Raw genomic sequence first — 57,671 nt, 5'->3', positions numbered from 1 at the left:
TAGCTCATATTATTCGCCTTCGAACTCTACGAGTTTAAGTACTTTAATGCCCATATCCACCACGCGCTTTTCACCACCAAGCTCTGGTAACGAAACAACGAATGCTGCGTCAGTGGCATTACCGCCTAAACGTGAAACTAATTTAGCGGTTGCTTCTATTGTGCCACCCGTAGCCAACAAGTCATCTACTAATAGCACCTTGTCTCCTTCTACAATTGCATCAGCGTGCAACTCTAGAATGTCCTCGCCATATTCTAACTGGTAAGACTGAGAAATTACTTCTCTTGGTAACTTACCTGGCTTACGTACCGGAATGAAAGGAATACCTAAGGCATATGATAATGGCGCACCGAAGATAAAACCTCGAGACTCAGTACCAATTATTTTTGTAAAACCTTGGTCTTTATAAGCCGCTACAAAACTATCTACGGTTGCTTGAAACGCTGCTGGATTTGCCATAAGCGTTGTTACGTCACGAAACATAATACCCGGTTTAGGGTAATTAGGAATAGTAACAATACTGTCTTTGATCATAGACGAATTAACTTGTGTCATTTTGGCACGCTTTGTTAAATAAATTTTCAAAACATTGATTATAACAAGATTGACCAAACATGGAACGCTATGCAAAGGGAATCTGAAGGAAACTGCTTAGAACGTTGTATAAATGTACAAAAAAGGCTGCAAATGCAGCCTGTTCAATTCTTATCTCGCTTAAACAGCAAGTGCTGTTGCCCAGCCAAGAATTGCATTTAAACATCCGATGCCTGCAAAAACAGCAAGAAATGCAATGAAATATGTTGCATTGAACGGATCTTTAAATTCACCTTTAGACATAATACTACCTTATTTTTAGCACGACAAAACGGCGCACATAATAGTCGATATGCCCTTAGGGTTAAAGTATTAATGTTAGTTTTTGGTGGCTATAATCCCCAGCTCAGTGAAGGCAGACAACGTTTGCTGCGCTCCCGCATAGAGTTGCTCAAAACTAAATTGTGGTAGCTGTTGATGCACCTGCTCGATTAGCTCTCTGAGCATAACTCCCGGATTTTGCTCAATCGCTTGCAATAACATTGCTGTCATTGCGTTAGACGATAAGAAGGCGACATCCTCTTGTTCATCTCGATAAATCACAAAATAGTGTGGCTGCTCACTTGGCTGCTGTGGTTGAAAATCTTCACTTATTTGATGTACAGGATACTGATAACTCAGGTTTCTGGCGGTATCTTTAAAGTACAATGGTTGCTGCTCGATATCATAGATGGCGAAATAATCATCGCTACTTTGACAAACAGCCACATCTAATTCCGACCATTCATAGTGAGCCAGTTCCAACATAAACCCAGAGTCCGTTGCTTGAGACTCATACTCAAACTGCAAGAAATATAAAAACTCCTGACTGATTTCTAAAAAGTAAGGTGACTTACAATCATGCTCAACAAAAAACTGCCTGACCAGTGTTTGCCAAGCGGATTCTTCGTATAGACTTTTTAGAACTGGGAATGCTGATGAAACAAAGCCTTCGATATTATTAAAAAATAGCTCAGTGTAAACTTCGAGCCGACGACTTTCGATATTACTTGGAGCGGCTTCTTTTTCAGGGTTTCGAATATGCGCCATAAAGGCGTTTTGCACATCAATGAACGACATCAAGCTACTCCTTTAATGTGTTCGAGAAACGGCTTTTGAATAGCCTGAATATGCTTAAGTTCAGATTGCAGCTCAGACATGCTAGGAATATTAAAATCTCTTTCTAGCAAAGTGGGAAAGACACCGTGCAAGCGATACGCCTGTTCAAGCAGTTGCCACACTGGGTCACAAACAGCAGCACCGTGAGTGTCTATCAGTAAATCAGCGGCTTCTTCATAGTGGCCTGCAACGTGTCCATAGGCGATTCTTTCACGAGGCATTGCTTGCAAAAATTCCAATGCGTCATAGCCATGATTGATACTGTTAACATAAATATTGTTTACATCTAGTAATAAATCACAATCAGCCTTTTCTAACACGGCTAATGTAAACTCTAATTCTGACATTTCTTGGCCTGGAGCCGCATAATATGACACATTTTCTACAGCGATGCGCCTTTGTAAAATATCCTGAACCTGTCTTATCCTTTGAGCAACATGATCGACGGCTTGCTCCGTAAAAGGGATAGGCATTAAATCATACATATGCCCTGTTCCAGAACAGTAACTCAAGTGTTCGCTATACAGCAAAATATTATGTTCATCAAAGAACTGCTTTAATTGTTTTACAAATTCAACATCTAAAGGAGCGGGTGATCCCAACGATAAAGACAGCCCATGGCAAATGAACTTATGGCTTTGAGTCAATTGCTTAAACTGACGAGCGAACTTGCCACCCATCTTGAGCCAGTTTTCAGGCGCTACTTCAAAAAACTGCGCTTGCTTGGGTGCTTCAATCACTAAGTCATCAAGCATTTCTCTGCGCAAGCCAAGTCCTACCGCACCTAGTTCACTAATTTGCATTCTCTACCTCTACATAAAGACAGAGCAACCTAAGTTGCTCTGCATTTTGTAATTAATCAGTGATTAGCGTGAACCGCATTTGCCTTCGCCACACTTACCTTCTTTTTTGCCTTTGTGCTCGCCACCACATTTGCCTTCGCCGCACTTACCTTCTTTTTTGCCTTTGTGCTCGCCACCACATTTACCTTCGCCGCACTTACCTTCTTTTTTGCCTTTGTGCTCACCACCACATTTGCCTTCGCCGCACTTACCTTCTTTTTTGCCTTTGTGCTCGCCACCACATTTGCCTTCGCCGCACTTACCTTCTTTTTTGCCTTTGTGCTCGCCACCGCATTTGCCTTCGCCGCACTTACCTTCTTTTTTGCCTTTGTGCTCACCGCCACATTTGCCTTCGCCGCACTTACCTTCTTTTTTGCCTTTGTGTTCTTCGCCGCATTTGCCTTCGCCGCACTTACCTTCTTTTTTGCCTTTGTGTTCTTCGCCACATTTGCCTTCGCCACACTTACCTTCAGTGCCATCTAGCTGATAACCAGCTGTCATGGTTTCAAAAGCGAATGGATTTGCTTGCGCGTCTGTCGCAGTTAAGCCAGCTGTACCAACAACAACAGCACCGAGTGTTAAAGCTATAGAGTTTTTCTTTATTGTGTTCATGACGATTTCTCTTTTTAGGAATAAACGATTCTTTGTACAAGACCACTGATGAACTAGAAATATTTCATCAAAAAGCTAAAAAAAGCAAATTTACGCTTAGCAATTCTTTGTGCCTCGTTTAAAATGGCCGCCTTTTTAGCCAAGCACTGAGTAGTATGAAACTAATATTAGCCCCAATGGAAGGCGTGGTAGACTTTAAAATGCGCCAATTACTTACAGATATTGGCGGCTTTGATCTGTGCGTTACAGAGTTTATCCGAGTCGTTGATTTAACTCTCCCACGGCGTGTTTTTACTCGATACTGCCCTGAATTACTCAATCAAGGTAAAACTCGCTCCGGCACCCCTGTAAGAATACAATTACTTGGACAAGTTCCCCATGTGTTAGCTGCGAATGCTCGAAAAGCCGTGATGCTTGGCTCACACGGTGTCGACCTTAACTTTGGATGTCCAGCAAAAACGGTGAATAAAAGTAAAGGTGGTGCAGTTTTGCTCAAAGAACCAGAGCAAATCTACCAAATTATTAAGGCTGTTAGAGAAGCGGTGCCATCTGAACATGTCGTTAGTGCTAAAATTCGTCTTGGCTTTGACGATGACAGTAATAGTTCTGAAATCGTCGATGCAGTACAAAGTGCAGGTGCTTCAAGTCTCGCCATTCATGCAAGAACCAAAAGAGATGGTTATAAACCACCGGCGTATTGGGAAAAGATCCCCCCTCTGCTATCCAGATTATCTATTCCCGTGGTTGCAAATGGCGAGATTTGGCAAGTAGAAGACGCATTGCTATGCCAACAAAGGAGTGGTTGTGATGACTTAATGCTTGGACGAGGGGCATTGGCTATGCCTGACCTAGCGGCAAAAATCAAAGCCAAAGTACACAACCGTCCTCACCAAACATTAAGCTGGGAAAATATTATTTACCACATTTTGCACTCGTCTATGCATCAGGACCCCAGTGTAAGCGAAAAATACTTTTCTTCGAGAACCAAGCAATGGCTAGGCTATTTAAAACGTCAGTACAGTGAAGCTCACGGTCTTTTTGATGAAATTAAAACACTCAAACATAAAGATGATGTGGTTTTAGTGCTTGAGAAATATGCAAAGTGTCCGTCACTTGATTCAAATCATATTAGTTCTTTAGAAAGCTGATGATAATAGACGCTCACAGGAGGGCGACTATGAATTCAGACAAAACAAGACACTTTCAAGAGCAGTTACAAAGCGAATTAACCTCGGTAAGACACGCTTTGCTCGACGAGTTGAAACAATCTAGCCAAAAGTTTGCTAGCGAACTTGCTGAGTTATTGGAGCAAAGCTCGCCTGCGGAATGGCTAGATATTGCAGCAACCCAACTCAATCCCCAACAGTATCCAAACTTCCAAAGATTGGTAAAGCTTGAAGCGGCGCTGTGTCAAATTGATATAGGCCAATTTGGTTACTGTTGTGATTGCGAAACACAGCTTAATACCAGTGATTTAATGGCCGATCCGACCATTCAACGGTGTAATAGCTGCAACCAAAAAGCCCATACTGATTAAAGAATAGATAAAAAGACCAAAACGCTGGCAGGATGTAGCGCGACATTTTCAACGAAATTAGATGCTTGCTCATCAGTCAGCTCTAATCTCGTTTGTAGCGTTACCATAGCTTGCTTATACGACCAGCCTTGGTAGTGTATACCTATGTCTATTTCCATTAACGTCAACAGCATACGTTGCCTTTGTGGCGCTAACTTTAGTTGACATTGCGCAACTGTGGCGGGCACATTAACGTAACCATCTAGCCAACTAAGACCTTCCACAGGCTCACAGTGCTGCGTTAAAATTTTAAGTGCTAAGGGGCCACGTATATCAAACGAGTCGACCACGGCGGGTTTAGCATTATCTTGAGAAAGGGCATATTGCACTTGGTTGAGCAATACATTCGGTGCAACAGGTTCACCATAGTAAAAATTTAACTTACTTTGATACCACTCTTTACCGTTTGGTAATTGATACAATCCTATACCACTTCTGGGCTTATAATCTCTAAGATACTCCATCAGCACATTGCCGACTGGCTGATTTGACAAATAACCTTTCAGTTTATCCAGCTCTATGCGTGACAAGTAAAGATTACTCTCCTTAGCAGCTTCCAACCTTTTCACCACACCTGATATCCAACTAGCCAAAGCCTTATCATTGACACTCTGATTAAGAGCATTATCAAGCACGTTTACATGTGCAGGCCATGGGAAATATCGCGCTGGGTAGCGTTGTTGAATCTTTAGATAGTCCAGTTCATCACGCTGCAACTTGGTTAGAGCACTCTCATCTATGTGCTGATAAATCTCGTGCCTTTTGTGTAAATAGCTTTCAGAAAATGGAAAAGTCGGATTTTGTTCAATTGGCAGCGTTTGTACAAGTAGGTTGTTTAACAACTGAACCTCTTGCTTTGCAGCGTGGTAATCGAGCACAGAAGTGTTTTTCTCACAGCCCGCTAGGTGTATTGCAATGACTGCACTTATCAGCAGTCGCAGTATATTACAAATCATATTTGGCATAGCATTTAAGGTAATTTGGGTAATAAAAAAGCCCCTTGCGGGGCTTCTTCTTTAGATCTTAACGCCGTTGCGTTGTGCTTTGTCCTTAATGAACGTTGCCCAACCTCTTGCAAACTTACGTGTTCTAGGATCTTCTTGTGCTTTAGTGATTGCTTGGTAAGCCTGCTTATATTTTGCTTGATATAAGTATGCCTCAGCAAGGTCAGAATACGTACTTCCTTCCTTATCTGTACCAAGTTCAAGCGCTTTATTCAAACGCTCAACCGCCGCACTAAACTTCTGCTCAGTTAACAGTAAGCTACCCGCCTTTCTATAAAGCTCAGCGTCGTCATCAAACTTTGCTGCTTCTTCATAGTACTTCGCCGCATCAACTAAGTTTTTGGCTTGGTGGTGGTAACTTGCTACCGCTGATACATTGCGTTTATTACGCTCAACTTTTCCATCTTTAACCGCTTTTTCAAATACCACGGCGGCTTTATTTGGAATATCGTTAAGCGAATAGTAGCTGCTTAAAATCTTATAGTGGTTTTCTTTATCAAAGTAGCCTTTATTATATGCTACTTCCATCACAGTTTGACCTTTTGAGTATTCTTCAACCTGCATGTAGAAAGATCCCAACTGAGTCCACATTTTTGGATCTTCTGGGAATAATTTCACTAGTGTTTCAGCAACTTTTACTGCGTCTTTGTATCTTTTAAGCTCGAAGAATGCACCAATTTTAAGCATATGGTACTGCTTGTTTGGTTCTTCTTCTAGCTTAATCGCCTTATTAGCAGGTTCTTCAACTTTAGAGTATTGCTTTAACTCATAATAACCCTGAGCGATACGTGCATACACTTTTGAATCTTCTTCACCAGTGAAGTCCATCCAATCTTGGTATGTTTTAATCGCGTCTTGGAATTTACTCGTTCCAGCATACAGATCACCTAGCAGTTTGTATAAGTCCGCTTGGTCTTTAAAGTTGAGCGCATCGGGAGCAATTGCTAAGCGAATATATTTAATCGCTTCACCGTACTGCTCTTTCTGTGCGTACATGTTACCTAAATAACGGTTAACCGTTGCTTTATCAAAATCATCTGACGGTTCAAGCTCTCTAAGCAAGTCAATTGCTTCATCAATCTTGTCCTCATTGTACAGGTCAAAAGCTTTTACTACCTTTTTACCTGTACGTTCGCCCATGATTTTAGTTTTGGCGTTTTTACGTTCCTCAATCTTTGCATAATCAGGAGCTGCTACAGCTGCAGTGCTGTAAACGGTACCTGATAAAGACATAAGTAGCGCAAGAGCTGTAGCTTTCTTAAATTGCGTCATTTCTTGCCTCCTTAACCTTGATTGAGTTTAAAGTCTAGTTGAACCGTAATACCAGGTTGTTTTTGGGGTTTCCCATCAACAATCTTTGGACGATATTTCCACTTACGTAATGCACGAATAGCTTCACGGTTAAAAATACGCTTTGGTTCAGCATCGATAATTTCTACATCTTCAACACCACCTAGCTCGTTGATAGTAAATGAAAGCTGTACCCAACCTTCTTTACCGTCACGTGCTGCTTGAACCGGATACTTAGGCTCAATACGTACGATAGGTGTTGCGTCGCCGTCGCGACCGAACTCACCAGGGCCACTCAACCCGCCTGATGTGCCCCCTAAGTCGATGCTAGGCATGTTAAAGCCTATTGCACCAGCTGCAGGGTTAGCAGTTTCTGGTTGAGGCGGCTGCGGTTTAGGCGGCTGCTTCGGTGGAGGTGGTGGCGGAGGCGGAACACGCTTCCGCTCCTGCACCTCAGATTCAGGTGGATTCGTCAAAATTTCGACCACTATCTGTTCTTTTTGCTCATTTGCCCTATCAGCTCCGCCGGAGATCAGGTAAGACATGAAAAAGAATAAGCCGAAAGTAACTGCCCCACCTGCAATCAGTGAAAACAGAAAACGAATCATTACTTAGCTCCAGCTATTGAAATCTTCAGGCCGTCATCAGTAGCCTTGATTTGGTCCATTACTTTTACAACCACACCGTGCTTAGCGCCTTTATCCGCTTGGATAATAACGGTCTCAGTAGGTTGTTCAGCTAGGATACTCTCAAGGTTAGCACTAACACGCTCAACATCTACTTGACGCTTATCCATCCAAATTTCACCATTCTCACGAATAGCAATAAAGACGTTAGCATTTTTAGTCTGTGTAGCTTGAGCAGCCTTTGGCTTCTTAACTTCAATACCAGCTTCTTTTACAAAAGAAGTGGTAACGATGAAGAAGATCAGCATGATGAATACGATGTCTAGCATCGGTGTCATGTCTACTGCTGCTTCTTCCTCTTCACGAAAACGTTGTTTACGTGCCATATTTATATCTCTCTCTAGTGATGTGGCAAGCTGTCAACCAGCTGTTCTTTAGCCATTTTCGCTCTAGCTTCCAAGCGAGTGCTGAAGAATACACCTGACAGTGCCGCAACCATTCCTGCCATTGTTGGTACCGTTGCCATTGAGATGCCTGATGCCATCAAACGTGCATTACCAGTACCTTGCGTAGCCATGGTTTCGAATACCGAAATCATACCTGTTACTGTACCTAGTAAGCCGATTAATGGACACATTGCAACCAATGTTTTGATAATCAACATACGCTCATCTAATTTCTCAGACGCTTCAGAAATCCATGCATCGCGGATTCTGTGTGCGTACCAAGACGTGGTGTCTTGGCGGGCGTCCCACTTAGCTACAATATCCGCTTTCATTTTTGGATATTCAGCTAGTAGGAACCAATAGCGCTCAATCATTAAAACCCACATAATAAAGAGTGCTATCGCGACCACGTATAAAACCTGGCCGCCTGTGCCAACAAAATCCCTGATAGATTCCCAGGTCTCCATCAGGACTAGCATTAGGCTTTCTCCTTCTCCGCGTGTGCAGCAACGATGCCTGCACTTTGCTCGTCAAGGATATGTAGAACTGCTTTACTACGACCCGAAACGATTGCGTGTAATAGGATTAGAGGTAGAGCAGCAATCAGACCTAGAGCTGTAGTTACTAGCGCTAGAGAGATGTTACCTGCCATGATCTTCGGATCACCAGTACCAAATAGTGTGATTGATTCGAAGGTTAAGATCATACCAACAACGGTACCTAGTAGACCTAGTAGCGGTGCAATAGCAGCTAAGATCTTGATGATGTTGATACCAGCTTCGATGCGTGGCGTTTCACGTAGAATCGCTTCATCAAGTTTAAGCTCAAGGTTTTCAACGTCTTGGTGCTTGTTGTCATGGTAAACTTTCAAGATACGACCAAGTGGGTTGTTTGTGTTCGGCGTGTTGATGTTTTTGATTTGCGCTTTGATTTTCGAACCAACCATCATTAGGTCTAGGAAACGAACAACCGCAAGCAACGCACCAATAGCTAACAATGCAGTGATGATGTAACCAACTGTGTCACCTTGGTGCCAACGCTCTTCATGAGTCGCACGCTGCGTGTTTAGACGCAAGATTGAACCACGAGTCGGGTCAACATAAAACTTAGTGTAAGTACCCGCTGACGTGCTAAGTAGCGAATCAACAGTGTTTAACACATAACCATCTGGTTGCTTACCAAGTGGTACGATTGCTTTATTAGCTGCGTCATAAAGTACATAACCGTCTTTAGTAACTAAGTTGAAGTTACCAACACGAGTTACCTGCTTAACGTTGATTTCACCGCTAAGTTCAGCAACTTGAGCTTCAAAAGTTGATACTTTTGCAGACTCAGTCATTTCAGTTTGGAATGCAATCCAAAGCTCTTCTAGTTCGCGAGTAGTTGGTAGCTCTTTTGCAGCAGCAAGAGAACGAAGTACTTCAGCGCGTCCTGGTTTTTCAGCAGATACTAGTGATGCTTCGATTGAACCGATAGCTTCAGCAGCTGAACGACGTACAACACCGAACATCTCACCTAACGTACCAGTTGCGTTCGCTAACTCAACTTCTTTTTCCGCAAGTGTGATTTCGTTTTGCTTGAACTCTTTGTTCAAACGTTCACCACGTGCTTTTTCAGCAGCTAACTCGCTTTTTGCTTTGTTAAGAAGCGATTGTTGATTTGCGCGAGAAGATAGGAACTCCTGCTCACGTTGCTTGTTGATTTTACCTTCAGAAATACGGTTTTGTTTTACTTCTTGAAGGATTTTATCAAGAGCTTCTGTATTTGCGTGTGCATTTAGCGCGGCACCTGCAGAAACAGATAGTGCAGCGGCTACTGCAAAGCCTTTAAATAGTTTCTTCATTTTCACTTACTCCGCGCCAAAGATTGGTAATGCAACTAGATCTGGGGCAGCCTGACCACGTGCGATACGGATCATGTCTTTAACAGGCTTAAGGTATTCTTCACCTAGCTCATCCCACTGTTTAGCACTATTGTTCCAAACCCATGCGTGCTTTAAGTCAAAAGACTGAGCAACATAAGCTACGCGGCCAAGGCGTGCAAAATCAACATTGATGTTTTTGCCACCAATTTCAAGTGAACCTTGAGAAGCAGCCATTACTGAACTGTAATCAGTTTCAATAGTGTAAGCTTCAAGCACTTGACGGAATTTTTCTGAAGTAGTTACTTTAGAATTTGAAAGCAGCTCACGTAATTTCTCAACGCGCTCCATACGTGTTTCAGTATCAAACGGAACGTCCGCTTTGATGAATTGCTCAAGCGTATCGATCATGCGATACATCAAAGGCACAACGTCCTGTTTTGTCTTTTCAATTGTTCCGATCTGACGATCAAAAGATTCGATGCCAGCTCTTTGGTCAGCGACCAAACGGGCAACGTGGTCGTTATAAACTTTTAGCAGTTCAGTTTCGTCAACAACACTGCGGTATTCGCCGATCATTTCCTGCGTCTGACCGAAGATATTGTCGATCTTTTCTTGAGACTTTTTAGCAGCCATTTGAGTTTGTTGACCTACTTTTTGTACGTCGTTCAAAGGATCTGCAATCACATTGCTGCTTGCAAATGCTGTTGCGCCTAGAAGCGCAGTAGCTACAAGACTCTTTCTGATTTTAACAGACATAGTTCCCAACCAATTAAGTAATGTTACTTTTATAATTTTATCACCCCCTACTAGGGAGCAACCCTGATATCTTTTAACAGATATCAACTGTCCAATAATGCTAAATGCAAGTCGTCGTGTCAACTTCACTCGCAAAACAAATTTTCCAGCTTTAAAAAAATAAACTCGATATAAAACAAAAAATTAACATGGAATTTTTTAAGCCCCTCCTATAACCGTTGATAATAAAGCAGTTACATCACAATATTTACATTTAATTACAACTGAGGTTTGCTTTGTGATCTCTTCTTTAATTTCCCAGCAAGCCGTTATAAACCTTTGAATATTATAAACAATAAAGTTTATCGGTAAAAAATCATTGTCATTTTTGCATCATTTTAGGATTTTTCGCTAATTGTCTACATTTCAACCGCTTATTTAATCAGCTCTGAAATAACTTTATTAAGTGTAGTCAAAAATTGCGCAACGTGAATACCATCTAGCAACGCATGATGTACTTCTATATTTAGTGGTATTAAACCGCTGTTCTTTTGATACTGTCCAAATACAAATTTCGGAATACCCGAGCACGTACCTGTACTCGTTGCGGCATGACTGAAGCTGCTAAAATTAAACCAAGGCAAAATAGAAACATGAATTTGAGCCACACCCGTTTCTCGAAGCATAAACTGTTCATCCAGTAAGGTCTTGTTTAAAAACACCTGTTTTTGCTGGGCGGTATGTGCGGCAAATTCCCTGATGCTTTGGTGCAACGACAAAGGTATAAAACGAAATGTATCATCCTCTTTTAAAAAAACGGTACTGGCGATCAATTCGTCTACTTCAACAGGTACTCCTTCAATGATTCTATAGCGCATTGGTTCATAACTATTTACTGCTTTGAGCAAACAGTATAGATAGCAATCAGTAAAACACAGTTGGTTAGTTTTGGCGTATTGATACAACGATGAGAAATCTAAGTTCGTGGTAATATTAAAATGCGGTTTATCAAGCCCTTTGAAAAAATGAAAATGCTCAGCACGGGGCCAAGTTTTTAAGTTAATCTTTTTCATACTACAACACACATAAAAAAAGGGTATGCAGAGCATACCCTTTTCAATTGTTTGATTCGAACAAATTTACGCTTATAAGCCTTGAGCAATGATCTCTTGTGCTAGTTCATCTGCGATGATATGCGTCGACTTCTGCTCACTTTCAGAGCGCGCGAAGATTTCCGTCAAGGTGTCATAGATACCTTCTACGTGCTTGGTAGCATCTTCTTTATTATATCCTTCAGGTTTAGTCTCATAGTATACGTTGATGATACCACCAGCATTGATCACGTAATCTGGGGCATACAGTACACCTTTCTCACGCAATATTTCACCGTGGCGTGATTCGGCTAACTGGTTATTAGCACAACCTGCGATAATCGTTGCTTTAAGACGTGGAATAGTATTGTCATTTATAGTTGCACCCAAAGCACATGGAGCATAAACGTCAACATCTAAGTCGTAGATTTCGTCAATACCAACAGCAGTCGCACCAAACTCTCTCACTACTCTATCTACAGAATCTTGGTTAATATCAGTGACAAACAATTGCGCACCCGCTTCATGTAAATACTTACACAAACCATACGCTACCGCACCTAGTCCCTGAACAGCTACTTTTACACCCGCTAGATCCTGATGACCATGCTTGTGTTGGTAAGCCGCTTTAATTCCTAAAAACGTACCCAGTGCAGTGAAAGGCGAAGGATTACCACTTTTACCTTCTAAGCCAAGCACATAGTTAGTTTCTTTATGCATCATCATTACATCACCTGTGGTGATGTTCACATCTTCAGCAGAATAATAGTTACCACTCAAACGCTCTAAATGCTTTCCAAATGCTCTGAACAATGCTTCAGACTTTATTGCTTTTGCATCACCGATGATCACTGATTTACCACCACCAAATGGCAAACGCGCCACTGCATTTTTATAGGTCATTCCCTTTGATAAACGCAGTACATCGTAAACCGCATCTTCGTCTTTCGCATAGTCCCACAAACGGCAACCACCTACCGCAGGGCCTAACTTAGTGCTATGGATGGCGATAATGGCTTTTAAGCCTGACGCTTCGTCTGCACAAAATACTACTTGTTCATGATTATCAAATTCAACTTGGTTAAATACAGCCACTTTTGGTTCTCCGATAATGTCTCACCTTGAAGGTGTTGATAGCGCTGAAATTGACAAAACTCTAACACTAACTTAGCGCACACGCCAGAAAATGAGATGATCATCCTACTAAATACAATTAATTTAAATAATATAGTTAAATATATCAAATTATAGAAAAGCATAACCCCTTTAATAATGATTACAGGATTAATTTAGCTAATAAACTTTGATAAACCGCAAGGGATGTTTACGTAAACGTAAAGCACCAGAGGAATGTACAGTTATAGTTACAAAAAAGCCGCATGATTGGCTATCATGCGGTTCAGTCTGTTTATCTGTGCTGAGATTACTTCAGCTTGCTGTCGAGTTCTTCAATTTTTGCTTTCCAGATCGCAGGTCCCTGCTCATGAGCATTAGCACCAGTGCTGTCAACAGCGACTGTTACTGGCATGTCTTCAACTTCAAACTCATAAATCGCTTCCATACCTAAGTCTTCAAAAGCAACAACGCGTGCTTTTTTAATCGCTTTTGCAACTAGATATGCAGCGCCACCAACTGCCATTAGATAAATAGATTTATTGTTCTTAATTGACTCTACAGTAGCTGGACCACGCTCAGCCTTACCGATCATGCCAACAATACCGGTATTTTCTAGCATCATATCAGTAAACTTATCCATACGAGTAGCTGTTGTCGGACCAGCAGGACCTACCGCTTCATTACCTACCGCATCAACAGGACCCACGTAATAGATAAACTTATTCTCAAAATCGACACCTTCTGGCAAACCTTCACCCGAGTTGATCATATCTTGCAAACGTTTATGCGCCGCATCTCGGCCCGTTAAGATTTTACCCGACAGGAGAACGGTTTCACCCATTTTCCAATCTTGTGTATCCGCTTTGGTCAATGTATCCAAATTCACGCGACGGGTATCTTCACCCACTTCCCAAGTTACTTCCGGCCAATCTTCTAATTTTGGAGCCTTTAGATCTGCCGGACCGGAGCCGTCTAGCGTAAAGTGCACATGGCGTGTTGCAGCACAGTTCGGGATCATTACCACTGGCTTAGATGCAGCATGTGTCGGTGCAGTCTTAATTTTAACGTCAACAACAGTCGTTAAACCGCCCAATCCTTGAGCACCAATGCCCAGCTTATTGGCACGCTCAAAAATCTCTAAGCGTAACTCTTCTTCAGCCGTTTGCGCGCCACGTTCAATTAATTCATGGATATCAACAGGATCCATCAGAGATTCTTTTGCTAGCACAGCTGCTTTTTCCGCTGTTCCACCAATACCTATTCCCAACATACCAGGAGGACACCAACCTGCCCCCATAAGTGGCAGGGTTTTTTCTACCCAAGCTGCCACATCATCAGAAGGGTTTAACATAACCATTTTAGTCTTATTTTCAGAGCCACCGCCTTTAGCCGCAATCATCACTTCAACTTCTGCCCCAGGCACCATATCAATGTGGACGACAGAAGGCGTGTTGTCTTTGGTATTCTTTCGGCTTCCAGCTGGGTCAGCAACAATTGAAGCACGCAGTGGATTATCTGGATTCAAATAAGCGCGACGTGTACCTTCGTCCACCATTTGTTGAACCGTTAGATCTGTCTTATCCCATTTAACATCCATACCAACTTTTACAAAACAGGTAACAATGCCCGTATCTTGACAAAGCGGGCGCTTACCTTCAGCTGACATGCGCGAATTAATTAGAATTTGCGCAATAGCATCTTTAGCCGCTTTGCTTTGTTCTTTGTGATAGGCTTTTTCTAAAGCTTGTACAAAGTCCAGAGGGTGATAAAAAGAGATATATTGCAAAGCATCTTCAATACTGTCGATGAAGTCTTGCTGACGGATCATACTCATGACGGTTCCTTAGTTTGTGTTATTAAACATCTAGATTAATAACTTAATACATCTAAAAATAGTGAACTATTATGTGAGTCACTAAGCCACTATAGAAAAATAGATAAGTATGATAACCTCCCCGCCCGTTTCGGGCTAGTTTTCAGGTTCAAGTAAATGCTAAATGACCAAATCAATTGTAAAAAGTTAACTCTAGATCTTTCAACTGACGCAGTTTTTGAGCACTTTGCACACCTTCCTCATGCGATATTACTTGATTCGAGCAATGCCGAACACGTTAATAGTCGCTATGACATCATCAGTATCAATCCACTTCACCACTTAGAAGCAAAAAACGGTGGCATCTATCTTGATGGTATACTGCAAACGCAAAACTGCTTTGCAATCATGAAAGATAAGCTCAGTGCCTTAAGTCACGAAAAAGCGCCTTATGATTTACCGTTTAGTGGTGGTTGGCTGGGTTATTTTGGCTACGATTTAGGCCGTTATATTGAAAAACTTCCAACGCAAGCAGCCCAAGATATTTCACTGCCTGATATGTGCATAGGTCTATATTTAGACGCACTAATTTTTGATAACCATAACCGTCAGTGGTATTACGTCTGTCAACCCCAAGTAGATAGAGCTAATGACTATCTTGATAGATTAGCTAACACGCCCCCTACATATCGGACATTTTCATTAAATTCTCAATGGCGCTCGAACATGACACAAGCGCAATATAACGCGCAATTTGAGAAGATCCATGAGTATTTGCTCAGCGGCGACTGTTATCAAATTAATCTAGCCCAAAGGTTTAGCGCCGAGTTCAAAGGCGAGCCATGGCTTGCGTATAAGAAACTACGCGCTCACAACAAAGCCCCCTTTTCCGCCTATATGAATATCGGCACTGGTGCCATTTTATCGGTTTCCCCAGAGCGATTTTTACTTGTTAATGACCAACGAGTCGAAACGAAACCTATAAAAGGAACTCTACCTCGCCTGGCAGACCCCATTGAAGATGAACAACAAGCAGAACGTTTAGCCAATAGCAGCAAAGACAGAGCTGAAAATGTCATGATTGTTGACCTGCTACGTAACGACTTAGGTAAAGTTGCTAAACCTGGTTCGGTTCAGGTGCCCAGCCTGTTCGCGATTGAGAGCTTTCCTGCTGTACATCACCTAGTTAGCACCGTGACCAGTGAACTGGCCACAGACAAATGTGCCATTGACCAACTAGAAGCTGCCTTTCCCGGAGGCTCTATCACTGGCGCCCCCAAAATACGAGCAATGGAAATTATAGAAGAGCTGGAACCGCATAGACGAAGCGTGTATTGTGGCTCAATAGGATATTTAAGTGCTTGTGGTCGCATGGACACTTCAATCACAATTCGTACTCTTGTATGCTGTGATGGAAAAATCCACTGTTGGGCCGGAGGCGGAATCGTTGCAGACTCTCAAGCCGACCTTGAATATCAAGAAACCTATCATAAAGTTAATAAGATCTTACCGATTTTAGATAATTGAGAGCATGGCTTGTGACATTAGACGAAGTTATCACCCGCTTTTATACCAGTTCGGTACAAAATAAAGAGCCTCGCATCATCGCTCGCCAATCGGTAAAAACCAGCGCCGTGTTACTGCCGTTAACCGAAGATGATGGCCTGGCTGCTTTGCTGTTTTGTAAACGCGCAGCCTACTTGAAACATCACCCTTCACAATTGTGTTTCCCGGGGGGCAAAGCAGAGCCTCATGACACAAGCCTGAAAATGACTGCTATTCGAGAAACCCAAGAAGAACTTGGCATTTCACCGCACCATATCACCCCTATTGGCACACTCAACAAGCATGTCACATTGACCGGATTCAATATTTTCCCCGTTGTTGCCACATTGTCACCCAAAGCACATTGGCATACTGATAGTTCAGAAGTTGAAACGGCATTCACCATTACGATAAGTGAGCTAGCTAATACACAAAATTGGCAAACTTACCCATTGCAACTGGCAGGTAAAACACGACAATTGCCCGGTTATATTACACCCCATGGTTTGCTTTGGGGAGCAACGGCAAGCTTAGTCAAAAACTTTATAACTTTGCTAAAATAGGCATAGTAATTTCATAGCACAACGGGTTACAAGGGCACATTTTAACGTTATGATGTGCGCCCGTTCAAAGGCAATGTTGAGTAAAAAATATGATTAGTGCATTCGATATGTTTAGTATCGGTATTGGCCCTTCTTCGTCTCATACCGTCGGTCCAATGCGCGCATCGCGATTGTTTGTAAAAGACTTACAAGATAAAGGCTTGTTGGCTCAAACAACCGAAGTCAAAGTAGAACTATTTGGCTCACTGGGGCAAACCGGTATCGGTCATGGCTCTGGCAAAGCCGTTATTTTAGGTTTAGCGGGCCACGATCCTGAAACCATTGATGCCGATGCGGTACCAGATATCCTAGAAAAGATTGAACAAGAACAAGTTATCTATCTGGACCAAAGCCATAAAGTTAAGTTTCCCAAACAAGGCGCGATAGTTTTTCACCGAAGAAAAACCCTCCCAAAACATTCCAACGCTATGGAAATAGTCGCCCTTAACGGTAAAGACAAAGTTCATAGCCAAATTTATTACTCTATCGGTGGTGGCTTTATCGTTACCGATGAACAGTTTGAGCAAGAAAAACAAGCAGCGCTGGATATTCGTGAACAAAACCCAGCGCCTTACCCATTTGATACAGCGGAGCAACTGCTTGATTTATGCAAAGAATCAGGCTTGAGCGTGTCCTCGCTGATGATGGCGAATGAAAAAACACTGCGTCCAATGACTGAAATTAAAGCCGAGTTATTCAATATTTGGCAAGTAATGAAGGCCTGTATTGAACGAGGTATGCGCACTGAAGGTATTTTACCTGGTGGCCTGAAAGTGAAACGCCGAGCTCCTAGCTTGTATTTAAAGTTAAACGTTGAGAATAACAATGATCCGCTACGTGCTATGGATTGGGTAGATTTATTTGCACTTGCAGTAAATGAAGAAAACGCAGCAGGAGGACGTGTGGTCACAGCACCAACAAATGGAGCTGCGGGTATTCTGCCATCCGTCCTCATGTACTACAACACCTTCATCAGAGAAGTTGACGAAGAAATCGCTACTCGTTACCTACTAACAGCAGCAGCAATCGGGATTTTATACAAAAAGAATGCGTCGATTTCTGGTGCCGAAGTTGGCTGCCAAGGTGAAGTAGGTGTAGCCTGCTCAATGGCTGCTGGCGCACTAACTGAGATTATGGGTGGTAACGTATTACATGTTGAGAACGCTGCTGAGATAGGTATGGAGCACAATTTAGGTCTAACTTGTGACCCCGTAGGTGGTCTGGTACAAGTACCTTGTATTGAACGTAATGCAATGGGCGCAGTAAAAGCCATTAACGCCTCACGTCTTGCTATGCGTGGTACGGGCGAACAAAAAGTATCGCTTGATAAAGTGATCAAAACCATGCTCGATACTGGTAATGATATGAAAACCAAATACAAAGAAACCGCACGAGGTGGTTTGGCAGTTAACATTATCGAGTGTTAATTGACTCTTTAACTACACTTCTATTGAGCTTATCCAGCCTATATTCATAGGTTTGATAAGCTCACTTTTTTGGTTTATTCCATCAGCTTACAAATCATGTACAGTTAAAATGATGATTTGTCCGTATTGCTGAGAGCGTTATTCCACCGACCCTACTTCTTATGCTTAGTTTGTGGCTTTTTCACCGAATATGACAGCGAATTCCTAAACATGTACGCCGCGACACAGCCACTAATAAATCCGAACAAATGACTTGAAGCACTGGTACTTTCATCAAATGAGAATAATGTACCCACTAGGCTAATTTGAAAATACTGTGTGATAGCAAGTAAGGCGAGCGCAATTATAAAACTCAATAAGTTACGTCTAAAAATAGCACTGCCCATGATGAAGCCAAAGTAGCCCATCACTATACCCGATGCACCAATGTGTATCGCAAAACTTGCAAATAGCCATACAAGTATGCCAGTTAGCGCGAATATCAAGACTGTAGAGCGTTTAAAGCATGGCAACTGACTTGCCAAATAACCACTGATAAGCAAACCAAATGTATTGCCAATAAGATGCTGCCAATCGCCATGAATGAAAGGGTAAGTAACAATCCCGTACAATCGAAAACCATCCCAAGGCACAAGTCCAAATTGACTAAATGAGATACCAGTGACGCTTGCTATCAAGTGCACACTCCACATAATAATCAGCATTGCAACAACCAGCTTGAAATTACCTAAAGAGAACGGCTTTGTCATAGTCACCCTTAATGTTAATGCGACCTTATATTACACACACCATTGATACGAATACCAGATATCAGTGTTTGCACAAATTAAAAAGCCGGGCTTAAGCCCGGCTTTTTAATTATAAACTGAACACAGTTAGATATATTCAACTTCGATGATTTCGTACTCTACCGTACCATTTGGTGTTTGAATATTAGCTGTGTCATCTAACTCTTTACCAATTAAACCACGCGCTATCGGCGAGTTAACCGAGATAAGGTTATTTTTGATATCAGCTTCATCATCGCCCACAATGCGGTATTTAACTTCTTCATCGGTTTCAACGTTACAGATAGTCACTGTAGCACCAAAAATAACTTTGCCGTTATTTTCAATTTTAGTGACATCAATCACCTGAGAAGTTGAAAGCTTCGCTTCAATCTCTTGAATACGGCCTTCACAAAAACCTTGCTGCTCACGCGCTGCATGATATTCAGCGTTTTCCTTTAAGTCTCCGTGTTCGCGAGCATCCGCGATATCGGCAACAATTTTAGGGCGAACCACCGATTTTAAATGGTTAAGTTCTTCGCGAAGCAACTGCTCGCCTCGCACTGTCATCGGAATTGATTGCATAAGTATCTCACTTAATACCAGGGCCCTTTGACCCTGGTTTAGTCCTTAGTTCAATCGTTGGTGTAGCTCTTGTACAGAGTTTACCGTGTTTCTGTCATCTGCAGCGTGTGCAAAGCAGTTGGCAAATGCTGCATTGAGCGTGGTGGTGTAGTTTGTCTTATGTTGCAATGCACCACGACGTAACACCTTCGAGTCTTCGATCGCTTGGCGACCTTCAGTGGTATTTACTATGTAGCTGTACTCACCATTTTTGATTCTATCAAGAATGTGAGGACGACCTTCGTATACCTTGTTCACGCGACGTACTTCAATGCCTGCTTCTTCTAACGCTTTGGCTGTACCATTGGTTGCGTCTAGCTCAAAACCAATCTCTCTCATGATTTTAGCCAGCTCAACAACACGTGACTTATCGCTGTTACGCACAGATAGTAGCGCGCGACCACCGCGTGGTAAAGCATTACCCGCACCTAATTGTGCTTTTGCAAACGCTTCGGCGAAGTTTTCACCAACACCCATTACTTCACCTGTAGAACGCATCTCAGGACCACGAAGTGGGTCAACGCCTTGGAACTTAGCAAATGGAAGAACAACTTCTTTTACACTGTAATAAGGAGGAATAACTTCACTGGTCACACCTTGGCTTGCAAGTGATTGGCCCGCCATACAACGTGCCGCTACTTTTGCTAAGGCTACGCCCGTCGCTTTAGATACAAATGGGACTGTTCGTGCCGCACGCGGGTTCACTTCGATTAAGTAAACTTCGCCATCTTTTACCGCAAACTGAGTATTCATCAAGCCAATAACACCAAGTTCAAGCGCCATATCAGCCACTTGTTTACGCATTACGTCCTGAATCTCCTGAGATAGTGTGTGAGCAGGGAGAGAACATGCTGAGTCACCAGAGTGAACACCCGCCTGCTCAATGTGCTCCATGATGCCTCCGATGATCACTTGCTCACCGTCACAAATTGCATCCACATCTACTTCGATAGCATCGTCAAGGAAGCGATCTAGCAGCACTGGTGCTTCGTTTGAAGCAGATACAGCTTCGGTCATGTAACGACGCAAGTCATCTTCATCGTACACGATTTCCATAGCTCGGCCGCCAAGTACGTACGATGGGCGCACAACCAGTGGGAAGCCAATTTCTTGAGACTTAGCAACGGCTTCTTCAAGTGATGTTACTGTCGCGTTTTCTGGTTGCAGCAAGTCTAAACGCTCTACCATTTGCTGGAAACGCTCACGGTCTTCTGCGCGGTCAATAGCATCCGGAGAAGTACCAATAATTGGCACCCCGTTCGCTTCAAGTGCACGAGCAAGTTTAAGAGGGGTTTGACCACCATATTGAACAATCACGCCTTTTGGCTTTTCTACACGTACGATTTCTAGTACATCTTCAAGGGTAATTGGTTCGAAGAACAATCTGTCTGATGTATCGTAGTCTGTTGAAACCGTTTCAGGGTTACAGTTAACCATGATAGTTTCATAACCGTCTTCACGCATCGCAAGTGCTGCGTGTACACAGCAGTAATCGAATTCAATACCTTGACCGATACGGTTTGGACCGCCACCGATAACCATGATTTTATCTTTATCTGATGGGTTTGCTTCACATTCTTCGTCGTAAGTCGAGTACATGTAAGCAGTATCAGAGCTGAATTCAGCCGCACAAGTATCAACGCGCTTATAAACTGGCACGATATCAAGCTGGTGACGCTTTTTACGAATTTCTTTTTCAGACACACCCGCAATTTCTGCGATACGTGCATCAGCAAAGCCTTTACGCTTAAGGCGACGCAAGAAGTCTTTGTTAAGACCCGCAAGGCCAACTTCAGCAATGGTTGCTTCATCTTTGATGATGTCTTCGATTTGAACAAGATACCAAGGGTCTATCTTTGTCAGTTCAAACACATCTTCTACGCTCATACCGTGGCGCATTGCATCGGCAACATACCAAATACGCTCAGCGCCTGGCTCGCGAAGTTCGCGGATGATGGTTTCTCTTGCTTTAGGGTCGTCAAGTGCAACAATTGGGTTGAAACCCGTTGCCCCTACTTCTAAGCCACGTAGTGCTTTGTGTAATGACTCTTGTTGGTTACGACCAATCGCCATTACCTCACCCACTGACTTCATTTGTGTAGTCAAACGGTCATTTGCGCCTGCAAATTTTTCAAAGTTAAAGCGTGGAATTTTAGTTACTACATAGTCAATTGATGGTTCAAATGATGCTGGTGTTGCACCACCTGTAATATCGTTTTGTAGCTCATCAAGCGTGTACCCCACAGCAAGCTTTGCTGCGATTTTCGCAATTGGGAAACCCGTTGCTTTAGATGCAAGCGCAGATGAACGAGATACACGTGGGTTCATCTCAATGATAACCATACGACCATCAACTGGGTTTACACCAAACTGTACGTTTGAGCCACCAGTTTCTACACCAATCTCACGCAAAACGGCCATCGATGCATTACGCATGATTTGGTATTCTTTGTCAGTTAGTGTTTGCGCTGGCGCAACCGTGATAGAGTCACCAGTGTGAACACCCATTGGGTCAAAGTTTTCGATTGAACAAACGATGATACAGTTATCGTTCTTGTCACGAACTACTTCCATTTCGTACTCTTTCCAACCGATTAAGCTTTCATCGATTAAGAGTTCGCTCGTTGGTGACAGATCTAAACCGCGAGTACAAATTTCGTCAAATTCTTCTTGGTTGTACGCTACACCACCACCGGTTCCACCCATAGTGAATGAAGGGCGAATAATACAAGGGAAACCAATGCGCGAAAGTACATCGTGCGCTTCTTCCATGGTGTGTGCAATCTCTGCGCGCGGACACTCAAGACCGATATTTTTCATCGCCGCGTCAAAACGCTCACGGTTCTCAGCTTTGTCTATGGCATCAGCTGTAGCACCAATTAGCTCAACACCGTGCTTAGCAAGCACACCATGCTTATCAAGGTCTAGCGCACAGTTCAATGCAGTTTGACCACCCATAGTAGGTAGTACTGCATCTGGCTTTTCTTTTTCAATGATTTTTTCAACAACTTCCCAGTGAATTGGCTCGATGTACGTGGCATCAGCCATTTCTGGGTCAGTCATGATAGTTGCAGGGTTTGAGTTTACGAGAATAACTCGATAGCCTTCTTCTCTTAGCGCTTTACACGCTTGTGCACCCGAGTAGTCAAACTCACACGCCTGACCAATAACTATTGGGCCTGCGCCTAAGATAAGAATGCTTTTTAAATCAGTACGTTTTGGCATTGTTACTCCGCTCTCTTAAGCTTTATGCGCTTGCATTAGGTCAATGAAATGGTCAAACAACGGTGCCGCATCATGCGGGCCAGGGCTGGCTTCAGGGTGGCCCTGGAAGCTAAATGCTGGCTTGTCTGTACGGTGAATACCTTGCAATGTACCATCAAACAGCGATACGTGAGTGGCTCGTAATGTCTCTGGTAAACTGGCCTCATCAGCGGCAAAGCCGTGGTTTTGCGCAGTGATCATTACTACATTACGGTCTAGGTCTTTAACTGGGTGGTTACCACCGTGGTGGCCAAACTTCATTTTTACTGTTTTTGCTCCTGATGCAAGCGCCAGTAATTGGTGACCTAAACAGATACCAAAGATAGGTGTATTTGTTTCTAAAAATGCTTTAATCGCTTCAATGGCGTAAGTACACGGCTCAGGGTCGCCAGGGCCATTTGAAAGGAAGATACCGTCTGGATTTAGTGCCAACACGTCTGCAGCGGAGGTTTCTGCAGGCACTACGGTTAGTTTACAGCCACGGTCAACTAACATGCGTAAGATATTTTTCTTAACGCCGAAGTCATAAGCAACCACATGAAATCTTTCGTCTTCTGCCGTTAGGGTTTTGAAACCCTCGCCAAGTGTCCAACTTGACTCATTCCAAGTGTACTGCTCTTTAGTACACACTACTTTGGCTAAATCCATGCCCTTCAAACCTGGGAACGCTTTTGCTGCTTCTAGAGCTTGATTCTCATCAAGTGAACCACCTGCAATGATACAGCCATTCTGTGCGCCCTTGTCACGTAAAATACGTGTCAATTTACGAGTGTCTATATCAGCAATTCCTAGAATATTACGAGCTTTTAAATAATCACTTAACGATTGCTCGTTACGGAAATTACTGGCTAGTAAAGGCAAATCACGGATAACTAGGCCTTTCGCCCAGATCTGGTCCGCTTCTTCGTCTTCACTGTTAGTACCGGTATTACCGATGTGCGGGTAAGTCAGCGTTACGATTTGTTCCGCGTAAGACGGGTCTGTCAAAATTTCTTGATAACCAGTCATAGACGTATTGAATACTACTTCACCGACTGACATACCGTCAGCACCGATAGCAGTACCGCGAAACACTGTGCCGTCTTCTAGGACTAACAGGGCGGATTTAGTCAAGTTAACCTCCTAATGGTAAAAAACGGGAGCAAGCTACAACGCTTTTCATCCCGTTCACAAAGCGCTTGGTAACACGCAGTTATTAATTTTTGGCAAATTCGTTATAGTCTACAGCAATTTCATAGATTCGTCTAACCCAAGCTACAAAAACATTAGAAATAGTGCTTTTTATAAAAAAACTCCACGAAAGCGCTAAAAAAACATGTTTACTACTTCAATCCGAGCACATCTTGCATGTCATAAAGTCCATTTGGTTTATTTCTCAACCACTTCGCAGCCCTTACCGCACCAGACGCAAAGGTCAGACGTGATGTCGCTTTATGAGTTAATTCAAGCCTTTCACCCATTGTTGCGAAATAAGCCGTATGTTCACCTACTATATCTCCTGCTCTGAGGACCGAATAACCGATCTCATTTTGAGATTTAGCTTGCTCCACGGCTGTACGGTCATAGCGCGCTACTTGCTCGTGATCCCATCCTTTCGCCTCTGCAATCGCCTCGCCAATGGCCAGTGCGGTACCAGAAGGTGCATCTATTTTATTTCTGTGATGCGCTTCAAATATTTCAATGTCCATTTCATCAGCTAGTTTAGTTGCTGCGGTTTGTACTAAATCCAATAATAACGTGACTCCAACACTGAAGTTGCGAGCGAATACAATGGGGATGTGTGCCGCAGCCGCACGCAATTCGTCCATATCACTAGCAGTAAGACCGGTTGTTCCAATGACCATAGGTAGCTTTAGTAATACTGCAAGCTCTAAGTGACGCTTCATTCCCTCTGGTAAAGTAAAGTCTATAAGCACGTTTGCATCACTTGTTGCTACTTCATCTTCATTGCTAAAGCATAACTCTTTTGATGCACACGGTTGTTTATTGACGACTAATGTAGATAACAGTTCAGAATTAGAACGCACCATTGCTGCTGCTATCTGTGTATTATTTGCTTGAGTACAAGCTTCTACTAACGCCAACCCCATACGGCCGTTGGCACCAAAAATTCCAATTTTATCCATGTCTTAACTCGATCTGAAAAGGTTAGCTTATTGTTCTAGGCTATAGAGTTTATCAATTCTCTATGCCATAGTCAGTGAAAGAAGAATAATAACAGAATACCATGGACTTTGGACGTCTAAATGTTTACACTTCCAGCTTTCGCCGATTTACTTATTGCGGGCGTTTGAAGTTTAAATACAGCTAATAATGGAACTCTGGCTGTGGTATTTATTTTTGGGGAGCACAATGCAGCCAAACACTCTACATGCGAAACTATCGCTATTACCCTTACTCGTATTTGTCGGACTTTTTCTCGGTGCTGGCTTATACCTTCAATCTCAAGGGGTTGATTACGCGTTTTATCAGTTACCGGCACCAGTTGCTATTTTACCAGCGATCGTTATCGCATTTTTAATAAACAAAGGCAGCATCAACAATAGTGTCGAAACCTTTATTAAGGGCGCAGGACACAACAACATCATTACCATGTGCTTAATTTATTTACTCGCAGGAGCTTTTTCTGCCGTTGCCGGTGCGACAGGTGGTGTTGATGCTGTGGTCAATGCTGGATTGTCATTTATCCCTGCGGCTTTCTTACTTCCTGGCTTATTTTTAATTTCAGCGGTCGTATCAACCGCCATGGGGACCTCTATGGGAACCATAGGAGCAATTGGGCCGATTGCCTATGCTGTGTCATTAAAAACAGGTATCGACCCTGCGCTTATGGCAGGTACCATAGTTTCTGGTGCTATGTTTGGCGACAACTTATCAATTATTTCAGACACCACGATTGCCGCAACACGCACCCAAGGCTGTGAAATGAAAGATAAGTTTAGAGAGAACCTAAAAATAGCGTTACCAGCTGCTGTTTTAACCGTATTACTATTATTATTCATGACCCCTGAACCTCAAGTCGTCGATGCCAAGCCCTTTGAATGGCTGCTAGTGTTGCCATACATTTTTATCTTGGTATTGGCCATTGCGGGGCTAAACGTCTTTGTTGTTCTATTCAGTGGTATCGTATTTGCCGCTGCAATGGGCTTTACGGGTGATTACCAAGCTAGCAGCTTCGTAAAAGACGTATATAAAGGCTTTAGTGATATGCAGGAAATTTTCTTGCTATCTATGTTCATTGGTGGCCTGTCTGAGTTTATCCGCATCAATGGCGGCTTAGATTACCTTGCATTAAAAATACAGAAATTAACGGCCATTATTGCCAAATGGCATCGAAAAGTAGCCGATCAACTTGGGATCGCTGCTTTGGTCTTAGTCAGTAACCTATGTATTGCAAATAATACGGTCAGCATCATTGTTGCAGGTCCTGTAGCTAAAAAACTGGCGGATGATGGCCAGATCAGTGGAAAACGTTCAGCAAGCCTATTGGACATTTTCGCATGTGTAATGCAAGGCTCATTGCCCTACGGCGCTCAAGCGCTATTACTTGGCGCAACATTCCAAATCAGCCCATGGGATGTGTCAACTTCATCATTTTATTGCTTTATTCTAGCTTTCACCGCCATTACCGTTATCTGCTTACGCAGAAATAAAGCCTAGCGTTTTATTTAAACAAATGCGCTCCGCTTGTGAGCGCATTGTCTATAATTCATACGTATCACATTAAAGCTCAGGATATGTATGAATTATAAAACCTTACTCGGCTCTGTCGGTTTAATTCTATTTTTATTTTCCTCAGTGTTATATGCCGCTAATTGGAGTAAAACGCAGCTCCACATTAATCGAGGAAAACTAACCCAACCTTTTTCTAAACAAGAATCGATAACAGATATCATTTCTCTACAACATGCTTCTGCTCATGATTTTGGAGATGTTTTCTTTTTTATCGACTATTTGGATGATGATCATACTGATGGCTTCAATGACGGTGATATTTACACAGAAGCTTATGTTACCTTTAGCACTAAGGCTTTGTTTGACTGGAATTATACCTTTTGGCGCTTGAAAGATGTGGGGTTTATTCTGGGCGTTAACGCCGGAGACGATACAAAAGTTATGAAGTACTTACCGGGCATAAAACTAAGTTGGGATATTCCTGGGTTCAAATTTCTTACCACTACATTTACTGGCTACTTCGATGATAATGCAGGTTTATCTAAACACGGCGTCCCTCAAACCAACAATACCTTTATGCTTGATTTGGCATGGGGATACCCATACCAGCTTGGATCTGAGAAGTTTTACTTCACCGGTCACGCTGAATACATAGGATCTAGACGCGATGAAACTGGACGATACGTGAATGACTGGATACTGGCGCAAATGGCATTTCAATGGGACTTAGGTAATGCGCTCGGCAATAAGAGCGATACCCTTATGCTGGGTATCGAGTGGCAAGTCTGGCGCAACAAACTAGGAACGTCAGTCAACGAGTCATCCCCGCAGCTTCATTTGGTATGGACATTTTAGCCCTGTGAAGAGTACCTAATAGGATACGTGTAATAACCAGTAATACCTGATAGCTATACTTTGTACTTTAATTGCCATACCCGTCATTGCCCACAGGACATAAATACTAAAAGGGCTGGCGGCATAACCCATAAAGCTAAGCCTAAGGAGAAGCAAATGTCTCATGTCATCGTCAAAGCTATGAGCGCGGCCTCAGGAGAAACACTGAGCGAATACAGAGCAAGTCAAATGAAAGAAACCCGTTGGAAAAATGTGACTCAAGGTGTGTCAGATAAAGACCTAGATAACAACTTTGATTTCTTAAACGGAGCCGTTTTAAATCGCGATGCAGGTGGGGAGGTATTACTAACCACTACAGGCCTATTTGGCCCAATACGTTCAGGAACCTTTGTGCATTTGGATGTCAATGACCATAACCAGGTAGTACCAAGCCAACGCGCTGCAACTGACGAAAAAGATAGTCTTATCAAGCATCTAAATAAACTTCACAGAGAGTATACCAACTATCCCCCTTCGCGCGATCATGCATTACTCATTAATGGTTTTTGGACCGCTGCGGTAGATGGGGCTGGCATTACCGGCCTTGATGATTCAGCCAATGTGTTTGGCAGTACGGGTCAGCTGATTTGTGATGTGGATGAATTACATTTTCCGCTGCTACGCTATGGTGACAGTAAAGAATCTCAAGATCGTTTTAATAGGACGCTCGCCTACTATGGTGGCAAGTTGCTTGAGCCTAAAGAAGAATTTGCACTGGGATTTAGTCAAGACCTCTGGGGTATTCAATATGACCAAAAGTTGCCTCAATACATTACCGAGTATCAGTTCGGGCCCACAAAAGGCGGCGGTTTATTTGTTGAACACCACCCTTTCCCACATATATGGTTGCCAGCTCAGGGGAAAGACCCAGAATTTGGACGTCATACGATTTCACGTATATTGCTTGGTCGCAGAGTTGATACACACCAAGAAGATGACTATTTCCGCACAGTCGCCATCGAGCAATACCATTTCACCATGTTTGAAATTCCGCTCGATGGCAGTGCGCTGGCAATTCGCCCTCAGTGTATTCACAATGATAGCTTTACCGAAGGGGCACAGACGGTGTTTTTAGCCAATACGGCGGCGAATACCGTGGCACTGCGACACAGCGCGCCAATCAATAGAATGTTTGCAGGTGATATGCCCTTTCATCGAGAGCATGAATAAACGTGATTGACCCGTTTTGGGCATGTTGTTAATCATGCGGCAACCACCGCATGATCAGCGCATTTAGTTAATGTCATACTCAACTAAATATTAATACCAGTAACAGGTTACAACTTTTACTTTGTTTGCCTCTGAGATAACACAAGCCAATTTGCCCAACCCACCAGCACCTCCACCGTTACCATCACCACCGTCATATTCTGAATAATTGGGGCTAAAAACTTCGCGCAAGTGGTCTGAAATCGACTCTGGCTCGCCTCGTTCTTCAAGCTTGTCAATATCAGTACCAATTCTGCCTAAATATCGCTCCAGACCATATTTACTTTTTGGTATCGACATGCCCTTTTTATCTTTGAACTTTAGGTTTTTAAAGCGCATTCTAACGCTCGAGTCAGCATACATCATGCTTAGATCAACATCTGCTTCAACCTTGGTAGCATCCGCAAAAGTATATACCACAGTCATTTCTTTATCAGACAACCCAACAGAAATGACTCCTAAACTCAAGCCAAAACCCTTGGCGGCAAATTTTGCAAACTCTGAGTCAATCACACTAAACTCGTCTGAAAAACGCTCGGCATGATAATCTGCTAGCCAGTCTGCGAAGACGTTACTGGACATTCTAACCGCGTCAAAAGCGGACTTAAAGTCAGAGTCCTGATACTGAAAGCTCCCTGTGACTTTGTCCATCGCTATGGTGGTTTTTATATCGGTTGTTTTTAGCTCAGAACCCAGAGGCGATGACGCTGAGTGAGTGCGTCTGAGTGTCACCGAAGAGCCACTAGCCATAGCAGGCCCTGCCATCGCCACGTGATATTCTTGTACAGTGTAACTCCCTGAACGCGATCGATCGGCAATATAAATTTTTTGCCCCCATGTATAGGCTGCATTCGCCGCGACCTGCCTCTTTTGAGAGTCAGAACAGCCATGGCATGGCAGAATTAAATCTACCTCCATACTAGGGCGCGCTGAGGCGTTAAATGCACTGCACAACATAAGCATTACTATGCCCATACAGACAACTTGAAGGTTAAATTTCATAAAATGTCCTTTTTATGTTTGATGGAAATTGAACTGCCAAAATAGTAATTCAATCGAACATGAGAAAAAACATAAAACAAACATTTTTTACACTTTATTAATTATTTCGTATTCGAAGAGACAAAAGGACACGTAACTTTAGTAGTATCAGTGAAAGTAGTTGCTAATAAGCATGAGAGTACAAAGAATCAAATGTGACATGAGAGCTGGTGAAAAATTTAAAATGGTGCCCGGGGCCGGACTTGAACCGGCACGCTGTTACCAGCGAGGGATTTTAAATCCCTTGTGTCTACCAATTCCACCACCCGGGCATCGGGTTGCTTTCGCGTGTGGAGAGTGTGATAAATGGAGGCGGAACCCGGAGTCGAACCGAGGTAGACGGATTTGCAATCCGCTGCATGGCCACTCTGCCATTCCGCCGTCTTATCGAAAGTTTGGAGCGAGTAACGAGGTTCGAACTCGTGACCTCGACCTTGGCAAGGTCGCGCTCTACCAGCTGAGCTATACTCGCATCACTAATGCGATTTTATTCTGTTGAAAAACTGACGAATTTCAACTGAGCTGTGCTCGCAAACTTCAAAAAGAGGACCAGATATTTGATTGGAGCGAGTAACGAGGTTCGAACTCGTGACCTCGACCTTGGCAAGGTCGCGCTCTACCAGCTGAGCTATACTCGCATCACTAATGCGTTTTAATCAGTTGAAGTTATTAAGAAGCTTGGTCGCGTCTTTCTAATTTCAGCTGAGCTATACTCGCAATCAAATGGTGCCCGGGGCCGGACTTGAACCGGCACGTTGTTACCAACGAGGGATTTTAAATCCCTTGTGTCTACCAATTCCACCACCCGGGCATCGGGTCTTATGCTAAAGCGTTAGATTGGAGCGAGTAACGAGGTTCGAACTCGTGACCTCGACCTTGGCAAGGTCGCGCTCTACCAGCTGAGCTATACTCGCATCACTAATGCGTTTTACTGAGTTAGAATCAATAAGAAGCTTGGTCGCGTCTTTCTAATTCCAGCTGAGCTATACTCGCATCTTTTTGAGATACATCTCTAATCTAAATGGTGCCCGGGGCCGGACTTGAACCGGCACGCTGTTACCAGCGAGGGATTTTAAATCCCTTGTGTCTACCAATTCCACCACCCGGGCATCGGGTTTGCTTTCGCATGTGGAGTGTTGAGATATGGAGGCGGAACCCGGAGTCGAACCGAGGTAGACGGATTTGCAATCCGCTGCATAGCCACTCTGCCATTCCGCCGACTTGATTAAAGATTGGAGCGAGTAACGAGGTTCGAACTCGTGACCTCGACCTTGGCAAGGTCGCGCTCTACCAGCTGAGCTATACTCGCATCTTTAAATGCGCTTTACTGAGTTGAAATCATTAAGAAGCTTTGTCGCGTCTTTCTAATTTCAGCTGAGTTATACTCGCAATCTTTAACATCAAAGGCGTGCTGCCCTCTCAACACGGACGCATTCTACAGAAGTTACGAAACGCGTCAATATAAAAAATGAATGTTTTTAATCGTTTGTTCAAAATTTATCTAAACTGATGTGTTAATAGACACTTCCAGTTAAGATTTGGTCAATTCGGCCTTTGCTGCATATAAATAAGCAACCATTGAAGTCACCGTTAATAGTGTAGCAACCGCCAATAACGCATAGCTTAAGTTAACCATCCAAGGGGCGTATTGCCAAATTAAACCGATAATGGCGAGCATTTGCGCGGCAGTTTTAAACTTGCCAAGCGAAGACACCGCAACATCATCGCGTTTACCCAGCTCAGCCATCCACTCTCTAAGTGCAGAGATAACGATCTCTCGACTAATGATGATGATAGCCGCTGCGGTAACAAAGTAATTTTGGTAATAAGTTGCAAGCATAACCAAAGCAACACTCACCATTACCTTATCAGCAACAGGGTCTAAGAATGCTCCAAAAGGTGTTGATTGCTCGAGTTTACGAGCCAAATAGCCATCGAGAATATCGGTCACTGAGGCGAGCCAAAAGATAAACGCAGCAGCAAAAAATGCCCATGAGTATGGCAAATAAAACAAAACTGCAAATACAGGAATGAGTAACAACCTAAATGTTGTAAGTGTGTTTGGAATATTCCACATAACTACTTAGTGAGGTCTTTTTCTTTATGTTCGCATGAATGCTTAAGCTTTGTCATGCAAATGGTTAAATATCTTTTCAGCCGTTTTAGGGCTGATCCCGGGAACTTGTTTTAGCTGATGGATACTGGCGGCTTTCACCCCCTGCATTCCACCTAAGTATTTCAAAAGTGCCTGACGACGTTTTAGACCAACACCTTCAATTTCTTCCAATACTGACTGAGTGCGCTGTTTTTGTCTTTTGTTACGATGCCCTGCGATAGCGAAACGGTGCGACTCATCCCTAATATGTTGAATTAAGTGCAGCGCTGGCGAGTCACTATCTAAATTAACCGTTCTACGTCCGCCATCAATTAATAGCGTTTCTAGACCAGGTTTACGACTTGTGCCTTTTGCCACACCCACAAGCAATGGTAACTTATCTAATGACCAATCAGCAAAAAAAGCTTCTGCTCGGCCCAATTGCCCCTTGCCACCATCTATAAAAATAACGTCCGGAACCTTAGTTTCATCCTGCAACTTAGCGTATCGCTTGTTAAGGGCAAAATCCATGGCTGCATAATCATCACCCGGTGTTACCCCAGTTACATTGTAACGGCGATATTCTTTGTTATTTGGGCCCTGCGCATCAAACACCACACACGATGCCACAGTATTCTCTCCCATGGTATGACTGATATCAAAACATTCCATTCTTTGTATATCACTAATTTGCAGTGCTTCTTTAAGCAGAGCATAGCGTTTATTAATTGAATCTTGCGCACTTTGTTTGACAGCGATACTGTTGAGCGCATTTTTATTAGCCAACGCCAGATACTGCGCTCGCTCAGAACGCACCTGCGCTCTAAATATTACTTTGCGCGTTGCCACTTCACTTAAAGCATTTGTCAATTCCTCTTGCTCTTGCAGCGCAAATGGCAAAATAATCTCTTTTGCAATACGACTACTTGTACCACCACTTAAGTAATACTGCCCTATAAACGAGCTGAGTATTTCATCCGGCAGTGAGCCTTTCGGGACTTTAGGAAAATAGGTTTTGGTACCCAGCACTTTATGTTCACGGATCATCAGCATATGTATTGCGCACAAACCATTTTGCTGCACGAAACCAATAACATCCATTTCTGCGAAGTTACCCGCTATCGATTGCTGTTCCTGCATCTGTCTGAGCAATGCGATTTGATCTCGATATTTAGCGGCCAACTCAAAGTTCAGTGCCATACTGGCAGTTTCCATCCGCGTAACGAGTTTTGCGATCACCTGCTGTGATTTACCATTGAGAAATTGGCGAACCAGATCAACCTGATCGAGATATTCTTCATCTGACACCTTACCAACACAAGGGGCGCTGCAACGCTTTAGCTGATACTGCAAGCACGGACGGCTTCGCGCACGATAATACACATCTTCACATTGGCGGACTGGGAAAATCTTCTGCATCAAACGCAAGCTTTCAGAAACCGCAGCACTACTTGGGAAAGGCCCAAAATACTCACCTTTGTACTTTCTTGCGCCACGATGAAATGCCAGTCTGGGATGTTTATGACCGCTTAAGAAAATATAAGGGTAAGATTTATCGTCGCGAAGTAAGATATTGTATCTAGGCTGATACTTTTTTATAAGATTGTTTTCCAGCAGTAACGCTTCTGTTTCTGTATTGGTGAGAGTCACCTCCATACTACAGATGTTACTTACGAGAACGCGGGTTTTACTGTCAGGAATATTGGCACGAAAATAGCTCGAAACGCGCTTTTTGAGATTTTTGGCCTTGCCCACATAAATTACCTGATGCTGATCGTCATACATACGATAAACACCAGGCTCGGTGCTCAAGGTTTTGAGAAATGCTTTGTGATCAAATACAGCCATCTAAATGATAGGTTAGTGTGTGGTATCAATGTCTATCATTTTATGACGAATTGCTAGGTGTGTTAACTCAACATCGCCCCCTACGTTGAGCTTTTCAAACATCCTGTAGCGATAGCTATTGACAGTTTTTGAGCTTAAGTTCAAACGTTCCGCAATATCTTGGGCTTTTTCACCTTTAGTGATCATCAGCATAATCTGCAGTTCACGCTCGGATAACGACTGAAAAGGATTTTCATCGTTACGCCCACTAAACTGAGCCAAAGCGATTTGCTGAGCAATTTCTGGGGCAATATATCGTTGACCCGCATTTACAGCGCGAATCGCGTTAATCATCTCATCGGGGCCAGCTCCTTTGGTCAAATAACCATGTGCACCAATTTGCATCACCTTACTTGGAAAAGGGTCCTCACAATGAACTGTTAATACGATCACCTTAACATCTGGACAATAGCGACAGATTTTTTTTGTCGCTTCTAACCCACCAATGCCAGGCATGTTCATATCCATTAACACAATATCTGGCTCATTTTGACGACAAAATGCCACCGCTTCCTCACCAGTTTTAGCCTCTCCGACCACTTTAAAACCACGCACATCATCCAATATACGTTTTATACCTGTTCTCACAAGTTCATGATCATCAACTAAAAGTACGTTAATCAATAGTACATCCCCTCACTGTTACCTCGGCCTTTGTGACCTTTAAATCACAACATGCCCAGATTACCATAGAATTAAATAAATAAATAAATATTCACACGCAAATAATGTATTTTGTTTACAAAATAATCACGCAGAGGTGACATATCAAGCACCTCTGAGTTTAGTGCAATATTTTCGGTTATGCGCGCTGTGAAAAGCGATTCACCCAAAGTGCTATCACACCATCGCCTGTCACATTACAAGCTGTACCAAAGCTATCCTGTGCCAAGTAAAGTGCAATCATCAGCGCCACCGCAGCTTCATTGAATCCCAGCATAGACGTAAGTAGTCCCAGTGCTGACATTACAGCGCCACCTGGAGCCCCAGGAGCTGCAATCATCACCACGCCCAGCATAAAGATAAATGGCAACATTTGTAGTAATGAAGGGACCGCCATGGTTGGCGAAAGAAGCATTACTGCCATGGCACAAGTAACAATTGTAATCGTAGACCCCGATAAATGAATTGTCGCACACAGCGGTACAGAGAAGTTCGCAACCTCTTCGTTAACACCGTTTGCTTTGCTGGCTCTAAGTGACACAGGAATGGTAGCAGCACTTGACATGGTTCCTATCGCCGTAAAATAAGCAGGGAGCATGTTTTTGATTAACTCCACAGGGCTACGCTTAAGCAAAATACCACTTCCAACATACAACACTGTCAACCATAACCAGTGCATGACGATGGCCGCAACTAAAACGATACCAAAGGTACTAAGCGTATCGGCGACTGTACCCGCAACCGCCATTTCGGCGAACACTCCGGCAATATAAAAAGGTAGAGCAGGAATAATGACTTTAGCCAGCAACGCGTCAATCACGTCCCTGCCTTGGTCGGTAACTTCCTTTAATGACTTTAGATTTAACTGGCTGATCCCTATTCCAAAAATAAAAGCCGTTGCCAAAGCCGTCATTACTCCCATTAAAGGAGGAATTTCAACATTGATATAACTTTTAATTTCTATTGCTGAGGTAGCTTCATAACTGATAGCACCATCAAAAAACGGAATAAACGCGTTTACTAAAATCACAGCGAGTGTTCCTGCAATAATAGTGGAGCCATACGCAAAACCAACTGTTTTGCCAAGTAAGTGGCCTGACCCTTTTGGCAACCCTGCGATACCGGATGCTATAAAAAACAAAATAATCAAAGGGATGGTAAAGCTTATTAGTTGACCAATAATAACTTTAGCAGTGTACAAAAGTTCAACCAGCCCCATAGGTAGATAAAAGCCGGCAGCAATACCGCCCAAAATACCAGCAATAAGTTTAAGAATTAACGACATAATACTTCTCTAACTAAAATGATGCGTTGTTGTATCACGTTTTATTGCGCGATTGCCACAAATGCTTAAACATTGCATGTAAACCGCTGTAAAACCAACTATGCGCTAAGTAAAGGACACTTAACTTGTTAAATTGCAGCCTAACGCGAAAGGTTTGTTAACATTACCTGCATATTATTAAATAGTGGCCCACTCTATGACGATATATTTAGCAGCATGATAAACAAAGTTATTTTCGCATTAAGCTCACTCCTCGCTGTGAGTGCGAGTGCCAACCAAACAGTTGAAGCACTCCCATTTATCGACGCTTCAGCAATAATTGATGGTAAACTTGACGACCCTGTTTGGCAGCAAGCAAAAAAAATTGCCATCAATAATGTTACTTGGCCACAAGAAAACACACCCAGCCCTGTGACTACTACGGCTTATGTTTATGAAAATGGTCAATCATTATTTGTCGCGTTTAAAGCGGACGATCCCAATCCTGAACTGATCCGCGCATTCTTTCGAGATAGAGACCGCGCTTGGAATGATGATTTAGTTGGTATCAAGATTGACTCATTTAACAATAAGCGCAGCGCTTATCAGTTTTTTATTAATCCACTTGGTGTTCAACAAGATTCAATTGAAAACGAACTAACTAAGAGCGAGAACAACTCTTGGAATGGCATTTGGGACAGCGCAGGTGTTATTCATGATCAAGGCTATAACGTGGAGATAGAAATTCCTTTGCGTGTGCTTAACTTCGATGACTCCAAACAAGTCAAACAGATGGCTATGGAGTTTTTGAGATTTTTACCTAGAGATCAGAGATTACGATTGTCCAATATGCAGATCTCTCACGCCAATAACTGCTGGATATGCCAAATGCCGCAGTACACAGGGTTTGAATCTGCTAAACAAGGCAATAACATTGCCGTTATTCCTTCACTGGTATTAAGTAAATCCCAATCAAGAGACATTGATGGTAGCGACATATCCGACTGGAAAGATAACGACAGTACCGAGCCGAGTTTGGATTTAAAATGGGCTATTACCCCCGACACCACTTTGAATGCCACACTCAATCCAGACTTTTCTCAAGTAGAGGCAGACACCGGTCAGCTGAGCGTAAACGACAGTTTCAGCCTATTCTTCCCAGAAAAGCGTGCATTCTTTTTAGATAACGCCGACTACTTTTCCTCACATTTAAATTTGATCCACACCAGAAACATTGCAGCGCCTGATTTCGGTGTAAAGCTATCTGGCAGTAAATCAGGCCACACTTATGGTTTGTTTCTTACCAATGACGAGCACCTCAATGTAATGGTACCGGGCAATTTGGGTTCCAGCATTGTCTCACTAGAGCAAAAGAGTAACAATGCAGCCTTGCGCTATCGCTTTGATGTAAACGATGGCTTATCGGTTGGTTCAACGGCAACTCTAAGAGATAGTGACGACTACAAAAATCAGCTCGTGAGTTTTGACGCTAAATATCAACCTACTGCCAGTGATACTTTTAATGTGCAGATATTAGGTTCCAACACCAATTACAGTCATGCGTTCGCACAGGAACTGTGTGATGGCGATGACGGGGACTGCGCCACGCTACCCACTGAGGTATGCTCTGTCGAACAAGACTGTGACTACAACGAAAGTGTTTTGCGTGTGTTAGAGCAAGATGATTTGAATGGTCTGGGGTACCTTGTGGACTACGAACATAACACCAAACACTGGCGTGCATTCACCAGTTACCAAAGCTATGGTGCAGATCTTAGGGCCGATATGGGCTTTATGTCTCAGGTGGATTTCAATAAATTTTTAACTGGTTTCGAATACCGTTGGTATGGAGAACAACACAATTGGTGGAACAGAGCTCGCTGGTATACTGATTGGGATATTACTCACAATGATGACGGCGACTTATTAGAAAAAGAAGTCCAAACCAATTTGGCAATTGATGGACCCTTGCAAAGCTTTATTGACTTTGGTGTTGAGCACAGAAATCGTCGCGGCTTAAGACACAACAAGGCCAGCCTCCAAATAGACAATAATAGCGACCTGTTTTCTGAAAATTTAATTTGGACCTATATGGAGATTAAACCTGTTTCAGGGCTGTTTGCTGGGCTAAATTTACGTACCGGAAACAAAGTGGACCTTGCCAACAACCGTGTTGGTAAAATGCACTTTGCACGCCCTGTTATCAATCTTAACTTAGGGAAACACTTTGAGGTTAACTTTAGACACAGTTACGAAACATTAGATGCCGATGGCGCGAAGGTATACACCGCAAATCTGACTGACGCCCGTTTAACCTATCAATTCAATATCAATAGTTATTTACGTATTGCTGTCATCTATACTGATATAGATAGAAATGTCAGCAACTATATTGACGAAGTTGACGCGAATTATAAAGGGCTTAGCACGCAACTGCTCTACTCTTATAAACTGAATCCTCAAACCATATTTTTTGCAGGATACGCTGACAATGGGTATCAGGATGATGATCTTTCGCGACTCATAAAGGATGAAAAAACCTTCTTTGCTAAATTTAGTTATGCTTGGCTAATGTAATAAGAAATCAAATTTATATTTCTTTTAGCTATAAGCATATTTGATATATCTTATAGCCATTCTTTACTTCAATTTTATATAAAGCTAAGTAAAGTGTGATGTTAAGTAAAACCTAGAGCACCTAAGGGAACACAATGTCTAAGATATTCGCAGATAACAGCCTAACAATTGGTCAAACTCCGATTGTAAAATTAAACCGCGTGACAGGTGGTAACGTATACGCAAAAATTGAAGCTCGTAACCCAAGTTTCAGCGTTAAATGTCGTATCGGTGCTTCTATGATTTGGGAAGCAGAAAAGTCAGGTCTTCTAACAAAAGACAAAGAGCTCATTGAGCCTACTTCTGGTAACACTGGTATCGCTTTAGCATTTGTAGCAGCTTCTCGCGGTTACAAGCTGACGCTAACTATGCCAAACACGATGAGTCTAGAACGCCGTAAGCTACTTAAAGCACTAGGTGCAAACTTAGTATTGACTGAAGGCGCCAAAGGTATGAAAGGCGCAATCGAAAAAGCTAATGAAATTCAGGCAAGCAACCCTGAAAAGTATATTTTGCTACAGCAGTTCGAAAACCCTGCAAACCCTAAAATCCATTTTGAAACTACTGGCCCAGAAATTTTTGAAGCAATGGATGGCAAGGTTGATTACTTTGTTGCAGGTGTTGGTACGGGCGGTACCATCACTGGTACGACTCGCTACCTAAAAAATGAAAAAGGTTTACAAGTCAAAGCAATTGCCGTTGAACCTTCAGATTCTCCAGTGATCACACAAACACTTGCTGGCGAGGAGGTAAAACCTGGCCCTCATAAAATCCAAGGTATTGGTGCAGGCTTCATTCCTGGCAATCTAGATCTAGAGCTGATTGACGGCACTGAATTAGTTTCAAATGAAGACGCTATTGCGATGGCTCACCAACTGATGAAAGACGAAGGTATCTTGGTTGGTATCTCATCTGGTGCCGCTGTTGTAGCCGCAAAGCGTATTGCAGAGAAACCAGAAAATGCCGACAAGAATATTGTCGTTATTTTACCGAGCGCAACTGAGCGTTATCTATCTAGCCCACTATTTGCAGACGAATTTTCTGATCAAGAGCTTGTGCAGTAATTACAAGTATTTCTAAAAACCGGCTAAGGCCGGTTTTTTTGTGTCTGAAATATCATGGAAAATTCTCCTTCATTTTCTAAACTTAAAAATATACTCGTTCATTCAGTCGTAAATGCCATGCGTATTACTCTAGTGTTAATTATGGTGCTGCTCACACCGCTAGTATTTGCCCAAAGTGTCACAAATGTGGGTTACTTTAAGGACGCAAGCTATCACCTTGTTCAAGGGGTTGAATATGAGAACGGTTATCTCTACAACCCTAAAGGTGAAAAGGAGTTACTAAGAGTTGTTACCTTAGACTGGCCACCGTATATCGGCCAAGCACTATGTAACAAGGGTTGGGTATTCCAATTTGCAGTGGCCGTACTCGCCGAGCAAGGTTACAAAGTTCATGTCGAGTTTTTACCTTGGGCACGCGCGGTTAGAGCTGCTGAAACAGGTAAAGCCGACATCTTAATGCCTGAGTATTATATTGAAGACTCCGCCCCATCAGATTACGTGTCCGGTAAAACACGCAGAGAAATGTTAGCGCTGTCTAACTCATTTCCTGGCGGCGAAATTGGCTTTCTCAAACGTAAAGGCGATAAAGATAGGTTTGATGGTAATTTGCTTTCCTTAAAAGGGCAAAAGATTGGTGTTGTCCGAGGCTATCAAAATACACCTGAATTCGATGCCATGATGGACAATGGTGAATTCGTTATCATCGAAGCGGTCGATGATTTACAACTGGTTAAATTACTTGTTGGTAAACGTGTTGACCTAATCATTGGCGATCCCAAAGTGTTGCGATTTACCGTCAATTACTCACAATTGAGTAAGTCAGAGAAAGTTAATTTGCTAAGCAACATAGAGAACGAGTCTAAATTATTAAAGTATAACTATCTTTACTTTGCTTTGAGCAAAAGCAAACCGCAATGGCGGCAAGTATTAGATGATATTAACAAAAGTCTGTACCAGTTTAGTAACAGCGGTGAAACCGAGCGTATTATTGAAATGGGTAATCTGGAGTGTTTTTAAAAAAGCGTCTAATGAAGTGACCCCAGTAATTGGAATGTCCAACTTTATGGGGTCACTTCAGAACAGCGATTTTTTAATCAGCTAAATGAGACTTATAGCTCACTTTGTACTTTCTTAAACAAGTTTTGAATAGGTTCGCTCGGTGCTGATGTAAGTAGGCTTACTACAACAATCGTCACCATTGATACCACAAAACCCGGGATGATTTCATAAATGATTGAACTCAACGTTTCTCCATTTATCGTAATAGGCGCATAAATCCAAACAAGTACGGTTGCAGCCCCTGATACCATACCCGCCAAAGCACCTGCAAAATTCATTCGTTGCCAACATAAGCTTAACAATACCAATGGACCAAACGCTGCACCAAAACCAGCCCATGCGTTACTTACTAAGCTTAAGATGGAGCTATCTCTGTCATAAGCAAGATAAATAGCACACAACGCAACTGCCACGACGCTCAGACGCCCCACCAATACCAACTCTTTATCCGTTGCTTCACGATGGACAAAAATCTTATAAAAGTCTTCTGTTAATGAGCTAGAGCTCACTAGCAACTGAGATGAAATGGTACTCATGATAGCAGCTAAGATAGCAGCTAATAGGAACCCAGCAATTAGTGGGTGAAACAGTAATTGAGAAAGAATCAAGAAAATAGTTTCTGGGTCATCAACTACAATACCCTTTTCATGAGAATAAGCAGCGCCAAATATACCCGTGCCTACCGCACCTAATGCAGCGATAATCATCCACGACATACCTATACGACGTGCCGTTGGCATGTCCTTGACACTTCTTACGGACATAAAGCGTACAATAATGTGCGGCTGTCCAAAATAGCCTAGACCCCAAGACATCGCGGAGACAATACCAATTGCCCCCCCAGCACCAACCCAGGTTAGCATTTGCGGATTCACCGCGTCTAGCGTTGACGATAACGGCGCATCGAGTAAGGAATAGGTTACTACTGGCACCAAAATGAGGGCGATAAACATGATACAACCTTGTACAAAGTCAGTCAGACTTACGGCAAGGAAACCACCAAACAAGGTGTAAAGAACAACCACTCCAGTGGTAATGTACAATCCAGATTCATAACTCATACCAAATGAGCTTTCAAATAACTTGCCACCCGCTACCACACCTGACGACGTGTACAACGTAAAGAATACAATGATCACTAACGCAGAAACAATACGCAGTGCATTACCTTTGTCTTCAAAGCGATTAGCAAAGTAATCTGGAATAGTAATTGAGTCATTCGCAAGTTCGGTATAAACACGCAACCTTGGTGCTACCAAAAAATAGTTTAACCATGCACCAATCACCAAACCAATTGCGATCCAGGTACTGCTAAAACCTGTTACGAACATAGCTCCGGGTAACCCCATAAGGATCCAACCACTCATGTCAGACGCACCTGCTGACAGAGCCGCTACACTTGGCGGCAAATTACGACCTCCAAGCATGTAACCAGAGACATCACTGGTTGATTTACGATAGGCGTACAAACCAATGCCCAGCATAACTATAAAGTACAATACAAGCGAAATTATCGTGCCTAATTCCAAAGTTACCTCCTCAGTTATCAGCACTCTACCCAATGACAATTATCCAGCTTGCGCCTTTCTTATTGGCATTAAATAGAGGGCATTATTAGTGTCGTCTGACTATATCATGAATATTCTGCACACCCCAGCATAGTCGCTCACGTTTACCGGTCAACATATGTTCAGTAACCATACAGCTTTGATTAAGTAAAAATGGATGATACGCAAAACGTCAAAATAATGAATTAGGCTTGATTTTGACTATTATTATAAACAGAAGGGTTCTATTTTGTGGTGTTTATGAACTTTTACGCAGCACGGCAACCTATTTTCGACAGTAACAACGAACCAATAGGCTATGAGATATTATTTCGCAATGGGCCCAATAATGTCTTTCCATGTATCAATGCAGATAGGGCAACTTCCCAACTGCTAGAGGGTAGCCAATTTTATTTCGAACTTGCCGAGCTTAGCAATCATAAACCTGCATTTATAAATTTCACCTTAAATACCTTGCTACTTGGTTATCCATTTATGCTACCACCTAAGCATATGATAGTTGAAATTATTGAATCCATAGAACCTGGCAAAAAGCTCCTTAACGCGGTTAAAACATTACATAGCAAAGGCTATGGTGTTGCTTTAGATCATTATCGCCATCAGTCAGCTTGGCGACATTTTTATCCATATATAAAATATTTAAAAATAGATGTTAGCTGTACGCCATTACCTGAAATACATCTCATAATGAAAGAAATTGAACCACACAACCATATAAAGTTAATTGCAGAAAAGGTTGAAAACCACCAGCAGCTGGAGCAATTAAAGAGCCTAGGATTTTCTCTTTTTCAAGGGTTTTATTTTGCAAAACCAGAAATGCTCACCAGTAAAATGTTCAGCGCCAGTGAATTATCAATCACTCGATTGCTAAGTGAAACAGTCAACGAGTATGTTGATATTAAAAAGTTAACTCCGATATTTGAGCGAGACATTAATCTATCGTATAAGTTACTGCGTTACACTAACTCTGCAATATTCAAACGAAGAACCAAAATCAATAGTATAAAACAAGCGTTGGTTGCTTTAGGCAATCAAGAGTTAAAAAGGTTTCTATCACTAACATTTGCTGCGCAAATATCCCCAGAAAAACCGGCGGAGTTAATAAAACTGTCTTTGACTAGGGCAAGGTTTTGTGAGCAACTAGCGTTAAATGCTAACAGTACTAAGTATGTGGGCCCTGCATTTCTAACCGGTATGATGTCTTTGATAGATGCCATCCGAGATGACAGTATGGAAAACATCATGGATAAGCTGCCGCTGGTTGACTCTATCAAACAGGCGTTAGTTAGTGGTGAAGGTCCATTGGCACACTTGTTATTAATCGTACAAAGTTATGAACAAGCTGATTGGCAAGCAGCGCAAGCACAATGCCTAGCGCTCAACATTGACCCTGACGTATTACCCTTAGCTTACAACGACGCACTGAACTGGTGTAACGAACAAATGCAAGTGCTAGCTTGTGAAATTCATTAGCCACAAATAATCTCGCAACTAATAGCTTCACGCTCAGCACACAACTCTAAACTCAGGTGTATAGAGATGCCAAGCCAAAGATAACTTGTTACACTTGCAACTCTGTTACCGAACAAACTGTATTCCCATGTACGATCACCAAGCGCTCGTCGCCGCCATTAATACGAAAATGCCATTTGGCAAACATGCTGGCACGCCACTTTTGTTGCTTCCAGAACCCTACGTTGTGTGGTTCAAACAGCAAGGTTTTCCGCAAGGAAAACTGGGAGAACAATTGGCTATGATCTACGAGGTTAAGCTAAATGGTCTAGAGAAGTTACTCATGCCTTTGTTGCAAGCCAAGTCTGAGCGCTAGTCTAATTTATCCATGGGCTGTTTGGAAACTGCCTTTCTTGGTAATAGCGATAAACAAGCCTGCTTAAACGGTTTCAAGTAAATTGCAGTCAAGGAATCATGTCCCGCATCGTATTGACCGACACCGATATTAATATTTGGTGCGCTTGATGCTTTTATCAATGACCCATACATTCTGTCCCAAACAGCAAGAGCTGACCCTAAATTGGCATCAAAATGTTGTGGATTGTCACTATGGTGTATTTGATGCTGTGCTGGGCTAATGAACCAGCCTTCTAATTTATCACCCCAACTAAAGCGAATATGGGAATGACGCAAGTTGGCACCGCAAATGTTAAATATGAACACAAAGGCATTGGCTCCCAAAATATCGTACATACTCAGTTCAGTCCCGAAAAAATGGTAACCAAATCCCACTACAAGCCCCTGCGTCAGAGCCATTCTGCAAGCATAGAGGTAACTTTCAACAGGGTGAGATCGATATATCGTGAAGGGAGTCAATACCTTAGCGGAGTGATGTACTTTATGAAACTCCCAAAGAAACGGCACCTTATGCAGCAACAAATGCAATAAGAAGCGTGTTAAGTCATCAACGATAAACAGCATCAGGGTAAATATCACAATCACGGCCGATTCAGGCCAAACAAGGTGTAACGGCTGTCCAAACAACCATTCGAGTACCTCAGTTGTCGCTATGGCTACTGGCACCATCGTGAGCACAATTGGCGCGAAAAGTGCGGCTTTAAGAAGTACATTGCTGACCAACAAGCAGTAATCAAGCCGAGCACTTTTACACAGCCATACTCTTTTAGGAAACAGAAAGCGAAAAAAGCCACGTACTGAACGCTGGTGCAATTGAGCAGCAAAATACACTGGCACAGCCATCAACACCGCACTAAATAAGTAAGGTAGATAAATGCGCTTATTAGCATCAAGTAAATAGCCTGGCAAAGACACAAAACTCTGCCACATCTGTTCTAACATATTTACCTCAAAAAAAGGGCCACTCTGTGACCCTTAATTCATAGACTATATCAGCTCATTAAAACTGATATTTATAGCCCAGTGAGAACTGACGTGGTTTACCGGGTCGCGCACCATACGGGCGACGACTCACCACCTCTGTTTCATCCAGTAGGTTATCGACTTTGGCATACACTCTACCGTAGTCACCTAATTCATAGCTTGCTGATAAGTCAACCGTGATATTAGAGGGAACTTTTTTACCCGACAGAATAGTTTCCTCACCTGCCGCTTCAGGCATCGAACTTACATACTTAACTGCCATTGAAAGCTGCCAATCCTGCGCTGCTATGCCGATATTAAACGTTGCCTGATGGTTAGGCAAATAAGGCAACTCATCGCCTTTTTCAACCTTTCCCCATTGCGCAAACTCAGAGTCCAAATCGTGCTGAAACTCACTTTGGGTGTAGGTATAGACTAATCCGTAGGGGATCTCTAAATTCATACTTAATGGATAACGCTGTGAGAATTGTGCCTCTACACCGTATACATCAACTTCACCGCCATTGAACTCCTGATCTATTTGTGCATCGATACCACAATTCGACTGACTGCAGCTTTCTTTTAAATTACTGTAATCATTGTAAAAACTCACAAGTTCAAACTGGGTTACACCATCATTAAAGCGGCCACCAAATTCGTAGTTAACGCTCTTTTCAAGCTTAACATTTGTCCGTTGCGCAGGTGAAGATGGAACAAAACCTTGATGAACCCCAAACAACAAGCCTGATTCTTCTGAAAGCTTGTAAAAACCACTCACCCCAGGTAACCAAATACGTGTCGTCTTGTCTTGCCAATTTAGCGTATCTTTGTTGCTCTGGTAGCGCATATCCATCAACTCACCACGCACACCAACACCTAAAGTCAGTGCATCAACGCTAATTTGGTTTTCAACATAAACGGACCATGCATCGGTCGATTCCGTATCTAACGTCGTGAATGCCTTATCTTGGCCCGTATCCGCCACTCTACCCGATGTCATCGCATAGATTTGTTCAAAGTGTTTACGTTCAATTTCATCTTCATGATAGCGCACACCCGCTGAAAGTTTGTGCTGCAAATCAAACAACTTAAACTTTAATGTTGCATCAACTTGTACACCTTGCGAATAGTATTCACGATCATTGGTGCCCATAGTTAAAAAGATAGAATTACGACCTGCCTGCACCGAATCTTGCGTGCCTGAAATAACAGCGTATTCGTCCGTATACTCTTCAGGGTTAGCTAAAATTCCCGACAACGAAACCTTTTTATTCGTTAAACTATTTAGCTTTCGCCACGCACGTTCATAATCATTACGATAAACTCGAGTGGTGACGCGAATATCTTCACCTTCTAAGTAATGAGAGAACATCACTTGCTGGTGCTCGGTATCCATCAATGCATCCTGAGAGGCTGCATAACGACGATATGGCGTGCTAGCAAAATCTGAGTCTGTTAGACCCAAATAAGTTTCATCTGATTGTTCATCTGAATAAGAAAGCTTCAATCCAAATGTATGGTCAAATTGGCCTACTCGCATTTTATAGTTAAACTTAGCAAGCAGGTCATTTTTATTAAATCCAGTATTACCACCGCCATCTAACTCTTTAAAGCCATCAGCTTGAAGGTTTACTCCTTCTAACAAGAACCCAACGTTATTAACGACTGAGCCAAAATAACCATGCGCCTTTTGATAACCATCACTACCAGCCGCAATATCAATACCGCCTTCCGTAAACTCAGGCACTTGACGGGTGATCAAGTTCAGCGTACCCGCAACTGTTTGAGGACCATATTTAATTGCCGCAGGGCCTTTAAATACCTCAACCGCGGTCATACGTGTGGTGACAGGAAAATAATACGCTGCTGGCGCTGAGTATGGCGATGGGCCAATCAATACCCCATCTTCTAAGATGGTAATTTTCTTACTACGTTCAGGCGTTACACCACGAAAACCAATGTTAGGACGCAAGCCATAACCATCTTCTTCACGAATATTGACACCCGGCACTGATGCTAAAATACGATGAATATCATCGTACTCATACTTCTCTAAGTCTTCTTCACTAAGCAAAGTAGCAGAACCTGCCTCGGTGCGAAGCTTGTCATAGTGACTCAGGATCTGAATATGTTCTAACTCACTGTCATTATCCGCTGCCAATGCGCTTGGCATTGCAACTGCGACAGCCAAAGCCAACATAGATTTTTGCATAAAAGGTCTTTTAGTCATTGTCACCTGCCGACGTTTTTGGAAGTTCTAGTGCAAGCTTATTGATGAAATCATTTTTAAGCTGATCGGTCACCGATTTAACTTGTGTATGTGTATTGGTAACACCAGCTTCATTGTTAATCAGTGCACTTTGCAAGTTACCTTCAAGCGCGTTTGCCGCGGCTTTTGCGTTGGCTATTCCTTGCAACATGGTTTGTTTTGTCTCGGAAGCCTGCTGCTCATCTAAGAAGTCATCAAATCCGGCGCTATTACTCTCACTGCTACCACCTAGGAAGAGTTTCTCAAACGCATCAATATTCGCTTTGATATTTTCTATCGAGTGCTTGGCATAAACCGATTCAACTTCTTGTGGGCAAGCTTCCAGACCACAACTATTAGCGAATAATCCTAATGGAGTGGCTAGCTTGTAATCTTTAAGTTCTTCGGTCATATAAAATAATGCATCGGAGATTTCGTTGATAGCTTTGGTTTGCGTTGCAAACTTGTTGCCCGGCTCACCTGCATTTTTCAATACCTGACTATAGCCTTGTTCACCGTTCCACTGATTCAACAAGGTTTGCGCAGAATGGCTAAGATCGCTGGCCACTTCCTCTGCAAATTTACAACGTGCCACCTTACGCGACTGTTCCGCTCGTGTATTCCAGTTTGCCAGAATATCACCGGCAGCTACCGCACTACAGCTATAATCCTGATTATTGTTAAACAGTAAATATTCAAGAGCATCAAGCCCTTTTCGTTTATCAGAGCGATTGCGAATATTGTAAGCAACATCGTTTACACTACCTTGCTCAAAAAACACGACATCTTGGTCAACACTACAAGTACTAGCATTTGGCCAAGAATAAATGTCGTTACGCAGCGCCTTGTCATTCTCAAGCAATGGCCCAACAATCATAAGTTCAGCATGTTGCCAGCTGATCATAGTTTCGCGCCAAGCATTTTGGGCAACTTGCTTAGCTACATCTAGCGCCTGCTTTTGGGCTTCGTCTTGCATACTAGGATCATAATCAGCTTCTAAGTCACAATAGGACTTAACCTGACTTGGTAACGATTGTGCTTTGTCTGCAAATGCTTCAAATGTTGGAGTAATAACGTTATCGGTCAAGTTAACCAAAAGTGCTTTTTGGTCAAAGTTAGTCACCACGTCATCTTTATTGTCACCGTAGTTTGGTCCCGCTGAACTTGAGGTACTTTCACCACACCCGCTTAACAGTGCCGCGACGGTACTTGCTAATAGTAAAGGTTTCAATGTTGGTGCCATCAATTGCCTCTTTTATAGAATTTTTATACGACAAAAGGTTAGCTCCTAAAAGCTAACCTTTTTAGAAAGTGTGACTTGTGTGTTAATTACCAGTTGGCAACAACATCGGCGTCAAAGCCATATACTTGCTCTAAGATATCACGCGCTTGTTGCAGTTGTGCAATGTACGCTTGCATATCTGCCTCTGCACCAACCACAGGCTTGTTACCCATCAGCTCATTCATTTGCGCAAACTTGCCAGCATTGGCTTCGCTGTTGAACGGTGACTCAGGGTTGAATTGCAGGTTTAGTGCAAAGCCTTTCATTTCTGACCAATGCTTAGCTAAGGTCACAAACTTATCAGCTTCATAGGTTCCTGCTTTCATTTCTTCTAAATCTGCAACCGTATCATTGATGTAATGAACCACAGTGGCAGAGATTGACTTCTCCCACGCCGCTGTAGCAGCAACGGCGTATGCTTTTAGTTCGTCCAACTGAGCATCTGTTAATTCAGTACCCACGTTGTCAGAAATAAGCTTGCGACCCGCGAAAAACGCATCGAATGCATCTTTGCTGTAATCAGTTACACCATCTGAACCAAGGTCACGCTTTGCAGCATTAGTTGAGTTACCAAAGTTATACTCAGAGTTTAAGTCAATTTTATCGTCAGCATTATAATCGTTATAACCCTGCCAGTCGTCACGGCCGCCTTTACCTGCGACTTCTTCGTCTGTGTAGCTTGCGTAGTTACGCGCTGCACCGAAGTAACCAAAGCCTTCATCCCATTGGTGCTCAAGGTCACTGTACTTTGCATCACCTTCAATGATGTTGCTAGTTAATAGCCCTTTGCCTTCTGTCGCGTTATCTAGGTAATCATCTGTACCTTGTGAGAACGCCACTGCACCGTATAAGAATTTTTGTGTTAATTGCTTAAGATCAACACCATCAGCCGTTACATAAAGCGTTTCGATTTCTTTGCCGTTTGGCGTAATAACAGAAGGAGCCTGTACATTCTCAACCAATTGAGCAAACAATGCGTTGATTAGGCCTTCAGGCGTGTTAGTCTCAAGGCCTGCCCAGCCTTCAAAGCTTGTACCATCAGACCAAACTTTGTGTTGACCTTTTGCATCGTTACCAGCAATTTTACCGCTTAAGTCTTTGTGACTGCCTGAAATAGCAGCTAGAGTGGCTTGCTTAGATTCGTCAACTACCGTCAGCGTCATGCCTTGGGCGATTGCATCATATTCGGTATCAGCGATTTTGTAATATTTGTTCAACTGCGCTAATAACTCATCAGCCGTCATATTTTTTGCGTCTGCAGTTAAACCACCGATGTAGTTGTAAAGCTCTTTGATTAACACGTGGCGTGCAATTTGACCTGAGTAAGATACGCTAGACTCACCCGTTGTGCCGTTAACAAAGTCATAGTCTTGCGCGTCTTTAACCGCAAAAGTTAACGTTTGCGTAAACGTATTGTTAGCCTTGTCTTTTACGGTAACGTCAACTGATACTTCTTGTTCAGCTTCATAGTCTAGCGTCACTTTTGGCATTAACGCGATTGAAGTACCATCAATTTTAAAACGCTCATCTTCAGTTGTGAAAGTGAATGTTTCGTTTGCATCGGCATCGGTTGCAGCCAATGTACCAATCACCTGACCTGCTACATTCTCATTTACATCACCTTGCGCTGTAAGCGTAATAGCTGTCGGTGCTTTATTAGTTGATGTATCTGTATCTGGATTAGTCGTTGAATCGCTAGAACTTGAGCCGCCACATGCGGTTAAACCAAGTGTTGCAACAACAATAGAAGTAGCTAAGAGAGACTTTCGTAAAATCATCAATGATTTCCTCAGAAAATTATTAATATTTATATTTCTTGATCTGGGAGTAAAGTATACACATATCTAAATGACAATCAATATTATTTGCGTTGCCTGCATAAAGTTCGGGAAAATCGTCAACAAACTATGACGAGCCTGTAAATAACACTCTCGAGCCTATTAACTCATTAGTCAGATAAATACTTGCTTTTAAACAATTTGAGGTGACTAGTCGTTTGCCAAGTCTGCTGTAGGCCACAAGTCACCTTGGTCGCATTATCATTTTTAAAAGTACAATAATATACATACTTAAAAGAGCGTCATCGCACACTGCCATAATGCATTAACAACGGGGTCTTGCAGTCGCTTTTGTTTGCAAACAAGCCCGATTTCAATGTCATCTAGCATTCCTCGGGTATCCAAGTATTGCACTTGTTGCTTAAAAGGACTTTGATCCAACACAATTTGTGGTACACATGCCACACCAAAGCCTAAACTTGCTAGAGCAACCATTGCTTCATGTCCCGATACATGGGCGTAAACTTTGGGCGTAAGCTTTTGCGAAGTGCAAAACGCATCAACGCGCTCTTTAAGCACACCATGTTCAGGCATAATAAAGGGTAAGTTAGCCCACAGCGCACTACTATTGTGAAATTGATTTAAAACATCTGTGAGCGGACAATCCATTACAGGCGCGATGATAACAAGTTGTGACTTACCGAGTGGTAGATATGCCAGGCCTTGAGGCAGCGTCGATGGCTTCACCGCCACCGCAAGATCTTCTTTACCTGTTTGTACATGATTAATCGAAAATGCCGGATCGCCCGTATTAAGATTTAACTCAACCGCTGGAAATTGTTTACGAAACGAGGCAAATAGCTCATAGGTAAAGCTATAAGTGGCAGTAACAGAGCAATACATACTCAACTCTCCACTTAGCGGACCTTCATTATCTTGACACTGACTTTTAAACTGCCGCCATTTGGCTAATGTGGCTTGGGCGTAATCTACAAACGCTTTACCGTGCGGTGTTAAAATAACACTGCGGTTGTCACGAATAAAAAGCTCAGTGCCCAACTCTTGCTCAAGCTGTTTGATCTGTCTGCTTAGTGTGGGTGCACTCACATGACATAATTCACTGGCTCTTGCAAAATGCAATGTCTCAGCCAAAGTTAGGAAGTACCCTAATTGCTTGTGGTCCACAATCTCACCTTTCACAAAATGAAATATAATAATTCAAATATATCATTTTACGTAATTAATAACAGCGCTTATGCTCAACCTATCATTATTTCTAACAACAAGTGATTTTATAAAGGTAATATCATGGCGAACTATTTCAATACATTACCCCTAAGAGAGCAACTTGCTCAATTAGCACAGTGCGAATTTATGGACCCTAGAGAATTTGATGGCGGGGTAAAGGTATTAGAAGGTAAAAAACTGGTCATTGTTGGCTGTGGCGCACAAGGTTTAAATCAAGGATTAAACCTACGTGATTCAGGCTTAGATGTAAGCTATGCACTACGTGAATCAGCTATCAAAGAAAAGCGCCAGTCGTTCCTCAATGCTTCTGAAAATGGCTTTACTGTAGGCACTTATGAAGAACTTATTCCCAGTGCAGATCTTGTGCTTAACCTAACACCAGATAAGCAACATAGCTCAGTTGTAACGGCAATTATGCCACTGATGAAACAAGGCTCTACACTTGCCTACTCACACGGTTTTAATATCGTTGAAGAAGGTATGCAAGTACGTGAAGATATTACTGTAATCATGGTTGCACCTAAGTGTCCAGGAACCGAAGTACGAGAAGAGTACAAGCGTGGCTTTGGTGTACCAACGCTTATCGCAGTTCACCCAGAGAACGACCCAGAAGGAAAAGGCTTAGCTCAGGCTAAAGCTTACGCGGCGGGTACAGGTGGCCATAAAGCTGGCGTGCTACATTCTTCATTTATAGCAGAAGTAAAATCAGATCTGATGGGCGAGCAAACTATCCTGTGCGGTATGCTACAAACAGGCTCACTACTTTGTTTTGACAAAATGGTCGAGCAAGGTGTCGATGCCAGCTACGCTTCAAAACTAATCCAGTATGGTTGGGAAGTGATCACCGAAGCATTAAAGCACGGCGGTATCACTAATATGATGGACCGCTTATCAAACCCTGCCAAATTAAAGGCGTTTGAACTAAGTGAAGAACTAAAGCAAATAATGCGTCCTCTGTACAACAAGCATATGGACGACATCATCAGTGGCGAGTTCTCAAAAGGCATGATGGCAGATTGGGCAGAAGACGACGCCAAACTACTTTCATGGCGCGAAGAAACCGCTAATACTGCGTTTGAAAAACAGCAAAATACCGATGAAGAAATTAGTGAGCAAACTTTCTTTGACAAGGGTATTTTGATGGTTGCAATGGTAAAAGCTGGCGTTGAACTAGCCTTTGAAACCATGACCGCAGCGGGCATCATTGATGAGTCAGCTTATTATGAATCGCTACACGAAACACCGTTGATTGCCAATACCATTGCTCGTAAAAAGTTGTTTGAAATGAATAGAACAATTTCTGATACGGCAGAGTACGGCTGTTATTTGTATAACCATGCATGTTTACCACTACTTAAGCCATTTATGAGCAAAGTGAATACGGATGTGATTGGTCAAGGTCTAAGCGATAGTAATAACTACGTTGATAATCAGGCTCTGATCAAGGTGAATCATGCGATCCGTAACCATCCAGTTGAAGCGATTGGTGAAACATTACGTGGTTACATGTCAGCGATGAAAAAAATCGTTTAAGCCCTCTCCCTAGGCAAGTGACTGAACAACCTTGCCAGTTTTTAACAGTTCGCTTGTTAGAAACCAAAGCCCATCAGCCTATGCGATGGGCTTTTTCTATTTTAGTTCCAATATACACGCACTTCCGATATAAATCGCGAATTAGAGTTATATAACTAATTTACAGGTTTATATAATAAAACCTGTGTTTACAAACACATCGGAAACTTTGAGTGCAGAAATAATATGCCCTAATAATCCCTTATGCTAGAATATTTAATTCAGTTCGGTAAAAAGTGTAATTAAATGCGGATGTATAACTTATCTATCACTCAAAGGATCACCCTACTGGGTAGTTTAATCGCAATTATTGTTGCCAGTGTCATTGGAGCCACTGCGATTTATAGTGCCAAGACCATGACTGAAAAAAGGATGTTAGAGTCGGAACTGCCAAGCAAAGTAGAGAGTATAAATAAATCAATAGCACAACAAATTTTGCAACTAAAAAGTGCAGCACAACAACTCTCCAGTAATAAATTCATTGTCGAGATGGCAAAGCAAGGTAAGTTAAATGAACAAATACTGGTGGATGAACTTAAGCGTATTGCTGATCAGTATGACTTGGTTACAGCGTCTTGGGCAAACCGCCAAAGCGCCCAATATTGGAACCAAGAAGGCTTTCTGCGCGTTCTAAATCAACAACAAGACGGTTGGTTTTTTGGTTTTACTCAAAGTGGTGAGCCGTTCTCTATTAGTATTTTTCAAGAAGCGCCCGGTGATGTAAAAATGTTCGTAAATCATCAGCAAACCAATGGTATTGGTTTAGCTGGGTTGGCTAAAAGTATTGATGATATGCAACGTATGCTAAGCGAAATGAAAATAGAAAAAACGGGTTATGTATACGTAGTAAACTCACAAGGCCAGGTGCAACTTCACCCTGACGCTTCTAAGGTCGCTAAGTCTAATCTGAGTGACTTTTATGGCCGTAATGCCAACAATCTATTGTTAACTAGCAAAACTTTTTCCTCCAGTACCTTTGTCATTGATGGTCGCAATACCATCGTTGCTGCAAGCCCGATAGAACAAACAGATCTATACGTTATCGCGCAAGTACCATCCAAAGAAATATTTGAGGAAACAAATTCTCTACAGTGGCAAATTATATTGTTCTCACTGATCACAGCTGTCATCGCCAGCTTTATCAGCTTATTGATGGCCAAGAATCTGAGCGCTCCACTGTCCAACATGGCACAGCTATTCGCGCGTTTGGGCAGTGGCGACGCCAAACTCCATTACCGAGTACCGCAATCCAACCAACCTGAATTACAAGCGTTGGCAGACGGTTTCAACGAGTTTATTTCAAAGATTGAATCTGCAATCAAAATGGTTGCCAGTGAAAGCCGTGATATCCGCACCGCTAGTGAACAGGTTTTCGAGCAAAGTATCAAAAACTCAAAAGCATTGGATGAGCAAAAATCTCAAACCATTAGCGTCGCTGCAGCTATCAATGAAATGGGGGCGACCGTACAAGAAATTGCTGGTAGTGCCAACAATTCCGCAAAACTCACCGAACAAGGCAAAGCTTCATCTGAACAAAGTCATCAGCGTGTTCGACAGAGTCAACAAATTCTGCAAACACTCGCTGGTGATATTGACGCCACAGCACACGAAGTTGAAACCTTGGTACAAAAAACGCAGTCAATTGCCAATATCGTTGATGCAATTCGCGGTATTTCAGAACAAACTAACTTGTTGGCGCTCAATGCAGCTATTGAATCAGCCCGGGCCGGAGAACATGGCAGAGGGTTCGCTGTAGTCGCAGATGAAGTTCGTGCCCTTGCGAGCAGAACCTCAAAATCAACCGATGAAATACAAGCAACCATCAGTGAGCTTACTCAAACATCGGACGCCATTGTGGCGCAGATCAATCAGTCTAAACAACAGGCTGAACAGAGCGTAGAAAGCATGCAAACATCAGTCGAGTTAATGTCTGATGTGACTGAAGCGGCAAACCAAATTAATGATATGACAACACTTATCGCAGCAGCAACTGAACAACAAAGTAATGTTGTTGCTGATGTTGGACGCAGTATTGAACACATCAGTACCATCAGTGATGAAGTGACAAGTGCGCAGCTAAATACAGAGCATGCGATTCAAGCACTCGCTGATTCAGCGAAATCTCTTGACGATCTAGTTGCAAGTTTTGAACAGTAATTAAGCTTTACTAATGGCGGTCGTAAGGCCGCCAAACTTCTCCCCTCAAAAGACATTACATATATTCCATCATCTATTGTGAAATATTTATGCTTTCGTATCGGTCTTCTTTATATAGCAATCGAAATAATTTGTAACTCTTCAACTATCAAAGCGCTTGAAATATCAACTATGCTATAGATATGTAGCAGTATTAGGAAATATGTTATGCCGACATTTAAACAAACTCTGTGCCTAGCAGCCATATTGAGTGCGCTAACACTGACAGGCTGTAACAGCACACATAACTCTGTGCCTATCGACCAGAGCATAGCGCTCAATAGCGCGTTCAAACCCATTGCGGTTGAATCTGAACATGATGTATTTCATCTGGATTCAAAAATAACCTCACAGTTAACGCTCTTTTTTAAAAGTGGCACACCACAACTAACACAAACTAAAGCACTCATGCAGTTTCTCGTTGATAACGGTGAGTCATCATTAGCTTATCAATCTGACGCAAACTTAACTGCATCCCAAGCCTACTACAATTTAAATGCTAACTGCCTATCGCTGTCGATTCTAGCGTATAGTTTGGCAGAGCACTTAGGGTTTAATGCCCAATTTCAACGGGTTCACATTCCTGAATATTGGGACCAAAGCCAGGGCTACTCCTTACTGACGGGCCATGTAAATTTGCTGGTTTCTGAAACAAATCGTAATGCAGACAACAGCCATATCTTGTATACACGACCAAAGTCGATAGTCATTGACTTTGACCCTAATAGTCGCAGACAAGCATTTAGTACTTCCAACATTAGCAAGCAACGTATTTTAGCTATGTTTTATAGTAACAAAGGCGCAATGGCGCTAGTAAATGGGAAAAATGATAAAGCCTACAGCTACTTATCTGCCGCAGTTAAAGCTGACCCTGAATATTCGGGAGCATGGGGCAACTTAGGAATTCTGTATCGGGTAGCAGGTTTTCATCGACAGGCTGAACAGGCTTATGAGCAAGCATTAGCACTCAATCCAGAAAACAATAATGTGCTAGGCAATCTCGCATTACTCTATAAAATCACAGAACGCACAGAAGAAGGTGAAAGGATTCTTGCACGCCTTGAAGACAAACGTAAAAGTAATCCGTATTACTTGATTGTTAAAGGTAATGAAGCAATTAATGCGCAACAATACTCTGAAGCCCTTTCATTCTTCCGTAGAGCCAAAAAGCTTGATCACAATCTACACGACAGTTATTTTGGCATGGCAAAAGTATATTATTTGAGAGACGACCTTGAACGTGCCAAGTATTATTTATCAAAAGCTTACGAGCTCTCTGAATTCGACCACGACCGCAACCGCTATCAAGGCAAGTTACAATGGTTGCAAGCTGTGGCTAAGAATTAGTGCACTCATACTGTGTTGCGCATCGCCTAGTGCGATGTCGCAACAACTATTCAATGACTTAGTGACCCTCACAAGCCCTGCACACGCGGGCAGAAATGCTGGCAGCGATGAGCCTAATATCAGCGCTCAATTTCTCTATGAGAGATTTAATCAGTTAGGGCTTCAAACACAGTACCAACGCTTTTCTTTCAAAAGTGGCTTCAGCTCACAAGCCTTCGGTCATAACGTCGTCGCAAAACTCCCCTGCAATACCGAGCGCTGTGGCAAAGCGATTGTTGTTTCTGCGCATTATGACCACTTGGGTACGAAAGGCAGTAAAATCTACGCAGGCGCGAATGATAATGCCTCCGGCACCGCTGCCTTATTGGCTGTTGCGCAGCAACTCAAAAATGCTAAACGCTTTTATCCAGTTATATTACTTGCCACTGACGCCGAAGAAAAAGGGCTTCATGGTGCTAAACATTACGCCAGCCAGATAAATAAACAGGAGTATGCGCTTAATATTAACCTAGATATGTTGGCATTAAATCAAAAGAGCACACTCTATGTAATGCACTCACGCACAGCTAAGCCCTATGTCGACGTGTTAACGCGTTTACAAGCAGACGACTTTAAATTAAAACTCGCAAGCTCACCACAAAGAATGCGTAGACTAGTCGGCACCGAGCGTGTCGATTGGTTAAAAGCAAGTGATCACTATGCTTTTCACCGAGCTGGACTGCCCTATTTGTATTTTGGCATGGGAGAAGATAAAAACCATCACAGTGTCAAAGATACAATTGAGCAAATAGATTTTGAAAAGTATCAACACGTAGTCAATTTCATTAGTGATTTTATGGTCGCGTTACTTGATTGCCCTTTAGATTGCACCAGCTGAATTTTTTGTGTCTTTGATAGCTTTTTTATTTGCCACTCTAATTTACTGGCTTCACTTTTGTCACCCACTGGATGACTAAATATCAATGTTAATGGTCCCTTTCCTTTTAAGTTTTTAGCACCAGTACCTGAACTATGTGCCTCTAATCGCTTCGCGACATCCGTGGTTATTCCCGTATACCAGTGACCAAACTTTGTTTCTACAATATAAACAAACCATTTTCTGGTGTTTTTTGGTTCTGTCACCATGTCAAAATACCTACTATAGAGAAACTTTTTCCTGCATGCATGGTCGAAGTTCCACAAGAAGCTTTACCTTCT

Annotated in this window: 50 protein-coding genes and 9 tRNA genes (1 of these 59 running past the window's edge); 17 read left to right on the top strand and 42 right to left on the bottom strand. The window is 42.6% G+C overall.

Annotated features, from left to right (window positions below; all coding sequences use genetic code 11):
- From dnaX to BIW53_RS09145, 6 genes are all read right to left on the bottom strand, one after another.
- Positions 1-8: the 5' end (the start) of a DNA polymerase III subunit gamma/tau gene (gene dnaX, locus BIW53_RS09165; RefSeq protein ID WP_070991531.1), read on the bottom strand. Its footprint begins 2,239 nt before the window's first position; the window shows 8 of its 2,247 coding nt (coding positions 1-8); it begins with the start codon at positions 6-8; the stop codon falls past the left edge of the window.
- Between the two features lies 1 nt (position 9).
- Positions 10-555, bottom strand: coding sequence for an adenine phosphoribosyltransferase (gene apt / locus BIW53_RS09160; RefSeq protein WP_070991530.1), 546 nt, complete (start codon positions 553-555; stop codon positions 10-12).
- A gap of 159 nt (positions 556-714) precedes the next feature.
- Entirely contained in the window at positions 715-837 is a 123-nt protein-coding gene (locus tag BIW53_RS21205; RefSeq protein ID WP_275423248.1) for a hypothetical protein, read from the bottom strand.
- Between the two features lie 75 nt (positions 838-912).
- Positions 913-1,653: an HvfC family RiPP maturation protein gene (locus tag BIW53_RS09155; RefSeq protein ID WP_070991529.1), complete on the bottom strand. Its 741-nt coding sequence runs from the start codon at positions 1,651-1,653 to the stop codon at positions 913-915.
- Entirely contained in the window at positions 1,653-2,495 is an 843-nt protein-coding gene (locus BIW53_RS09150) for an HvfB family MNIO-type RiPP peptide maturase (protein WP_070991528.1), read from the bottom strand. The genes BIW53_RS09155 and BIW53_RS09150 overlap by 1 nt, the downstream gene beginning before the upstream one ends.
- 63 nt (positions 2,496-2,558) lie before the next feature.
- Positions 2,559-3,146, bottom strand: a complete 588-nt coding sequence (locus BIW53_RS09145) for an HvfA family oxazolone/thioamide-modified RiPP metallophore (RefSeq protein ID WP_070991527.1) — start codon at positions 3,144-3,146, stop codon at positions 2,559-2,561.
- A 155-nt stretch (positions 3,147-3,301) separates the two neighbouring features.
- On the opposite strand from BIW53_RS09145, the gene BIW53_RS09140 reads away from it, so the two are divergent.
- Positions 3,302-4,294 carry a tRNA-dihydrouridine synthase gene (locus tag BIW53_RS09140; protein WP_070991526.1) on the top strand — a complete coding sequence of 331 codons (993 nt, stop codon included), beginning with the start codon at positions 3,302-3,304 and terminating at the stop codon, positions 4,292-4,294.
- A gap of 29 nt (positions 4,295-4,323) precedes the next feature.
- Complete coding sequence (locus tag BIW53_RS09135; RefSeq protein WP_070991525.1) at positions 4,324-4,683, top strand: conjugal transfer protein TraR; 360 nt, start codon at positions 4,324-4,326, stop codon at positions 4,681-4,683.
- Here the strand turns inward: BIW53_RS09135 and BIW53_RS09130 are convergent.
- The 10 genes from BIW53_RS09130 to BIW53_RS09085 form a co-directional block, all read right to left on the bottom strand.
- Positions 4,680-5,678 carry a hypothetical protein gene (locus tag BIW53_RS09130; protein WP_139158814.1) on the bottom strand — a complete coding sequence of 333 codons (999 nt, stop codon included), beginning with the start codon at positions 5,676-5,678 and terminating at the stop codon, positions 4,680-4,682. The two genes, BIW53_RS09135 and BIW53_RS09130, sit on opposite strands and share 4 nt — an antisense overlap.
- Positions 5,679-5,738: 60 nt before the next feature.
- The gene (locus BIW53_RS09125) at positions 5,739-6,998 is read right to left on the bottom strand and encodes a tetratricopeptide repeat protein (RefSeq protein WP_070991524.1); all 1,260 of its coding nucleotides are present in this window, start codon (positions 6,996-6,998) and stop codon (positions 5,739-5,741) included.
- 11 nt (positions 6,999-7,009) lie between these two features.
- The gene (locus tag BIW53_RS09120; RefSeq protein WP_070991523.1) at positions 7,010-7,624 is read right to left on the bottom strand and encodes an energy transducer TonB; all 615 of its coding nucleotides are present in this window, start codon (positions 7,622-7,624) and stop codon (positions 7,010-7,012) included.
- Entirely contained in the window at positions 7,624-8,028 is a 405-nt protein-coding gene (locus BIW53_RS09115; RefSeq protein ID WP_070991522.1) for an ExbD/TolR family protein, read from the bottom strand. Before BIW53_RS09115 ends, BIW53_RS09120 begins: the two co-directional genes overlap by 1 nt.
- A 14-nt stretch (positions 8,029-8,042) precedes the next feature.
- Positions 8,043-8,567: a MotA/TolQ/ExbB proton channel family protein gene (locus tag BIW53_RS09110; protein WP_070991521.1), complete on the bottom strand. Its 525-nt coding sequence runs from the start codon at positions 8,565-8,567 to the stop codon at positions 8,043-8,045.
- Entirely contained in the window at positions 8,567-9,931 is a 1,365-nt protein-coding gene (locus BIW53_RS09105; RefSeq protein WP_070991640.1) for a MotA/TolQ/ExbB proton channel family protein, read from the bottom strand. The genes BIW53_RS09110 and BIW53_RS09105 overlap by 1 nt, the downstream gene beginning before the upstream one ends.
- 6 nt (positions 9,932-9,937) lie before the next feature.
- Positions 9,938-10,708 (bottom strand): DUF3450 domain-containing protein, encoded by a 771-nt coding sequence (locus BIW53_RS09100; protein ID WP_070991520.1) that lies wholly within the window; start codon positions 10,706-10,708, stop codon positions 9,938-9,940.
- A 413-nt stretch (positions 10,709-11,121) separates the two neighbouring features.
- Positions 11,122-11,760 carry a CatA-like O-acetyltransferase gene (locus BIW53_RS09095; protein ID WP_070991519.1) on the bottom strand — a complete coding sequence of 213 codons (639 nt, stop codon included), beginning with the start codon at positions 11,758-11,760 and terminating at the stop codon, positions 11,122-11,124.
- 72 nt (positions 11,761-11,832) lie between these two features.
- Complete coding sequence (locus BIW53_RS09090; protein ID WP_070991518.1) at positions 11,833-12,873, bottom strand: Leu/Phe/Val dehydrogenase; 1,041 nt, start codon at positions 12,871-12,873, stop codon at positions 11,833-11,835.
- A 328-nt stretch (positions 12,874-13,201) separates the two neighbouring features.
- On the bottom strand, positions 13,202-14,728 hold the full coding sequence (locus tag BIW53_RS09085) for a fumarate hydratase (protein ID WP_070991517.1): 1,527 nt from the start codon (positions 14,726-14,728) through the stop codon (positions 13,202-13,204).
- A gap of 156 nt (positions 14,729-14,884) precedes the next feature.
- Between BIW53_RS09085 and pabB the strand changes: the two genes are divergently transcribed.
- The 3 genes from pabB to BIW53_RS09070 all read left to right on the top strand — a co-directional run bounded on the left by pabB (position 14,885) and on the right by BIW53_RS09070 (position 18,281).
- The gene (gene pabB, locus BIW53_RS09080; protein WP_070991516.1) at positions 14,885-16,234 is read left to right on the top strand and encodes an aminodeoxychorismate synthase component I; all 1,350 of its coding nucleotides are present in this window, start codon (positions 14,885-14,887) and stop codon (positions 16,232-16,234) included.
- An 11-nt stretch (positions 16,235-16,245) separates the two neighbouring features.
- Positions 16,246-16,815 (top strand): NUDIX hydrolase, encoded by a 570-nt coding sequence (locus BIW53_RS09075; RefSeq protein WP_070991515.1) that lies wholly within the window; start codon positions 16,246-16,248, stop codon positions 16,813-16,815.
- 89 nt (positions 16,816-16,904) lie between these two features.
- The gene (locus tag BIW53_RS09070; RefSeq protein WP_070991514.1) at positions 16,905-18,281 is read left to right on the top strand and encodes an L-serine ammonia-lyase; all 1,377 of its coding nucleotides are present in this window, start codon (positions 16,905-16,907) and stop codon (positions 18,279-18,281) included.
- A 152-nt stretch (positions 18,282-18,433) separates the two neighbouring features.
- Here BIW53_RS09070 and BIW53_RS09065 read toward each other — a convergent pair whose 3' ends face one another.
- The 5 genes from BIW53_RS09065 to dapB form a co-directional block, all read right to left on the bottom strand.
- A complete protein-coding gene (locus BIW53_RS09065) occupies positions 18,434-19,030 on the bottom strand; it encodes a rhomboid family intramembrane serine protease (protein ID WP_070991513.1) in 597 nt (198 codons plus the stop codon).
- A gap of 126 nt (positions 19,031-19,156) precedes the next feature.
- A complete protein-coding gene (gene greA, locus BIW53_RS09060; protein WP_070991512.1) occupies positions 19,157-19,633 on the bottom strand; it encodes a transcription elongation factor GreA in 477 nt (158 codons plus the stop codon).
- Positions 19,634-19,678: 45 nt separating this feature from the next.
- Positions 19,679-22,897, bottom strand: a complete 3,219-nt coding sequence (gene carB, locus BIW53_RS09055) for a carbamoyl-phosphate synthase large subunit (RefSeq protein WP_070991511.1) — start codon at positions 22,895-22,897, stop codon at positions 19,679-19,681.
- A gap of 15 nt (positions 22,898-22,912) precedes the next feature.
- Entirely contained in the window at positions 22,913-24,049 is a 1,137-nt protein-coding gene (carA, locus tag BIW53_RS09050; protein WP_070991510.1) for a glutamine-hydrolyzing carbamoyl-phosphate synthase small subunit, read from the bottom strand.
- A gap of 209 nt (positions 24,050-24,258) precedes the next feature.
- Positions 24,259-25,062, bottom strand: coding sequence for a 4-hydroxy-tetrahydrodipicolinate reductase (gene dapB, locus BIW53_RS09045; RefSeq protein ID WP_070991509.1), 804 nt, complete (start codon positions 25,060-25,062; stop codon positions 24,259-24,261).
- Between the two features lie 226 nt (positions 25,063-25,288).
- On the opposite strand from dapB, the gene BIW53_RS09040 reads away from it, so the two are divergent.
- From BIW53_RS09040 to BIW53_RS09030, 3 genes are all read left to right on the top strand, one after another.
- Positions 25,289-26,596 (top strand): Na+/H+ antiporter NhaC family protein, encoded by a 1,308-nt coding sequence (locus BIW53_RS09040; RefSeq protein WP_070991508.1) that lies wholly within the window; start codon positions 25,289-25,291, stop codon positions 26,594-26,596.
- Between the two features lie 81 nt (positions 26,597-26,677).
- Complete coding sequence (locus BIW53_RS09035) at positions 26,678-27,466, top strand: nucleoside-binding protein (RefSeq protein WP_070991507.1); 789 nt, start codon at positions 26,678-26,680, stop codon at positions 27,464-27,466.
- Between the two features lie 156 nt (positions 27,467-27,622).
- Positions 27,623-28,675, top strand: coding sequence for a hypothetical protein (locus tag BIW53_RS09030; RefSeq protein ID WP_070991506.1), 1,053 nt, complete (start codon positions 27,623-27,625; stop codon positions 28,673-28,675).
- Between the two features lie 90 nt (positions 28,676-28,765).
- Here BIW53_RS09030 and BIW53_RS09025 read toward each other — a convergent pair whose 3' ends face one another.
- The 14 genes from BIW53_RS09025 to BIW53_RS08960 all read right to left on the bottom strand — a co-directional run bounded on the left by BIW53_RS09025 (position 28,766) and on the right by BIW53_RS08960 (position 35,685).
- The gene (locus tag BIW53_RS09025) at positions 28,766-29,716 is read right to left on the bottom strand and encodes a hypothetical protein (RefSeq protein ID WP_070991505.1); all 951 of its coding nucleotides are present in this window, start codon (positions 29,714-29,716) and stop codon (positions 28,766-28,768) included.
- A gap of 224 nt (positions 29,717-29,940) precedes the next feature.
- Positions 29,941-30,027: transfer RNA gene (locus BIW53_RS09020), tRNA-Leu, on the bottom strand.
- Between the two features lie 35 nt (positions 30,028-30,062).
- Positions 30,063-30,136 (bottom strand) — tRNA-Cys (locus BIW53_RS09015).
- 15 nt (positions 30,137-30,151) lie between these two features.
- Positions 30,152-30,227, bottom strand: a tRNA-Gly gene (locus BIW53_RS09010).
- Positions 30,228-30,317: 90 nt separating this feature from the next.
- Positions 30,318-30,393: transfer RNA gene (locus BIW53_RS09005), tRNA-Gly, on the bottom strand.
- A gap of 86 nt (positions 30,394-30,479) precedes the next feature.
- Positions 30,480-30,566 (bottom strand) — tRNA-Leu (locus BIW53_RS09000).
- Positions 30,567-30,593: 27 nt separating this feature from the next.
- A tRNA-Gly gene (locus BIW53_RS08995) sits at positions 30,594-30,669 on the bottom strand.
- A 108-nt stretch (positions 30,670-30,777) separates the two neighbouring features.
- Positions 30,778-30,864 (bottom strand) — tRNA-Leu (locus BIW53_RS08990).
- 35 nt (positions 30,865-30,899) lie between these two features.
- Positions 30,900-30,973, bottom strand: a tRNA-Cys gene (locus BIW53_RS08985).
- A 15-nt stretch (positions 30,974-30,988) separates the two neighbouring features.
- Positions 30,989-31,064: transfer RNA gene (locus BIW53_RS08980), tRNA-Gly, on the bottom strand.
- A gap of 222 nt (positions 31,065-31,286) precedes the next feature.
- Entirely contained in the window at positions 31,287-31,832 is a 546-nt protein-coding gene (gene pgsA / locus BIW53_RS08975; RefSeq protein WP_070991504.1) for a CDP-diacylglycerol--glycerol-3-phosphate 3-phosphatidyltransferase, read from the bottom strand.
- 42 nt (positions 31,833-31,874) lie between these two features.
- On the bottom strand, positions 31,875-33,698 hold the full coding sequence (gene uvrC, locus BIW53_RS08970; RefSeq protein ID WP_070991503.1) for an excinuclease ABC subunit UvrC: 1,824 nt from the start codon (positions 33,696-33,698) through the stop codon (positions 31,875-31,877).
- Between the two features lie 12 nt (positions 33,699-33,710).
- Positions 33,711-34,361: a UvrY/SirA/GacA family response regulator transcription factor gene (gene uvrY, locus BIW53_RS08965; protein ID WP_070991502.1), complete on the bottom strand. Its 651-nt coding sequence runs from the start codon at positions 34,359-34,361 to the stop codon at positions 33,711-33,713.
- A gap of 178 nt (positions 34,362-34,539) precedes the next feature.
- Entirely contained in the window at positions 34,540-35,685 is a 1,146-nt protein-coding gene (locus BIW53_RS08960) for a dicarboxylate/amino acid:cation symporter (protein WP_070991501.1), read from the bottom strand.
- Between the two features lie 216 nt (positions 35,686-35,901).
- On the opposite strand from BIW53_RS08960, the gene BIW53_RS08955 reads away from it, so the two are divergent.
- From BIW53_RS08955 to BIW53_RS08945, 3 genes are all read left to right on the top strand, one after another.
- Positions 35,902-38,241, top strand: a complete 2,340-nt coding sequence (locus BIW53_RS08955) for a carbohydrate binding family 9 domain-containing protein (protein WP_070991500.1) — start codon at positions 35,902-35,904, stop codon at positions 38,239-38,241.
- Between the two features lie 134 nt (positions 38,242-38,375).
- A complete protein-coding gene (gene cysK / locus BIW53_RS08950; protein ID WP_070991499.1) occupies positions 38,376-39,344 on the top strand; it encodes a cysteine synthase A in 969 nt (322 codons plus the stop codon).
- A gap of 117 nt (positions 39,345-39,461) precedes the next feature.
- A complete protein-coding gene (locus BIW53_RS08945) occupies positions 39,462-40,361 on the top strand; it encodes a substrate-binding periplasmic protein (protein ID WP_175442113.1) in 900 nt (299 codons plus the stop codon).
- Between the two features lie 92 nt (positions 40,362-40,453).
- On the opposite strand, the gene putP is transcribed toward BIW53_RS08945, so the two are convergent.
- Positions 40,454-41,932 carry a sodium/proline symporter PutP gene (gene putP / locus BIW53_RS08940; protein ID WP_070991498.1) on the bottom strand — a complete coding sequence of 493 codons (1,479 nt, stop codon included), beginning with the start codon at positions 41,930-41,932 and terminating at the stop codon, positions 40,454-40,456.
- 279 nt (positions 41,933-42,211) lie between these two features.
- Here putP and BIW53_RS08935 point away from each other — a divergent pair, with 279 nt between their 5' ends.
- Positions 42,212-43,444: an EAL and HDOD domain-containing protein gene (locus BIW53_RS08935; RefSeq protein WP_070991636.1), complete on the top strand. Its 1,233-nt coding sequence runs from the start codon at positions 42,212-42,214 to the stop codon at positions 43,442-43,444.
- A 127-nt stretch (positions 43,445-43,571) separates the two neighbouring features.
- Positions 43,572-43,799 carry a DUF3820 family protein gene (locus tag BIW53_RS08930; protein ID WP_070991497.1) on the top strand — a complete coding sequence of 76 codons (228 nt, stop codon included), beginning with the start codon at positions 43,572-43,574 and terminating at the stop codon, positions 43,797-43,799.
- Here the strand turns inward: BIW53_RS08930 and BIW53_RS08925 are convergent.
- The 5 genes from BIW53_RS08925 to ilvY form a co-directional block, all read right to left on the bottom strand.
- Positions 43,796-44,782: a sterol desaturase family protein gene (locus BIW53_RS08925; RefSeq protein WP_070991496.1), complete on the bottom strand. Its 987-nt coding sequence runs from the start codon at positions 44,780-44,782 to the stop codon at positions 43,796-43,798. The two genes, BIW53_RS08930 and BIW53_RS08925, sit on opposite strands and share 4 nt — an antisense overlap.
- 58 nt (positions 44,783-44,840) lie before the next feature.
- Entirely contained in the window at positions 44,841-47,033 is a 2,193-nt protein-coding gene (locus BIW53_RS08920; RefSeq protein ID WP_070991495.1) for a TonB-dependent receptor family protein, read from the bottom strand.
- The gene (locus tag BIW53_RS08915; protein ID WP_070991494.1) at positions 47,026-48,294 is read right to left on the bottom strand and encodes an imelysin family protein; all 1,269 of its coding nucleotides are present in this window, start codon (positions 48,292-48,294) and stop codon (positions 47,026-47,028) included. Before BIW53_RS08915 ends, BIW53_RS08920 begins: the two co-directional genes overlap by 8 nt.
- An 86-nt stretch (positions 48,295-48,380) precedes the next feature.
- Complete coding sequence (locus BIW53_RS08910) at positions 48,381-50,111, bottom strand: DUF4856 domain-containing protein (RefSeq protein ID WP_070991493.1); 1,731 nt, start codon at positions 50,109-50,111, stop codon at positions 48,381-48,383.
- A gap of 291 nt (positions 50,112-50,402) precedes the next feature.
- Positions 50,403-51,296, bottom strand: a complete 894-nt coding sequence (ilvY, locus tag BIW53_RS08905; RefSeq protein ID WP_070991492.1) for an HTH-type transcriptional activator IlvY — start codon at positions 51,294-51,296, stop codon at positions 50,403-50,405.
- A gap of 123 nt (positions 51,297-51,419) precedes the next feature.
- On the opposite strand from ilvY, the gene ilvC reads away from it, so the two are divergent.
- From ilvC to BIW53_RS08885, 4 genes are all read left to right on the top strand, one after another.
- Positions 51,420-52,892 (top strand): ketol-acid reductoisomerase, encoded by a 1,473-nt coding sequence (ilvC, locus tag BIW53_RS08900; RefSeq protein WP_070991491.1) that lies wholly within the window; start codon positions 51,420-51,422, stop codon positions 52,890-52,892.
- 285 nt (positions 52,893-53,177) lie between these two features.
- Positions 53,178-55,088 (top strand): methyl-accepting chemotaxis protein, encoded by a 1,911-nt coding sequence (locus BIW53_RS08895; RefSeq protein ID WP_070991490.1) that lies wholly within the window; start codon positions 53,178-53,180, stop codon positions 55,086-55,088.
- A gap of 207 nt (positions 55,089-55,295) precedes the next feature.
- Positions 55,296-56,474, top strand: coding sequence for a tetratricopeptide repeat protein (locus tag BIW53_RS08890; protein ID WP_070991489.1), 1,179 nt, complete (start codon positions 55,296-55,298; stop codon positions 56,472-56,474).
- Between the two features lie 34 nt (positions 56,475-56,508).
- Positions 56,509-57,351 carry a M28 family peptidase gene (locus tag BIW53_RS08885; protein ID WP_070991488.1) on the top strand — a complete coding sequence of 281 codons (843 nt, stop codon included), beginning with the start codon at positions 56,509-56,511 and terminating at the stop codon, positions 57,349-57,351.
- On the opposite strand, the gene BIW53_RS08880 is transcribed toward BIW53_RS08885, so the two are convergent.
- On the bottom strand, positions 57,279-57,599 hold the full coding sequence (locus tag BIW53_RS08880; RefSeq protein WP_070991487.1) for a GIY-YIG nuclease family protein: 321 nt from the start codon (positions 57,597-57,599) through the stop codon (positions 57,279-57,281). The genes BIW53_RS08885 and BIW53_RS08880 overlap by 73 nt on opposite strands.
- Positions 57,600-57,671 lie beyond the last annotated feature (72 nt).

The organism is Pseudoalteromonas byunsanensis (genome assembly GCF_001854475.1).
GTDB classification, from domain to species: Bacteria; Pseudomonadota; Gammaproteobacteria; order Enterobacterales; family Alteromonadaceae; genus Pseudoalteromonas; species Pseudoalteromonas byunsanensis.
Note: the sequence above shows the minus strand (reverse complement) of the source record. Positions and strands in the feature narration are given on the sequence as shown.

Bases quoted from the DNA above. Each gene is read 5' to 3' on its own strand.
- pabB (WP_070991516.1), top strand. From the start codon at position 14,885: ATGCTAAATGACCAAATCAATTGTAAAAAGTTAACTCTAGATCTTTCA.
- BIW53_RS08920 (WP_070991495.1), bottom strand. From the start codon at position 47,033: ATGACTAAAAGACCTTTTATGCAAAAATCTATGTTGGCTTTGGCTGTC.
- BIW53_RS09070 (WP_070991514.1), top strand. From the start codon at position 16,905: ATGATTAGTGCATTCGATATGTTTAGTATCGGTATTGGCCCTTCTTCG.
- BIW53_RS09140 (WP_070991526.1), top strand. From the start codon at position 3,302: ATGAAACTAATATTAGCCCCAATGGAAGGCGTGGTAGACTTTAAAATG.
- BIW53_RS09125 (WP_070991524.1), bottom strand. From the start codon at position 6,998: ATGACGCAATTTAAGAAAGCTACAGCTCTTGCGCTACTTATGTCTTTA.
- BIW53_RS09135 (WP_070991525.1), top strand. From the start codon at position 4,324: ATGAATTCAGACAAAACAAGACACTTTCAAGAGCAGTTACAAAGCGAA.
- BIW53_RS09040 (WP_070991508.1), top strand. From the start codon at position 25,289: ATGCAGCCAAACACTCTACATGCGAAACTATCGCTATTACCCTTACTC.
- BIW53_RS09150 (WP_070991528.1), bottom strand. From the start codon at position 2,495: ATGCAAATTAGTGAACTAGGTGCGGTAGGACTTGGCTTGCGCAGAGAA.
- BIW53_RS08885 (WP_070991488.1), top strand. From the start codon at position 56,509: ATGTCGCAACAACTATTCAATGACTTAGTGACCCTCACAAGCCCTGCA.
- BIW53_RS08895 (WP_070991490.1), top strand. From the start codon at position 53,178: ATGCGGATGTATAACTTATCTATCACTCAAAGGATCACCCTACTGGGT.
- BIW53_RS09145 (WP_070991527.1), bottom strand. From the start codon at position 3,146: ATGAACACAATAAAGAAAAACTCTATAGCTTTAACACTCGGTGCTGTT.
- greA (WP_070991512.1), bottom strand. From the start codon at position 19,633: ATGCAATCAATTCCGATGACAGTGCGAGGCGAGCAGTTGCTTCGCGAA.
- BIW53_RS08910 (WP_070991493.1), bottom strand. From the start codon at position 50,111: ATGATTTTACGAAAGTCTCTCTTAGCTACTTCTATTGTTGTTGCAACA.
- dapB (WP_070991509.1), bottom strand. From the start codon at position 25,062: ATGGATAAAATTGGAATTTTTGGTGCCAACGGCCGTATGGGGTTGGCG.
- BIW53_RS09035 (WP_070991507.1), top strand. From the start codon at position 26,678: ATGAATTATAAAACCTTACTCGGCTCTGTCGGTTTAATTCTATTTTTA.
- ilvC (WP_070991491.1), top strand. From the start codon at position 51,420: ATGGCGAACTATTTCAATACATTACCCCTAAGAGAGCAACTTGCTCAA.
- BIW53_RS21205 (WP_275423248.1), bottom strand. From the start codon at position 837: ATGTCTAAAGGTGAATTTAAAGATCCGTTCAATGCAACATATTTCATT.
- BIW53_RS09115 (WP_070991522.1), bottom strand. From the start codon at position 8,028: ATGGCACGTAAACAACGTTTTCGTGAAGAGGAAGAAGCAGCAGTAGAC.
- BIW53_RS08955 (WP_070991500.1), top strand. From the start codon at position 35,902: ATGATAAACAAAGTTATTTTCGCATTAAGCTCACTCCTCGCTGTGAGT.
- BIW53_RS09155 (WP_070991529.1), bottom strand. From the start codon at position 1,653: ATGTCGTTCATTGATGTGCAAAACGCCTTTATGGCGCATATTCGAAAC.
- BIW53_RS09085 (WP_070991517.1), bottom strand. From the start codon at position 14,728: ATGAGTATGATCCGTCAGCAAGACTTCATCGACAGTATTGAAGATGCT.
- BIW53_RS09110 (WP_070991521.1), bottom strand. From the start codon at position 8,567: ATGCTAGTCCTGATGGAGACCTGGGAATCTATCAGGGATTTTGTTGGC.
- BIW53_RS09105 (WP_070991640.1), bottom strand. From the start codon at position 9,931: ATGAAGAAACTATTTAAAGGCTTTGCAGTAGCCGCTGCACTATCTGTT.
- BIW53_RS09100 (WP_070991520.1), bottom strand. From the start codon at position 10,708: ATGTCTGTTAAAATCAGAAAGAGTCTTGTAGCTACTGCGCTTCTAGGC.
- BIW53_RS08930 (WP_070991497.1), top strand. From the start codon at position 43,572: ATGTACGATCACCAAGCGCTCGTCGCCGCCATTAATACGAAAATGCCA.
- BIW53_RS09120 (WP_070991523.1), bottom strand. From the start codon at position 7,624: ATGATTCGTTTTCTGTTTTCACTGATTGCAGGTGGGGCAGTTACTTTC.
- BIW53_RS08890 (WP_070991489.1), top strand. From the start codon at position 55,296: ATGCCGACATTTAAACAAACTCTGTGCCTAGCAGCCATATTGAGTGCG.
- BIW53_RS09130 (WP_139158814.1), bottom strand. From the start codon at position 5,678: ATGATTTGTAATATACTGCGACTGCTGATAAGTGCAGTCATTGCAATA.
- apt (WP_070991530.1), bottom strand. From the start codon at position 555: ATGACACAAGTTAATTCGTCTATGATCAAAGACAGTATTGTTACTATT.
- BIW53_RS08925 (WP_070991496.1), bottom strand. From the start codon at position 44,782: ATGTTAGAACAGATGTGGCAGAGTTTTGTGTCTTTGCCAGGCTATTTA.
- uvrC (WP_070991503.1), bottom strand. From the start codon at position 33,698: ATGGCTGTATTTGATCACAAAGCATTTCTCAAAACCTTGAGCACCGAG.
- carB (WP_070991511.1), bottom strand. From the start codon at position 22,897: ATGCCAAAACGTACTGATTTAAAAAGCATTCTTATCTTAGGCGCAGGC.
- pgsA (WP_070991504.1), bottom strand. From the start codon at position 31,832: ATGTGGAATATTCCAAACACACTTACAACATTTAGGTTGTTACTCATT.
- BIW53_RS08880 (WP_070991487.1), bottom strand. From the start codon at position 57,599: ATGGTGACAGAACCAAAAAACACCAGAAAATGGTTTGTTTATATTGTA.
- BIW53_RS08960 (WP_070991501.1), bottom strand. From the start codon at position 35,685: ATGTCGTTAATTCTTAAACTTATTGCTGGTATTTTGGGCGGTATTGCT.
- BIW53_RS09025 (WP_070991505.1), bottom strand. From the start codon at position 29,716: ATGAAATTTAACCTTCAAGTTGTCTGTATGGGCATAGTAATGCTTATG.
- BIW53_RS08945 (WP_175442113.1), top strand. From the start codon at position 39,462: ATGCGTATTACTCTAGTGTTAATTATGGTGCTGCTCACACCGCTAGTA.
- cysK (WP_070991499.1), top strand. From the start codon at position 38,376: ATGTCTAAGATATTCGCAGATAACAGCCTAACAATTGGTCAAACTCCG.
- BIW53_RS09065 (WP_070991513.1), bottom strand. From the start codon at position 19,030: ATGACAAAGCCGTTCTCTTTAGGTAATTTCAAGCTGGTTGTTGCAATG.
- BIW53_RS09030 (WP_070991506.1), top strand. From the start codon at position 27,623: ATGTCTCATGTCATCGTCAAAGCTATGAGCGCGGCCTCAGGAGAAACA.
- BIW53_RS08915 (WP_070991494.1), bottom strand. From the start codon at position 48,294: ATGGCACCAACATTGAAACCTTTACTATTAGCAAGTACCGTCGCGGCA.
- BIW53_RS08935 (WP_070991636.1), top strand. From the start codon at position 42,212: ATGAACTTTTACGCAGCACGGCAACCTATTTTCGACAGTAACAACGAA.
- BIW53_RS09095 (WP_070991519.1), bottom strand. From the start codon at position 11,760: ATGAAAAAGATTAACTTAAAAACTTGGCCCCGTGCTGAGCATTTTCAT.